The following is a 57,671-nucleotide window of genomic DNA, read 5'->3' on the forward strand; positions in this document are numbered from 1 at the left end:
ATGACTGAAGCGGATCGACCCGAGACCGGGGCGTTGGCACTCGTGGTGTTTTCCGGTGAGTTCGAGAAGGTTCATTACGCTCTGGCGATGGCCGCCGCCGCACTGGCCTGTAACCGCGCCGTTACCCTCTTTTTTACCATGGCAGCCACCCGCGCCCTGGAACGGAGTGCGGCGGACGGACATCCGGGCTGGGCCAAGCTCGCGACGGGACAAAGCGGGCAAACCGCGCCAGACATCGACACCGCCTTTCGCGCCAGAGGCATCGCCGGATTCGAGGATCTGCTGGCTGCCTGCGTCGCATTGGGAGCACAGGTGATGGTGTGCGAGATGGGGTTGCGCGCGCTTGACCTCGGTCAAGATACGCTACGAAGCGACGTTCCGCTCCGTCCCGGTGGCCTCGTCACCTTTCTGGCCGAAGTCCGGGCCGATGGGACAGCCCTGTTCATCTAGGTTTTTATCAATGACCCTCGCCGGGCGCGGGCATCCGCCCGCTTGGCCGCCGCCGCAATGGCGGCTGGAGCGCCTTGCTTCAGATTTAAAAGCGATCAGACGATCGCAGACGTCTCCAGGACCAAAGGCAAGACCGATCCCCTACACATCTCGCTCGGGATCGATGTCGAGGTGGCGTTTGCCATATTTCCCGGTAAAGGTCGGTCCGTCATCGATCTCGACACGAGAGCGGGCCAGACGATCAGCCTGCCCCACCAGACGTTCGTTAAGCTCGAAAAGCTGCTCCCACGACCGCATCACCATCGCGGTCGAACTCAACCAGCTTTCCAGAATAGCCTGTTGGAAGGCCAGGATCGCACTGAACGGATCGGCCATGGCGGGTTCTCCCCTGTGCTCCCGTGACCGAAGCGATCCGGGGCGACTGCTATCGTAGACCGCAGCGCCCCGAGATGCCACCCCCACGCAAACTCGGGTAGAAAATATAGAAGAGATATGCGCCCTTGCGGATCAGTTCGCCTGAGCGGTCTGGTTCTTTTTAGGCGAATTATGCTGCGTTTTGCTCGCCGCCTTGGTCGTCCGGGTCGCGCAATCCGGTATATGATCGGGACGGCCCACCGTTTGACCGGCAAAGGCGATCAGCTGCGGCGGGCTCATCGTCATCACCTGATCGAAAATCTGGGCCCGAGTCTCGCAATAAGAATCGACCTCGTGCACCCGCACCGATTCACGATTGGTGACCTGCGTATTATAGCGATCGAAGGCCGCTGCGCTTTTGAAATGGGTCCGCAGGACCTGGGCATTGTCGGACAAGGTCGAACCGAAACGGCCGACATAACCACCCCACTTCGCATGCAGGGACGAATCCTCGCCCCGGCAGTTCAGTGCCGCGACCTGGAGCTGGTTATGCAGCTGACGCAATTGGGCGGCTTGAATTTGTTCAGGATTGGCACAAGATCCGCCGGTTTTTCCGGTGCTGCGGGCATCGGCGGCGAAAGAGGGAATGACGAAACAGCAGGCGACAGCAAGGACGCGGATCCGATTCACGGCCGACACCTCCAGGGAACAGGGATTAGAAAATCGGCGTCATTATCTGCCGCTCGTCCCCAAGACTCAACTGGCTTGAACCACATGAGGAGATTTAGTGCCGCAATCGCCAAACGGGCGTAGGTGTCCGAGAAATTCGCGCGCCACGGTAGACCAGGAAAACCGGGTAGCATGAGCCCGACAGATTTCGGGCGATAGCTCAAGCGCCGCCCGCGCCGCCGCCGCCAGATCTTCGGACAGCACGCCAACAGGAGCATCGCCCACGACGTCACGAGGGCCGGTAACCGGAAAGCCCGCGACCGGAACCCCGCAGGCCAGCGCCTCAAGCATCACCAGACCGAACGTGTCGGTACGGCTGGGGAAAACGAACACGTCGCCGTCGCTATAAGCCCGCGACAATTCATCGTCACCGTTAACGATGCGGAAATGGACGTCGGGATAGCGCTTCATCAGCACAGCCCGCGCCGGACCATCGCCAACCACCAGTTTCGACCCTGGCAGATCGAGATCAAGAAACGCAGGCAGATTCTTCTCGACCGCTACACGCCCAACATAGAGGAACACGGGACGGGGCAGATCGAACATTCCCTTGCCGCGTGGACGAAAAGCGTCGGTATCGACTCCGTGCGACCATTCGACCGCCCCGGTGAAATCGCGCTCGCGCAGTTCGCGATAGACCGAGGGAGACGGGCACAGAGTCGCCGCCGCAGGCTGATGAAAATATCGGATCAGCGCATAGGACCAATCGAGCGGTAATCCGGTGCGGGCGGTAACGTAATCGGGAAATTTGGTGTGATAGGCGGTGGTGAAAGGCAGCGAACGCTCCAGGCACCAGGACCGCCCGGCCCAACCCAGCGGCCCCTCGGTGGCGAGATGGACCGCATCGGGAGCAAAGGCGTCGAGCATCGCCGCCAGCCGCGTAGCAGGAAACAATGCCAGCGGAATTTCGGGATAGCTTGGGCACGGAATATTCGGAAACGCCCCCGGCTCGAAAATTCCGATCTCGTGGCCCATCGCTTCCAGCGTGGCGGTCAGCGCCGTCAGCACTCGGACCACTCCGTTGCGCTGCGGGCTCCAGGCGTCGGTGACCATCGCGATACGCATCGGCGCACTCTCCCCCAATCCAGACTCGCAGGGTTAGGCCCAGCGGTGCATCGAAGGCAAGTGACGAGACAATGACAGTGAGGGGAACCCCTTATGCCACAGGCAGGGTGAACGAAAACACCGATCCCTCGTTCGGAACGGATTCGACCCAGATCCGACCGCCATGGCGATCGACGATCCGTTTGCAGATCGCCAGCCCGATCCCGGTACCGTCATAGCGATCCCTGGGGTGCAGCCGTTGGAAAATACGGAAAATCCGCTCGTAATAGTCAGTTTCAATCCCGATTCCGTTATCGGCGACGTCAAAGCGCCATTCGTCCGCCTGGCGAGAGCAGGAGATGCGGATATCCGGCGGGCGAGAGGGCAGATGGTACTTCAGGGCATTGCCGATCAAATTCTGGAACAGCCGCGTTATCTGCACCCCGTCGCCCATCACACGAGGTGCCTCGGCGGATTCCTCGATCGTGATCCGGGCACCGGTTTCGGCGATAGCGGAACCGAGATCGCCGATTGCCCGATCGATCGATGACCGGACAGAGACCGGAACGATTGGATCGCCGCCGCGTTCGATGCGGGCGTAGTCAAGCAATTCAAGGACCAGCCGGTCCATCCGGCGGGCACCGTCGCGGGCATAATCCAGGAACTGGCGGCCGTCTTCATCAAGGGAAGCGGCGTGTCGCCGTTCGATCAGAGACAGATAGCTGCTGATCATCCGAAGCGGTTCGCGCAAATCGTGGCTGGCGACATAGGCGAACTGTTCCAGTTCTTCGTTCGAGCGCTGGACCTCGGCGATATGGCGGACGATCCGAGCCTCGGCCTCGGTCTGGTCGGTAATATCGCGCGAGAATACCGCCACCCGAGTCACCCGGCCCTCGCTGTTGACGACGGGATGAATGGTGTTGTCGAATACCCTTCCATCACGGCGATCGACGATCCGGCCGGGATGGCCCGTCTCGATCACGGTCGTAACCACGATGTGGCGTTGGGCCGATACGTCTGACGGAAACAGGTTCCACAGATTGCTTCCCAAGAGGAACTCGACCCTCGTCCCCAGCCGGTCGGCCAGGACGGCATTGCAGGCGAGCAGAGTGCCATCGGCTTCGATCAGCAGCGTCGCGTCGCCCGAACAATTGATCAGTACCTGGATCAGCGCCTGACTTTCCTGCAACACCGCCTCGGCCCGCTTGCGGTCCTCGATCAGACGCAGCGTGCCCTCGCTACCGGAAAACTGGCCGGGGACATCTTCGAACAGATGGGTACTGGCGGAAACCCATACCGCGTGACCGTCTTTGTGGCGCATCTGGAATTCGTAATCGGTGACGGAGCCACCGTTGGCCAACATCGCCCCCAATATCGCCGACCGAAGCTTGGGGTCGATCAGCGCCACACTGGTCGGCTGTCCCAGCAATTCCTCGACGGAATAGCCCAGCACCGTCTCGACCGAGCGTGACAGCATCGAAATCCGGCCGTTCAAGTCCGAGCGGTAAAAAACGTCGGTCATATTATCGAGAATCGCGCGCAGGTCGGATTCGGACCGGCGCAGTTCGTCAGTGACCCGTGACAATTCAGTGATATCGGTCATCGCCCCGACGATTCCGGCGACGGTGCCATCGGCGTCAAAAAAGCGCGCCTTACTGAACAGCATCCGATGCAGGGTTCCGTCGGCGAACCGGATCGGCGATTCATAGCTCTGATGAATATCACCGGCCAACACGTCCCGGTCGGCCTCGACATGAAGCGCGGCCAGATCAGGAGGATTGAAGTCAAAACTGGTCTTGCCGACCAGACAATCCCGGCTGAGACCCAAGGCTTGTTCGAAGGCTTTGTTGACGGTCAGAAAGCCGCCATCGACGTTCTTGGCGAACACCGGCCCCGGCAAAGTGTCGATCAGGGCGTTACGCAGGGCAAGCTGGCTGCGTATCACCCGCCGCGCCGCGTCGTGCTGGGAAATACGGCGTTCCAACGCCTCGGTCTGGCGGGCAACTTGGGCCGACAACGCGGCCGAAACCATCTCGCCATCCATCCGCAGCAGAGCGATGGCGATCAGCAGGTTGCCGAAACTGCTGACGGTATAATAGAGCGCTTGCGCCCCATCCATCGTCGTAAAGTCCGAGATCGGCCCCTCGATCGTCAGCACCGCGACTCCGCGCAACAGCAAGACCACGCTCCACACGCCCAACACCGCCGCGATCAGCGGCGACCCGGCGGCAGGATCGGCGCGGCGAGCCTGAAGCAGAATCCAGGTGGCATGAAACAGGATCGGCACCCGAGCCAACGAGACCAGGGCGATACGGCCATTAACACTGTCCCAAGGGCCGATGGTAACGAACTCAGCGGCAAGGAACAGAGCCAGAATGGCCGCATGAGGCCACCACACCACACGGCGACCAGCCAGCACACTGGCCCCGACATGAACCGCCAATGCCGATAGAATCACCAGGAAATTGCCGAGGATGAGCGCAGCCTCCATCGTCAGAGGATCGCGCAGCAGAACCAGGATCAGACCGACGCCATACAACCCGGTCGAGGCAGCAAAGGCGACCCAGCGGCGATCGTCACGACGGGCCCAACCGAACACCAGAATGACCAGACACGCGGCCAGCGACAAGGTTGCTGCCGAGAAAGCCAGGGTTCCGACATCCAGTCTCAGCATATGACGCTTTCCTTCTAGCCTGGAGTTCCCAGACTACCGGCTGGTCCCGCTTCGCCAAAAGGCCTATGTTACGGTATTATACTTTATCGCTCGATCACTGTTTTGCTCGCACCGCTTCGGCCGCCAGGGCGCGGGCAAAAGTGGGAGAATCGCCTAGCAGACGCAAGGCCAGCGCCATGTCCTCGGGCGCATCGGTGCGCCGGGTCGGGGGGCAAAGATCGCGCAGATGGCGACGCAGGTCGGTCTCCTCCAACCCCACCTGACGCCAGATATCCAGGGTGCGGGCAACCCGGCCCCAATCGCCGCCACGCTCGGTCCCCTTTTGGCCGGGCGAAGTGCACAGAACGGGAAACACCCCCAACCCATGCAGCGCATAGCCGCTGGGAGCGTGAAAGCGCGACCAAGTTAGGGTGATCTCGCCATCGTTAGGCAGACGGATCACGGTCTGGACCGTTCCTTTGCCATACGAATTGGTCCCGATCACCACGGCACGACCGGAATCCTGCAAGGCCGAAGCGAGAATCTCGGCGGACGAGGCCGACCGCCCGTCGATCAGCACCACGACCGGCAAATCCTCGGCCAGATCGCCGGGGCGCGCGGTCAGAACGGCGTTGGCGGCGGGATTACGTCCGCGAGTCGAAATGATCGGGCCGTCGGCGATGAACAGGTCTGCAACCGCCACCGCCTTGTCGAGTAATCCGCCTGGATTGCCGCGCAGATCGAGGACCACCCCTTTCAGCCGCGCTCCCATTCGTTCGCGGGTCTCGCGCAGCTTGGTTTCCAGACTGCTGGCCGTGCGCTGATTGAAGCTGCTGATACGATAGATCGCGATCGGGCCATCCAACGTCTCGGTAACGGTTTTCGGGACGATCAGCGACCGTTGCACCTTCGCTTCGACTATCTTCCCGGCTCGGCGCAAGGTCACGATCAGAGCGCTGGCGACCGCACCGCGCAGGCGGGCAGAGATCTCGGTTCGCTCCAGCCCCCGCACCGGCTTGCCGTCGATCAGAACAATCACGTCGTCGGCCTGCAATCCCGCTCGCGCCGCCGGAGTGTCTTCGACCACATCGACGATCAACGCCTCGCCCTCGACCAACTCGAAACGAATGCCGATGCCGCCAAACCCATTGCGGCTGGCCCGGTTGTCGCGGGCCTCGGCCGCCCCGGCATAGCGGGAATACAAGTCGGCGGTGCCCAGAGCGCCTTCGAACACCGCCCGAAACAATCGCTCGACATCGGCGTCGCGCACCAGCGGCGACACCTCGCCCGCATCCAACGCCACGCTGATCACCAGCCGCGCCCAGGATTCAACATCGTCGGTGGCGGGGGCGGGATAATCGGCGACCACCCGTTCGGCCGTGCTCAACCGCACCCGCCCGCCCTGGAAGGCAATGGCGAATTGCGGATCGATGTCGGCCAGCCCACGCATCGCATCGAGCGCGACGGTCGAGGCCGGAACCTGCTGAAGATGGCGTTCGACAATCGCCGCCAGGCCATAGGCGACAGTTCGTTGCGCTTCGACAACATCCCAACCCGCCTGCGCCGAAAACGGCATGAACAAAACTATCGCGACAGCCAAACACCGCCACCCCGCGCGCCGGGTCACCCCCCACAATACGACAGCATAGACGTGGAGCGTGGACACGGCGACGTCAGTTTCCTTCCATCATCCAGAGACCCTTACTCACCGCCCCCGACGACGGGGAAGCAGCGGCGGACGACGAGGCGGACGAACCGGTCCAGCCCCCTGCCCCGCCAGTCCGAACACCATCGAACCTGTCAGCACATTGGCCTCGCGCAACGAAATATCGATCTGCTGACCGAGTTGGAAGCTCTTGCGGCTGCGCCGTCCGGTCAGGCAATGGCGGGCCTCGTCATGATCGTAGTAATCATCGGGCAGGCTGGAGATTGGCACCAACCCATCGGCACCGCTGCCATCCAGCGTCACAAACAGACCAAAGCGGGTTACCCCCGACACCCGGCCCGCGAACTCGGCTCCAACCCGGTCGGCCAGGAACAGAGTGACGGCACGATCGACCGCCTCGCGCTCGGCGGTCGAGGCACGTCGTTCCGTAGCCGAAATGTGTTGCCCCCAATCTTCATATTGTCCAACCGCATCCGCAGGCAATCCACCCTCGCCCAACCCCAATCCAGCGACCAGGGCGCGATGCACCAGCAGGTCGGCATAGCGGCGAATCGGTGAGGTGAAGTGAGCGTAGCGGGCGAGACCAAGACCAAAATGTCCAAGATTTTCAGGGGAATAAGCCGCCTGCGCCTGCGAACGCAGGATCACTTCGTTGACCAGGGAGGAATGTTCGGTCCCCGCCACCGCCGCCAGGATGCGGTTGAAGTGCTCGGGCTTCATCACCTGCCCTTTGGCGAGCTTGAGGTCGAGGCCGCGCAACACCTCTCGCAGGCCATCGAGTTTTTCCGCCGATGGCTGGTCGTGAACCCGATACATGCAGGGCTGCCCCAGCTTCTCCAGCGTCTCGGCCGAGCAGACGTTGGCGGCAATCATGAAATCCTCGATCAGCCGGTGGCTGTCAAAGCGTTCGCGTTCGACCACCGCCGCGACCCGGCCCTCATCATCCATCACCACCTTGCGCTCGGGCAGGTCGAGCTCCAGCACGCCGCGCTGCTTGCGCGCCCGGCTCAACGATTCCCACGCGCCATAAAGCGGCGCGATCACCGCCCCAACCAGCGGCGCGGTCTCGTCATCGGGCTGTCCATCGCGGGCGGACTGGACCCGCGCATAGGTCAACCGCGCCGCCGAAAGCATCAGCCCGCGCAGGAAGCGGTGACGACGCTTGTGACCGTCGCGGTCGATCCAGAATTCAACGGCAAGGCAGGGGCGTTCTTCGGCGGGCTTCAGCGAGCACCAGCCGTTCGACAGGTCCTCGGGCAGCATCGGCACCACCCGGTCGGGGAAATAAACCGAATTGCCGCGCCGGAATGCCTCGCGATCCAGCGCATCGCCGGGACGGACGTACCAGGAGACATCGGCAATAGCGACCAGGCAATGCCAGCCGCCAGGATTGCCCGGATCGGAATCGGGTTCGGCCCATACCGCATCGTCGAAATCACGGGCATCCTCGCCGTCGATCGTGATCAGCGGCACCTTGCGCAGATCGGTGCGGGCAGCCAGCGGAGCGGGACCGGCGGCGGCGGCCTGCGACAGCGCTTCGGGTGAAAAATCGAACGGGATGTCGTTGGTGTGGATTGCCACCAGACTGATCGAGCGCGGCCCGCCCAGCGGCCCCAGCCGCTCCTTCACCACCGCCTGACGGAGGCCGTACAGCCGACCGGGCAGGATGTCGGCCAGCACGAGTTCGCCGGTCACGGCCCCCCCGCTTTCGCCTTTCGGCACCATGTAATCGGCTTTCTCGCGACGGCTGGTCGGGCGGATTCGCCCCGACCCGTCGGGAAGCGGTTCGAACACCCCCAGCACGCGGGCGCGGGCCTCGCCGATAATCTTGATCGGCCGTCCCTCGAAGGTATCGTCCCTCATGCGGCGCAGACGGCACAGCACCTTGTCACCGATCCCGACCGCAGGCTGTCCGGGACGGAATGGGGCCAGGAAAATTCGAGGCGGCCGTCCGTCCTGCTCCCACACCACAGGCCGGGCCAGCAACTCGCCATCGGAATCGGTGCCGATGACCTCGACCACTCCGGTTTCAGGCAGCGAACCGGGCAGGGAAAAACGGCGGGGCTGGTCGCGGCGCACCGCGCCCTCGCCTTCAAGTTCGCGCAGGATCGCCTTGAGATCGATGCGGTCGTCGCCGCGCAGGCGAAAGGCGCGGGCCAACTCGCGTTTGCCCACCCGTCCAGGCTGGGCGCGGATGAAGTCGAGGATATCTTGTTTCGACGGAACCGGAGCAGGCCGAGGCGCAGGACGCGCCTTGGGGGCCTTGCCGGATTTCGGGGCTTTGGGGGGAAGTTTGCTCATCCCGGCAGGGTATCCCGCCAAGGGTCATCGGAGCAATCGTCCCCTCGTAACCGGACCCGATCGGGGGGTATCTCCCCCCGATCCCCCCCAGGGCCCCATCATCTGGTCAGTGCGCGGGCTTGGACGACAACAGAGCCTTCTTGCCTGGCTTGCCCTTCCACTCAGCCGCGTCGGCGGGAACATCGCTCTTGCGGGTGATGTTGGGCCACTGCCCCGCGTACTGGCGGGCGATTTCGACCCATTCGGCCGCACCGGGATCGGAATCGGGAACGATAGCTTCGGCGGGGCACTCTGGCTCGCACACGCCGCATTCAATGCATTCGTCCGGATTGATGACCAGAAAGTTCTCGCCTTCATAGAAACAATCGACCGGGCAAACCTCGACGCAATCCTGGTATTTGCACTTGATGCAGTTCTCGGTGACGACGTAAGCCATCTCACTCTCCAGTTTCCCGTTCGCCCCACGGACTGTCCCGCCGGGCCTCACCATGGCGAAATTGAGCGATAGCACAGCGCCCCCTAAGGCTCAACGCGCCAGTCGCTAAGGATTACAATCGTCTTTTCCGCCTACACGTTTCGCGTTACCGCAACGGCGTCCGCAGACGAACCGGCTTACGCCGTCCTTTGCGGACCATCAGGTTCAGAACCTCGATCCCCAACGAGAATGCCATCGCGAAATACAGATAGCCCTTCGGGATATGGAAGCCGGTTCCATCGGCGATCAACGCCACCCCGATCAGCAGCAAAAATGCCAGAGCCAGCATTTTGATGGTGGGATGATGTTCGATCAGCCGCGAGACCGGCCCCGACGCCAGAACCATCACCAACGCGGCCAGCAGCACCGCCGTCACCATCACCCACAGATTGTTCGCCATGCCGACAGCGGTAATCACCGAATCGAGCGAGAAGACGATGTCGAGAACGGCGATTTGGGCCGTGATCGCCAACAGACCGGCAGTCGCGGGCGCCGCAACCGACGCGACCGAGGAGGCCGAAGCGACGGGAGTGGCGGGAGTGGCGGCGCGGTCGATCTCGTCGTCCTCGCCTTCCAGACTCCCGTGAATTTCATGGGTGGCCTTGGCGACAAGGAACACGCCGCCACCAATCAGGATGATGTCGCGCCAGCTGACAGGATGCTGCCAGACCGTGAACACCGGCTCGACCAAGCCCGCGATCCAGGTCAGCGAACCGAGCAGCGCCACCCGCGTCACCACCGCGAAAGCCAACCCCAGCCGCCGCCCCAGCGGACGCAGATGCTCGGGCAACCGATTCGAGATGATGGAGAGATAAACCAGATTATCGATGCCAAGTACGATTTCGAGTAGGGACAATGTGGCCAAACTCAGCCAGATTTCGGGGTTGGTAAGCCACTCCATGGAAACGGATCCTCCTCGCTGCGATTCTAACGGCTGAGTGTAAGGGAAAATTGACCTCTTTCCACCTCATGTTAAATAGAGGAAAACCGAGTCACCTAAGACCAACTCATGGGTATCGGTTGCCTGCGGGACGACACACCGATACCATTACCATTCTAGACGAGTCGGCCATTCGCGGCCCGATTCGGGAATGAGGAACCAGGGTGAGCGATAGACTCGAAGCCAGTGCGGCAACAGTTCCGACAGGATCGCTGGAGGAGGCCCAGATACGCCTGAAAGGGCTGGTCGCCTGTATTCCAGGTATCGCCTTCATTCGCCGCCTGTCGCCCAACGGCACGATCAATTACCCCTGGTTCAGCGATGGGGTGCGGGCAATCCTGGGATTTTCACCCCAGACGATGGGGGTCAACGCCAAAGGCTGTCTTCACGTCATCCACTGGGCCGACCGCGACCAGCATGTCGATGCGATGCATCGCTCGGCCCAGACGATGGAACCGTGCCGCGATGAATACCGCGCCATCACCGCCGCAGGCGAAGTGCGCTGGATGCGAGGCCAGTCGATTCCCCACCGCGGCGAGGATGGCGGCGTGGAGTGGAACGGTCTGGTGATCGACGTCACCGACGAACGCCGGGCCGAGTTGCGTCTCGACATGCTGATGGACCATGCCGAGGATTCGATCCTGATCCTCGACACCCAGGGTCGGATCGATACCGCCAACGCCGCCGCCCAACGGCTGTTCGGCCGCAGCAACGACTCCCTGATCGGCCAACCGCTGGCTGCTTTACTCGCCCCGGAACACCGTCATCCCGAATTGCTCGATTCCGCGGATATCTCGTCGGCCAGCATCGTCGGCGGCGGCCCGCGCGACCTGACCGGCCTTAATCAGGACGGAACCACCTTCGCCCTCGAACTTTCGACCAGCGAAGTCCGCCTCGACGGCCAACGCCTGTTCGTCGGCATCGGCCGCGACGTCACCCGCCGCCGCCAGACTGAAGCCGCTCTGCGCGAGACCGAACAACGGCTGCGCGCCATCGCCGCCAACATGCCGGGAATCGTGTTCCAGCGGGTGCTGTGGCCGGACGGACGACTGGAATTCACCTATGTCAGCGAGGGCTGCCGCTCGGTCCTCGGCATCAGCCCGGAAGATCTGCTGGCTGAACCGGATCGCTTCCTCCAGATGCTGACCGAGGATGAGCGTCTGGCGTTCATGACCGGGCTGGGCCGATCCGCCCGCGCGATGGAGCCGTTCGACGAGGAGATCTCGGTTCTAGGCCCCGATCGCCGCCGCCGCTGGCTGCGCGGACAGTCCCGCCCGACCCGACGCGCAAGCGGGGAAGTGGTCTGGGATGGCGTCATCATCGATGTCACCGACCGCAAATTAGCCGAACAGCGCCTGTCATTCCTGGCCTATCACGATCCACTGACCCGGCTCCCCAACCGGACCGCGTTCCTGGAGCGATTCGAGACCGCCCGCGACGAAGCCAGGCGGCAATCCTCTCTGTTGGGAATCGTCAGTCTGGGACTGGACCGATTGGGGGTGATCAACGCCACCATGGGCCACGATGTCGGCGATCAGGTGCTGATGGGGGTGGCCGATCTGATCCGCGCCTCGATCGGTCCCTCCGACATGATGGCCCGAGTCTCGGGCGATCACTTTCTGTTGCTGCTGACCGGCTATGACAACCGCCGCATTCTTGAGGACGCACTCGACCGGCTGCACGCCCAGGCCCAGACCACCGTCTCGGTCGGCGGGCAGGATTTCGACGTTTCCGCCGCAACCGGTGTCGCCCTGTTCCCCCGCGATGGCGAGGACGCCGAAACCCTGATCAAAAACGCCGACGCCGCCCTGCAACGAGCCAAAGGACAGGGAACCGCCAGCTTCCAGATGTTCACCAAGGAACTGAGCACCCGCGCCACCAAAACGCTGTCGATGCAGAACCGGCTCCGTCGCGCCGTCGATAACGGTGAATTGTCGGCCCATTACCAGCCCCAGGTCGATCTGATCAACGGCGGGATCGTCGGAATGGAAGCACTGGTGCGCTGGACCAGCCCCGAACTGGGGCCGGTCTCGCCCGGCGACTTCATCCCTGTCGCCGAGGAATCCGGCCTGATCGACGTTATCTGCGAGTTCATGCTGGACACCTGCACCCGTCAGACGCGGGATTGGCAACTTGAAGGATTGCCGTCCGTGCCGGTCGCGGTCAATGTTTCAGGCCGTCAGTTCCAATATGCCCGTCGCCTGATCGGTGCCTGTGAGCGGGTATTGTCCGATACCGGACTGGAAAGCCATTGGCTGGAACTGGAATTGACCGAGACGTCGGCGATGCGCGATGCCGATAACGCCATCGCCGTGGTGCAACGCCTGAAGGAGATGGGAATCGGCTGCGCCATCGACGATTTCGGCACCGGCTATTCATCGCTGTCGGTACTGAAGCGTTTCCCGATCCAGAAGCTGAAGATCGACCGCTCGTTCGTGATGGATGTCGCCACCGATCCCAACGACGCCGCCATCGTCGATGCCATCATCGCGATGGCCAAGGCGCTGAAGCTGACGGTGGTGGCTGAAGGCGTCGAGCGGCAAGAAGATCTGGACTTCCTGCGCAAGCTCGGTTGCGACCAGATCCAGGGCTATATCTTCAGCCGCCCGTTGCCCGCCGAAGCAATGCGCGATCTGCTGGTGCGGGGCCATCGCCTCGGCGCATCGATCCAGAGATAATCCGTTAACACCACCTTTGGCCGTAAAAGCCACCCATCCATGCGCCCCGAGCATGCTATTCTGGTCAAGAGGCCAGCGAGCGGAGCCGAGGCGATGCCCCTTCCCCAATGGATCGAAACCCTCAGCGTTGGCGTGCCGCTGATGGATTTACAGCACCGCACGATAATCGACATGCTGAACCGGCTGGCCGGATCGCTGGAGGCCGGGACCAGTGCGATGATCGAACAGGGGCTGGACGACCTGATCGAGTATACCCGGTTTCATTTCGATGCCGAGGAACGGCTGATGCGGTCCTGCAACTACCCAGGATTGGACGAGCACCAGGCTGAGCACCAAAGACTCATCACCGAAATACAGGCACTGCGATGGCGCGGTGGTAACGCCAAGATGGCACGCACAGAAATCATCGAGATTCTGTCAAAATGGGCGATACACCATATCGTCGATAAAGATCTGGCGTATCGCCCTTATATTGTCGCGCCATAAAGAAGGCCGGGTAACGGCGTCAGTACAGGTGCTGACCGCCGGTCACGAACACTTCAGTGCCGGTAACATAGGCGAAATCGTCACCGCACAGCCGAAAAACCGTCCCGGCAACGTCGCCGGTGGTCCCCATCCGCTCCAACGGAATCCGCGGCACCAAAGCCTCGTACTCAGCCGAAATCATCTCGGTGCGGATTTCGCCGGGAGCGACAGCATTGACCCGAACGCCCAACTGAGCCATCTCGGCCGCCATTTCTCGGGTCAGGCCAGACAGGGCCGCCTTCGAAGTCGAATAGGCCGACCCGGCGAAGGGATGGACGTAATGCCCGGCGATCGAGGTGATGTTGACGATCGCCCCCTTGCCCCGATGCAGGGCGCTGGCAAAGCCCCGAGCCAGACGGAGCGGCGCAAAGAAATTCAGCTCGAACACATCTTTCCACCCGTCGATCGGGCCGTTCAAAACCCCCAGGCGCTCTTTATAAGGTGTCTTGGGGCTGACCCCGGCATTGTTGACCAAGGCATGCAGCGGCGCCGACCCCAGGACGGCGTTAGCCTTGGCGATGAACGCCTCGGCCCCGGCGGGGTCTCCCAGATCGGCCGCGATATGACATATCCAGTTGCGGTCGATCTTGCACGCTTCGGGCACCTCGACGCGGGCGCAGGTGATGACCCGCCAGCCTTCAGCCAGAAAACGCTGGGCGATGGCGTGGCCGATCCCCCGGCTCGCCCCGGTCACAACGACGGTGCGGGTTTCGCTGCTCATTGCGCCACACCGGCCGGGCTGACCGGCATCATCCGCAGGGTGGCCGCGCCGCCATCGCGCGGCGTGGGGAGAGCGGCCAACGGTGCCAACAAGGGATCGAGCACCGACACGGCCCGCAGCAGAGCCTTGCGTTCGGCCAGCGAACCACCCGACACGGCTTCGGCCAGAACCTCCCACGGCTTACGCGGCTGAGGGAACTCAACCAGATTGATGGGATCTTGCGGCTTCAGATGGGCAAGTTCGCGGATTGCGGCGACGGCTTCATACCAGCCACCCAGCCCGTCGACCATACCGTGAGTGCGGGCATCTTCCCCGCTCCACACCCGGCCCCGCGCCAGTTGATCGATCCGCTCGGCGGGGATGGAGCGACCTTCAACCGCCTTGCCGGTGAAATCGGCATAAATCGCATCCAGCATCGTGTTAATCCGGGCCTGGGCCTCGGGCGGGAACGGGCGGTTCATGCTCCACATCGCCGCATTGTCGCCGCGATGCAGTTCATCCCAGCTAATCCCCAATTTGTTCCAGAATTCGTCCAGGATCACTTTGCCGGTGAACACCCCGATCGAACCCGTCAGGGTGCCGGGCTGGGCCAAAACCCGGTCGGCTCCCATCGCGACGAAATAGCCGCCCGAGGCGGCGACGTTACCCATCGACACCACGACCGGCTTGCCTGCGGCGCGGGCCAGAGCCACCTCGTGCCAAATCGTATCGGACGCGGTGTAAGAGCCGCCAGGGCTATCGATACGGAACAGGATCGCCTTGACCGACTTGTCCGCGACGGCATCGCGGAAAGCCTCGGCGATTGTGGTGGCACCGAAACCGCCGTCATCGTCGAAACCAGGGCTGGACTCGCCGCGATGAATGGCGCCAAGCCCGGAAATCAGCGCCACCTTAACCCCATGCGAGGACGGCAGGCGCGCGACATAATCGGCGATATCGACTTCCTCGGCGGCAGCATCGCCGGTTCCGGCGACGGCGGCCCAAGCCTCATCCCGATAGCCAACCCGATCGATCAGACCGGCGGCCAGCGCTTCGGAGGGGAGATAAGGCCCCTTGCCGATCAACGCCTGCACCCGCTCGACCGGCAGCTTGCGCCCGCCAGAGATGCCCGCAACGATCTGGTTCGTCCAGGAATCCAGCAGACGCTCCAGAGTCTCGCGATGCGACGCGCTATAGGAGGATTGGGTAAAGGTCTCGATTGCCGATTTATATTCGTGGCGGGCGAAGAACTGAGTCTTGATCCCCAGCAGGTCCAAGGTGCCCTTGACGAACGGGCTTTCGGCAAGCAGCCCGGTCAGCCCGACATCACCCGAAGGCTGAAGCCAGACTTGGCCGAAGGCCGAGGCGAGGTAGTAATCCAGCGTGCCGACTCCCCCGTCGCCCAGAGTTTCGGCGAACAGCACCGCCGGTTTGCCCGAGGCGCGGAAGCGGGTGATGGCATCGCGGAGTTCCTGACCGTCGGCCAGCCCCAGAGAGGCATGCCCCAGCGTCGCGAACAGCCCGACCACTTTACGGTCGGCGGCGGCGGCGTCGATCGCCTCGATAACCTGGCGGAGCACATACGAAGGCTCGCCCGACAGCGCCGCCATCGGATCGCCATCGGGAGCATTGCGAAAGCGCGATTCAAGATCGAGCGTGACGACCCCGCGGTCGGGGGGCGTGGCGACCGTGCCGCCGGTCGCCAGTTGATAGGCGACCAGACCGGTCAATCCGACCCCGACGAGGGTCAGGAATCCAGTAACGGCAAGGAGGATGACCAGGACACGGCCCAGGCGACGCATGCTTTTTCCCTTCGGCAGAACAGTTCGCTATAGGGGAGTATCCCTTCCACCGGGACGAAAGCAACCGGCGCAAGATCCTCCGTCGGGAAACCCCCATATACGCCCTCAGTGTACCTCACTCTTTCGTCGTACCGCAGAGCAAAACGGATGGTGTACAGGGGCGAGGAAATTTTCTAAGCTCCGCCGCGATCATGCACGTTCTTGCCGCCCTCGTGACGGTGCTGCTGTTGGCGGTGCCTTCCTCCCTCGCTTTCGCACAGGAAGATGGCCCGTTGGCCGCTCTGGTGGCGTTGCAACCCCTGCCCGAGCCCACGCCCGACGATATCGACGCGGTGCTGAAGCAGCAATGGCCGGCCTATTACCGTTCGACGGGCGAATTAGGCTTTGGCCCCGATCAGATCCGCGCTGGACGCATCGACCTCGATCAGGACGGGCGGGCCGAGTTGTTTATTTTGCTCGATTCCCCGGATTGGGCCACCGACAGCGGCGGGCCGCTGATGGTGGCGCGCTGGACCGGCAAAGCCTGGGCTCCTGTCGGCTGGAGTTATGCCGAAGCCGAGGACGTCTACCTTACCGCCGAGCGGTCCAGCGGATGGTCCACCATCCGCACGCCTGCCTACTGGCTGCGCTGGGACGGCAAGGCATACCGCGCCATCCCCCGAACCGCCGAAACCCCGGCTCCCGCGCCCTGACCCACTCGAACGGTCAAGTCATAAACCATCCGGTCGGGTAGCGGTAAACAAAACTCGCCGAATACGCTTGTGTTCTTGGAACCGCTAGAACATCCTTGGTTGATCTTTCTACCTACCAAAAGGGTTCCTTCACGGAACCTGGCGCCGTTGCCGGTGTCACTGAGGGTCGATCGATCAGATCCCGCATGAGGCCATGCGGGCTGGACTTGTTTCTACGTGGAGATCCCCAATGCCGACTGGCACCGTGAAGTGGTTTAACAGCACCAAGGGTTATGGCTTCATCCAGCCCGACGACGGCACCGCCGACGTTTTCGTTCACATTTCGGCGGTTGAGCGCGCAGGCCTCAGCAACCTGAACGAAGGCCAGAAGCTGACCTTCGAGACCGAACGCGATCCCCGTAAGGGCAAGACCGCAGCGGTCAATCTGAAGGCCATCTGACCCTCTGGTACAGACCTGACGATCGTGGGCGCGGCCTCATCCGCCGCGCCCCTTGAGGTCACCCTCCCCCGCCACAATCCCACCCAGACCAAGCTGCGATGAGATTTACTCAATGCAGCTTGGTCTCAGATAGCCGCCCGTTCAGGCTCTCTGCTCTTCTTCGGCGGTAATCGCGGCTCCAAGCCCGTTCATCAGCGCGACGAAGCCGGGGAAGCTGGTATCGATTGCCTCGGCCTCATCGACGGCGACAGGACGCTCTGCGGCCATCCCCAGGACCAGAAAGGCCATCGCGATGCGATGATCGAAGTGAGTGGCGATCAGGGCGTCTCCGGCGGGCGCACGGCCCTTGCCGTGGACAATCAGCGCATCCGCCTCTTCCTCGACCACAACGCCACAGGCGGCCAGCCCACGCGCCATAGCGGCCAACCGATCGCTTTCCTTGACCCTCAGTTCAGCCAGCCCGCGCATCCGGGTCGTTCCCTCGGCAAAGGCAGCGGCCACCGCCAGGATCGGATATTCGTCGATCATCGACGGTGCCCGCTCGGCAGGGACGTCGATGCCTTTCAGACGCGAGGCCCGCACCCGCAGATCGGCAACCGGCTCACCGGCCTGGTCGCGACGATTCTCGAAGCTCAGATCGGCCCCCATCTCCCGCAGGGTTTGATAGAGACCGATGCGCAGGGGATTGATGCCGACCCCGGTCAGAACGATCTCCGACCCTTCGACCAGCAGCGCCGCGACGGCGGGGAACGCCGCCGAGGACGGATCGGCCGGAACGTCGAACTGCCGCCCGGTCAACTCGGGAAAGCCGGTAACGGTAATCGCGCGGCCGCCCGTCTCGGTCGCCTCGACCCGAACGTCGGCACCGAAATTGCGCAACATCAATTCGGTGTGATCGCGCGTGGCTTCACGCTCGATCACCGTGGTCTCGCCCGGCGTATTGAGTCCGGCCAGCAACAGCGCCGACTTGACCTGAGCCGACGCCACCGGCGATTCATAGCTGATCGGCAACGGGCTGGCGGTACCGATCACCGCCAGAGGCAGCCGCCCCCCCTCTCGGGTGAAGAACCGTGCGCCCATCCGCGTCAGCGGCTCGGTAACCCGGCGCATCGGCCGCGACCGCAGCGAGGCGTCGCCAGTGAAAAACGAGGTAAAAGGATGCGTGGCGACCAATCCCATCAGCAACCGCGCCCCAGTGCCGGAATTTCCCATGTCGAGCATGTCGGCCGGTTCGGACAGCCCGCCGACGCCACGCCCGTACAGATGCCACCGTCCGTCTTCGTGCCGGGTGATCTCAGCCCCCAGCGCCCGCATGCAGGCCGCCGTGCGCAGAACGTCGTCGCCTTCCAACAGACCGCCGACGACGCTTTCGCCAACCGCCAGCGCACCCAACATCAAAGCCCGGTGTGAAATCGACTTGTCGCCCGGCACCAGCGCCGAACCGGAAAGTGCCCGGACCCGTCCGGAATGCAGCGTCTTCGCCATGATCACCCTCTCTCCTGCCGTCGCCGCCGCCGTTTCGGCGGGTCCAAAGCTCTACCATAAGCAGCGCCGACGGCATAGACCGGCAGCGGTTGCAGTGGCATCGCCGCGAATTGGTTTTGACACAGGGTGGGGAACATGGCAAATGCCCCTCCAGACAGAAAAATCACCGGACAATGTTCTAGGAGGACCGCAAGGTGGCCAAGCCGGAATGGGGACACAAGCGCACCTGCCAAAGCTGCGGCTGCCGTTTCTATGATCTGAAGCACGTGCCGATCATCTGCCCGAAATGTGGATCGACGGTCGAACCCGACGTTCCCTTCAAGGTGCGGCGTGCTGGCGGCGTGCCGATCGAGACCAAAGTGGCAATTCCCGCGGCCGTCGCCGCCGAGATCATCGAGACTGAAGCCGACGATCTGGTCGAAAGCGTCGCCGACGATGACGCCGTCGATAGCGAAGATGCGGCCGAGGAAGATGAAGCCAGCCTGATCGAGGATGCCTCGGATCTGGGCGAGGACGACGACGACATGGCCGAGGTCATGGAACACATGGACGAGGGGCTTGAGGACGAGGTTTAAGCCTCGCCAAACCGGCCTGGAACAGGGCGTTTTCGGAAGATGAAAAAAAGCGTAATTTTTCGCTTGCAAGCTCGGCCCGAAGACAATATGTTCCGCCTCCACCGACGGAGCCCCAAACCCGCCGGTCCGAAACAAAAGGGGCCATAGCTCAGTTGGGAGAGCGCTTGAATGGCATTCAAGAGGTCGTCGGTTCGATTCCGTCTGGCTCCACCAAGATTAAGGGCCTAGCTGAGAAATCAGCTAGGCCCTTTCTCTTTTCAGGTTCGCACAGGGTTCGTAGTCAGGCGAAATTCACGGTGCCTTTCGGTAACGTGAATAGAGGTTTTGACTGACGGAGCCTTCTCCCTGTCACCCCCTTGAAGATACCCTCCCGCCAGTCGCCCAGCGGGGGAGGTGCACCACTGTCTTGCCGATGATCCCGTCAAGCCCGCTCAGGGTGTCGAGGGTAATCGGCAAAGCGATGGCGGCTCTGGTCTGGCTTCACACGATCAGGTCGGCCAACAATCCAGACCTGCGGATGCTTGGTCGCAAGATGTGGCACCGGCTTGAACGCGGATTTCCGAAGGTCGAGCAAGCCGTAGCCGATCTACATTTGATCGGTATACGCCACCTCAAAATAGAGGGGGGGGTACGGCGCGTTCCCCCTCGGCCTATCACGCGTCGATCCGGCGTGACCCCACCGACCTGATCACCCACCAGAATCTACCCACGGATCGCGCCATTGGCCGGTTGGTATAAACACAGCCGGCATCAAGTATGTTCCATCACACTCGGGGAATGAGTCCCCAGGCATCTTGGTCCCGGTCCATTTCGCCCGAGTTCATCGCCGGGATTTCTTAATGGGCAGTCTTCAAGCGAGAGGCAGCCGCATCCAATACAGCTGGTGATCTGATCGCGCAATTCGGTCAGGCTGACTATTCGTTTTTCGAGCATGTCCTTCCATGAATTGGCAAACCGAGCCCAATCCTCTGCCGTCGCTTCGTGATAATGGGGCAGATCGGCCACGGCCTCGCGTATCGTGGACAGGGTAATGCCGGTAAGCTGTGCAACACGGATGATGGCGATACGGCGGAGAACCGAGCGGTGATACCGTCGTTGATTGCCCTCCGTGCGCCAGCCTTGGATCAGTCCCTTGGCTTCGTAAAAGTGGACTGTTGAGACCGCGACACCGCTTCTCTTCGCGACTTCGCCGACCGTAAGGTTTGTTTTGATCGTACTGTCGTCCATTCTTAAAACCTCAGCGTATTCGCATTTCCCCAACCGTGAAGATCGTGAGCGCCAGAGCGACACGATCAATCAGTGGAGGCTTCTGGCGGATTGGTGGGTCTGACGTTGGCGAATGCCTGCTCTCGCTCGCTTGTCTTGCCTGGGCGATGGTCCTTGGCGATCAGCGTGTAGAAGGTGGGCAGTACGAACAGGGTGAACAGCGTACCGATCAGCATTCCCATCACCACGACGATGCCGATGGCAAAGCGGCTGGCGGCACCGGCGCCTCCCGCAAACAGCAGCGGCACCAGACCGGCGACCATCGCCGCCGTGGTCATCAGCACGGGCCGCATTCGGACTTTCGCCGATTTCAGAATCGCGTCGTGCCGGTCGAGTCCCTCGCTGTGCTGGATTTCGTTGGCGAAGGCCACCATCAGGATGCCGTGTTTGGAAATCAGCCCGATCAGGGTGACGAGTCCGATCTGGGTGTAGATGTTGAGCGTCGTGAAGCCGAGATAGAGCGGCAGCAACGCACCGCAGACGGCCAGCGGCACCGTCACCAGGATCACCAGCGGATCGCGAAAGCTTTCGTACTGTGCCGCGAGAACCAGGAAAATGACGATCAGCGCGAAGCCGAACGAGACGGTCAGGCGATTGCCTTCCTGCACGTACTGCCGACTGTCGGCCAGCCAGTCGATAGTCACGCCGGGGCCGCTTGGCTGGGCTTCCATGAACGCCACGGCTTGCCCCATCGTCACGCCGGGTTTCAGCACGCCCGAGAGGGTCGCCGCATTCATCTGATTGAATTGCGGCAATCGATTCGCCTGCGGCACGACATCGATCTTGATGATGCTGGACAGCGGCATCATCGCGCCCGATTGCGCCCGGACGTAGAAGCGGCCCAGCGTTTCCGGCGTCAGGCGATCCTGCTGGAGAACCTGCGGGATCACGTCATAGGATCTGTCGTGATAGTTGAAACGATTGACGTAATTCTCTCCGACCAGCGTGGCGAGGGTATCGGCGATTTCCTGCATGGTGATGCCCACCATCCCCGCCTTGGCGGTGTCGATGGTGATCCGGGCGGACGGGCTATCGAAAGCGAGGTCGCTATCGACAAAGACAAACAAGCCGCTTCGCCATGCCGCCGCTTTCAGGGCGGCCATGTCCTGATAGATAACGCTGAAGTCGGCGGGGGAGCGCAGCACCATCTGAAAGGGCAATCCTCCGCTGGATGCGGGCAGTGCCGTGGGCTGGAACGGCGTCACCGAAGCGCCGTGTACGCCATTGGCCTTCCCATAAAGCAGTTTCTGGATATCGGTGGCGCTGCGGGTGCGTTCGTGCCATTCCTTGAGGACGATGCCGCCAAAGGCTCTGTTCTGGCCGTCGGTTCCGTCAACGAACCAACTGCTGGAAAATTCGGGGATCTCCGTGAAGATGCGGTCCACTTCGCGGGTCGCGACCGAAGTGTAGTCGATACTGGCATATTGAGGCGCGCGGACTGCCGTGTAGACATAGCCCTGGTCCTCCTGAGGGGCCAGTTCGCGCCGCGATCCCATGAACAACACCACGATTGCCACCAACATGGCCGTGGCGACCAGCAGGACGACGGGGCGTATCGACAACGTCCAGTCGAGCGCATGACCATAGCCGGAAGACAGTCTTTCGAAACGATGCTCGACGGCTTTGGCGAAACGGCCTTCGGTGACTTTGCGGCTGAGAAGCAGCGAACTCATCATTGGCGACAGAGTGAGTGCGATGATCCCCGACACCACCACCGAACCGGCCAGCGTGAACGCGAACTCGCGGAACAGACTGCCCGTCAGGCCGCCCATCATTCCGATCGGCGCATAGACGGCGGCCAGCGTGATCGTCATCGCGATCACCGCACCGATAATTTCGCGTGCACCGACCAGGGACGCTTCGATCGGGGATAACCCATCTTCGATATGGCGGTGGATGTTCTCGACCACGACGATCGCATCATCGACCACCAATCCAATCGCCAGCACCATTGCCAGGAGCGTCAGCAGGTTCAAGGAGAAGCCGCACATCAGCATCAGCGCCGCCGAGCCGATCAGCGACAGCGGGATGGTGACAACCGGGATCACAACCGCGCGCGGCGAACCAAGGAACAGGAAGATGATGATCACGACGATCACAACCGCTTCGATCAGCGTCTGCTTGACCTCCGCAATCGAGGCATTGACGAAATGCGCGACGTCGAACGTACTCTTCACGATCAGCCCTGGCGGTGCCGACTTCTGAATCTGCGGAATCAGCTCCATGGCCGCATCGACGATATCCAGCGGGTTGCCGTCCGGTGTCGGCGTGAGGGCGATGAAGACGCCCTTGTGGCCCGAGGCACGCGCACCGCTATTGTAATTCTGCCCCCCCAATTCCAGCGTCGCGACATCGCTCAACCGGACCAATCCGTCCGAACCGGTCTTGATCACCATGTTGCGGAAATCGTCGATGTTCGCGATATCGGTCGATGCGGTGATGTTGGTAACGGTCGCGCTATCCTTCAACTGACCGGGGGCCGCCTGGACATTATTGGCTTTGAGAGCGGCGGCAATGTCGCCGGCGGTGAGGCTGCGGGCGGCGAGTCGGACGGGATCGATCCACACCCGCATCGAAAGGGTCTGCCCGCCCAGAATATCGGCCGCAGCCACCCCCTTGATCGAGGTGAACAATGGCTGCGCAACGCGGGTGGCGAAGTCGGTGATCTGGGGAATCGCCAGCGTATCGCTGGTGAACGAGATGTACTGAACCGCCGAAGCGCCGTCGGTCACCTTTTCGATGACCGGATCGTAAGCCCCTTGGGGAAGGCGGTATTTGACCTGTTGTACCTTGGCCAGAATCTCGGTCATCGTGCGGTCGGCATCGGCGTTGATCACCAGCTTCGCCTTGATCTGGCTTCGGCCCATCGTCGATATCGAGGTCAGATATTCGATTCCGCTCGCCGTCGCGACCGACTGAGCGATGGGTGTGGTGACAAAGCCCTGCATGACGTCTTGGGTTGCACCAGGAAAGCTGGTGTTGACCGTGATCGTCGCACTTTGCAGATTCGGATATTGCCGCACCGGCAATGAGAAAAGCGCACTCAGGCCCGCCAGCAGAATCAGCAGGCTGACGACAACAGACAGGATCGGTCGGCGGATGAACAGATCGGTGAACCGCATGATGATCCTCTCAGGGCGACGGACTTGATACGACCGTCGGCTGGGCGATGCGGACTGCCGCGCCCGGCTGGACGCGGAGCTGGCCGCTGGTGATAACGCTGTCGCCAGGGGCAAGCCCTGTTTCGATGACGATACGGTCGCCGTGACGCTGCCCGGTAATCACCGGCAGAAGCTCGGCCTTGCCATTTCGGACGACAAAGACGCTATCACCCGATGCGCTGGTCTGGACGGCGGTCGTCGGGACCAGAATCGTCTCCGGGCGCATCGGCTGCATGATCCCTGCGGTTACATAAAGGCCAGGGCGCAGGATTTGATTGGGATTGGCGAGTGTCGCCTGAACGCTGATATTGCGCGTGTCCTGTCCGACCTTGGGTTCGATCGCATTGATACGGGCTGGAAAGAGCCGATCCGGGTACGCGTCGGTGCGAACCGTGACATCGCCGCCAAGGCGCAGCTTCGACAGATCCTGTTGCGGCACGGTGAAGTTTACGTAGAGCGGATCGAGCGCTGTCAATGTCGCCAAAGGATCGCCCGCATTGACATATTGGCCCAGATTGACCCGTCTGATCCCGATCAGACCCGCGAACGGTGCCCGGATCGCTTTCTGGGCAATGCGTGCGTCGATTCCCTGAATAGCGGCGTTGGCCTGTGTCAGCTCGGCCTCGCGCTGTTGTAAAAGCTGCTTCGGTTCGGCGCCAATCGGGACAAGCCCAACCGAACGCTCATGCTGTAACCGCGCAAATTGGGCACGCGCTACGGCTTGCGCACGATCCGCCCGTTCCGGCGCGTCGTAGAGCTGTACGAGCGGAGTCCCGGCCGTAACCGACGACCCTGCTTCGAAATGGATCGCAACCACGCGACCCGCGACTTCTGGGGCCAGGGTTACCTCGCGTACCGCCTGTAGCGAGCCGGTCGCTTCGAGCGATTGAGGCAGCGTTTCCGGCTGAACCGTCTGGGCTGAGACTTCCACCGGCGGGGGGGCATGGCCGCCCGCATTCGTTGAAAGCCGGGCACCGCGCCAAAGGTAAATCCCCGTAAAGATCGCGAGAAGGATGAGAGTCGCGAAAACCAACGGCACACGGTACCGCCGAGGCTTAGGCAACCGTTCCAAGGTGTCGGGCATGTCGGCTCCAGATCGGATTTGCGGGCATTCCCAGCCCATGAGAGTGACTCATGGCGCAGCCGTGGGGGGCTTGGGCGCGCAGGCCGACTCCATCCTTACAACCTCAACATTAGTTGAGGTCAAGAGCCTTAATGTCATAAATGGTTGGGGGTGACGCAAAGCACAGCGTTACCGCCGTGGCGAATACAACAGGTGGCGACGGTTGTTCTGACCGTCAAGATGGCTTGGATCATCTCGGCCATCTTGACGGCAGGTTGCATGACAATTGGGCCTTACGGCTGTAAACGGCGGGCTTTCCACACATCGCCGTCGCGGTCATACCGCAAGCGTTCATGAAGCCGCTCGGTGCCGTTGCTCCAGAACTCAATCGATGTGAGACGAAGCTCGAACACGCAATAGCTTGGCGGGCGTGGCAAGGGGCCATCGTTTTTTGCCAGGAGCCGGGCTTCGGCCAGCAATGCCTCGATATCCAGCAAGTCCTCGCTTTGCCGTGAAACGGTTGTCATCGGGTGGGTGAGATACGAGCGCGCCATCCAAAGGGCATCCGCCTTGCTGTCGGGGAGACGTGCGGCAACGCCGTTAAGACTGATCTGCTGGCACGTCTCACGCCAGTACAGAACACCTGAGCAAAAGGGATTCTGCGCGAGATCTCGGCCCTTCTGACTTCCGGCATGCGTGGAAAACAACACGCCATTTTCGGAGATTTCATTAATGACGACAATTCGTGTCGATGGGTGGCTGTTGTGATCGACGGTGGCCAAGGCCAGCGCCTTGGGTTCGCGGACATAGCTTTCGGCTTTTTCAAACCAAGCGCGAAGAAGATCGATTGGATTGTCGGGCGGTGCCAAGAATTCTGGAAAAGGGATTTCGATCATGCCAGTGAGCGATTCCGACATATTCAGTCCCATTGTTAGTCTCCTGACAGATTTATTGATCAAACGAAAGCGATGCACTCTGCGAAAGGAACGCCGTTCCCGGAGACCTCCACCTCCGTTACCCACTCATCGTTGCCTTTGATGCGGGCATACATCCGGGATGGGCGGCCAATCTCGACGCCTTGAAGAATCTCGATCTGGTCACCGTAGGAAATTTGTCCGTGACGCGCCAAATGGATGGCAAGAGGACCGGCGGCGGAGCCGGTTGCGGCATCCTCCACCACTCCGTAGGCGGGTGAGAACATGCGGGTGCGCCAATTCAACCCGGCTCCGGCAAAGCAATTTACGGCGACATCACGGAAGTTCGATAGGGCGCGGTGGTCGGGATGAAGCGCCGACAGCGCCGCAATACTCTCTAGCCCGACGAACACATGTCGCGGGCCATTGCGGTAAATTTCGATCGGAAACGTCGATGACGACACACCAATCGCGGCGAGCAAATCATCCGGTTGATCGAACACTTCCCAAATGGGAACCGGCTGTCGCATTTTGCAAGCGATTACTTTACCTTCCTCCCGCTGAAGCTCGAATGGTACATTTCCCATTTGTGTTTCGATGTGTAATTTAGGCTTTTCGGTCAGGGCGCCAAGCGCGATTGCCGTGCCCAAGAGGGGGTGTCCCGCGAACGGCAATTCATTCACCGGCGTGAAAATACGAACCCACCAGTCACCGCCATTGCGCGGCTTCATGACAAAGGTCGTTTCCGACAGGTTCATTTCTCGCGCGATGCTTTGCATGCGTTCACTTGATAAATCGTCGCTATCAAAGAACACCGCCACGGGATTTCCCTTCAGCGGTTCAGTCGCGAACGCATCAATCACAATATAGCGGCGCATCAACCTTCCCTTTCTCCCGAAACGTTTTATAGGTCAGGGCATGACGCAGCAGAGCCGCGATGATACGAGGCCCATCCTGAGTAAGAACAGATTCAGGATGAAATTGTATCGACGCAAAACCAGGCCCTCGGAGGGCATGCACTTCCCCCGTATTCTGGTCGCGGCTGATATCAACCACGCCGATATTATCATTCTCGAGGAAGTCACGGCCGCTCTGTGCAGCGAATGTATTGTAGAACCCGACATTCTCTTCGGCGCCGAACAGGCCGATCGATTTTTGAACGCCTTGGTTGGGAACCTTTCGACGTTGCAGGTCCAGGCCAAGGCACAAGCTGAGCACCTGATGGCTCAGGCAGACCGCAAGAAAAGGCCGACGATCGGAAAGTAAAGAGCGGATCGTTCGATGAAGAAAACTGATTTTCGGGTGGCCGATATCCGTTGGGTCTCCCGGCCCAGGTCCCATGATGACAAGATCGTTGTCGTCAAAGGATAATTTTTCGCGGAAGCTGCGGACGTCCACGATCAATCCCAAAGACTGTAATTGTTTGGCGAACATCATCGTGAAGGAGTCTTCGGCATCCACGATTATTGCTTTGCAACCGTATAGGTCGTCCTCGGTACGCTGACGCTCCTTCGGGCCGCTCAGCCAGAAACTTGAAATAGGCGCATTCCGACTTTCCAAAGCGGAAAGAACGCGGGGATGTGTGGCAAAGCGGGCTCGGCTCTGGCATTTCAAAGCGGCAATCAGTCCCATCGCTTTGGCGCGTGTTTCAGCGGCTTCGCTCATGGGATCAGAATCGCGCACGATCGTCGAACCTACGGCGATCCGCATCTGTCCCGTGGCGCTGATATCCGCGGTGCGGATCAATATTGCCGAATCGAGGGAACGTCCGCCGGCGATGTCTCGTCCAATCAGCGCCGCCACTCCACTATAATAGGCACGACCCTGTGGCTCATAGCGACGGATCACACGGCATGCGCTTTCCAATGGGCTGCCCGTGACGGTGGGAGCAAACAAAGTTTCCCGAAGGATGTCGCGCACATCTCGGTATGTCAGCCCTTCAATGAGATACTCGGTATGAGCAAGGTGCGACATTTCTTTGAGGTGTGGCCCAAGAACTCGCCCGCCATCTTCGCAAAGGCGGGACATCATTTTAAGTTCTTCATCCACAACCATATAAAGCTCATTGGATTCCTTTTGGTTTTCAAGGAACTCCATGACCTCGTTCAGGTTTGGGCCAGAGGGCGGATAACGATACGTCCCACTGATCGGATTCATCACCGCGAGATTTTCCTGCACGCTGATGTGTCGTTCTGGTGACGCACCAACAAAGGTTCGCGTGCCAGTGTGTATGATAAATGTCCAGTAGGCTCCTCTCTCCGCATTTAGCAGGCACCGGAAGAAAGAGAGCGCATTCGTCAGCGTATAACCTTCAATTTCGGCCATGAATGTTCGCTTGATGACGAAGTTTGATCCTTCGCCGGAGCCGATTTCTTTGCAAATTACATCTTTAGCGATCGATGTATAATCTTGATCGTCAAGATCAAAATGTTCGCCGGTGATGTTGATTTTATCGTTCGGCAATAGATTCAGGGCATCGTTGAGATTGATCAAATCCTGGTCGATGATTTCAAGCGCGAGAAGGGGGGCGCCATCGTCCACCACGTCAAAGCCGCGTTCGACAATCTGTCGATAGGGGATCACGACGAGAAGTTCGTGATGCGGCCCGCCATGCGACGGCCCCGGGAGGGGGAGATCGACGAGGCTGGATGGTTCGGCCATCTTGCCAACAATGACATCGATCATCCCGCCACTATTTTCCTCGGCTCGGTAGAGAAGCGCGAATGGCTGCGGAGATTCTGATAAGATACGCCGCAGCAAGACGTCAGATGTTTCCTTCATCATAAGGCCTCATCGGTAGTAATGACCATGGCGCAACGTCTCGCAGCATATTCCATCGCCATCCAGTGATCTTTCTGACTGAAATCAGCGATGGCATCGGCGACTAAAAAGGGCTGGATATCATTCGAGTATGCGTCAACTGTCGAAATCAGAACCCCGATGTGGGCATACACTCCGCACAGGATGATCTGGTCCCGACCCGCTGCTCGCATTCGTTCGAGTAAATCTGAGTGAAAGAAAGCGCTATAGCGCCACTTTGTCAGTAACCAGTCATCTCGCCGTGGCCTGAGTTCTTCGATGATCTCGCGATCGGCCGGGCTTGCTTGCATGCCCGGTCCCCAGAAATCTTTGAGCAGGCCGCGCTGTTCATTGGTCATGTTGCCGGGTTGGGCGGTATAGGCAACCTGGACCCCTTGTTCCACGCATTTCTGTAGTAAACGGGCGGCATTGCCGACGAGTTCTGCCCGTAAACTCTCGGGAAGAGGCCGCAAGAAGTAATGCTGCATGTCATGCACAAGGAGGACTGAACGACGAGGATCTGGAATCCATTTCGCTCGATTGGCCGGCAAGTCATTGAGCTTTGGCAGTGAATACGCTTCGATGGTGGGGATAGCGTTCATCGCGACAATCTCCGGTCAATAGATTGAAATAATCAGACTCCCTATTCAGACTGATGATCATCAGTCTGAATTTTGGACGTGCTTATGCTTATCCGCGTTAATGTTTCGCAGAGAAGGTGATTGATTCTTCCAAGGCACGCCGATTTTTCAGGAATTTGACCTGATTACGTCGGAATACCTTCGCGTTTAACTTCTGGGACAGGAATGCCAAGCGCACGCAACTGCTGGCAGACGTTCATGAACTCACGGTTACGAACAATCTTTCCGTTATCGAGTTCAAATGAGTGGAGGAAGTGGTTCTCGTAATATCCTTCTGGATATCCGGGAAACAGGATCTTCCCGTGACCGTCGCATTCTACCCAAAAATGATTGGGGTCATCAGTTCCAAATATCTTAATATTGTACCATTCCCAATCGGGGAAGCACTTCAATGACCATACCGCATGCTCTGCGAGTTTATCTTTTCCTTTTATTACGATCGGCAATCCTGTATCTGTGGTCCACAGGCCGCCACAACCATCATCGACAAAAAGTTCGTGTCTCTTGAGGCGGTCTTGTCCCTTTGTGTTCATATATTTCTCGACTGTAATACGGTTCAATTCCCGTATTTTTTCAGAGTCTCCGGGTATTTTAGCCGTGTTTACGCTGTTCATTCTACTGCCCCCCGTCTCAAAAGGAACATTTTCCCATACGGGAACGTTCGTGCGGTTTATTGTTGGGAACTTCATGCCCAAAGAACGCATCTTCTGTGAAACGTCCATGAATTCCCGAACACTTTTTATCTTTCCAAAATTAAGTTCAAAAGAATGAATATAATGAATATTGCAGTGGATTTCCTTAAAACCGGCTTTTTTTATAGTTCCTTGCCCGTCGCTTTCAACTAAAAAGTAATCATCAAATTGTGTCTCAAAAATTCTTACGTTTTTCCATTCCCAATCTGGAAAGTATTCCTCAAGCCAGATGCCGAGCTTGGCCAGCCTCTCGTGCCCCTGAAGAATGAGAGGCGTACCCGTCGTTGTCGTCCAATTACCGCACGAGCCATTCTCTGAAAATAGAGTGTGACGAAGCAGGCGATCCCTGCCCTTCATATTCATGTAGCACTCTACAGCAGACCTATTGATGGATCTGAGTTCCACTTCTTTTTTATTTGATACAGCCTCTTCCTGTTTTTTCATTAATCGATCTCTATATAAATTTGAATTATCTGGCCTCTCAGAGAGAATCTACCTGTCATGCGGAGCATTTCCGCTCCGGTCGCGGGATATCGAGTCGTTCATGAACTGCCCCACTGATACGACATCGCCTTCCTTTGCCATGCACGTTCTCGCTGAGCATCATCCTGCTGTGCCCCCGTCAGCTTTCCCTCTGCTTGTACGGTGCAGAAGCTTGTGAGACTGCTCTTTTAGCGTGCTTCTTGTGATTTTACCGCCATTTACGCGCTTAAAATGCACCTAAAAAACGATATGGCACAATTAAAATCTTGTTACAGTACCTTTCGTTATATGGGCTCTCCAGAAAATAGTCATATTTTACAGCATGTATTGAAGCTATGGCTGTTGCCGCATCACACCCGCAAAAGAGGAAATTATTGCCATGTAAGCGTTATTTTATGAGGCTGGGATCGCCTGATCGGACGCCAAGATTATTAATCCTTGAGATTGCCTTACCCCTGATTTGTTCCCTCAAGGGGCGTCGGTCGCGACCAGTCCCGCTTTCGGCGCGTGGGAGAGTTTCGCCAACATATTGATATCGAGAAGGACTCTATCTCGTTGCGCATCCTGTGGCATAAGGAGCCAACCACGCCACGGGAACCCAGCCGCACATGATACGTTTAGAAAACATCAGCAAGCAAAACAGTCACCGGATCCTCTTCTTCGAAGCTTCCGCGGCGCTGAACAGAGGCGAAAAAGTTGGCCTCGTCGGTCCTAACGGGGCTGGCAAGACAACGCTTTTCCGGATGATCACGGGCGAAGAATCGCCCGACGATGGGCAGGTGGCGATCGAGAAGCAGGTCTCGATCGGCTATTTCAATCAAGATGTCGGCGAAATGTCCGGCCGTAGTGCGGTCGCGGAAGTGATGGATGGTGCCGGGCCAGTCAGCACCGTGGCGGCGGAATTGGCCGGTCTCGAAACCGCTATGTGCGATCCCGACCGCGCCAACGACATGGACGAGATCATCGAGCGCTATGGCGAGGTGCAGGCACGGTTCGAGGAGTTGGGCGGCTACGAACTGGAAGGACGGGCGCGAGAAGTGCTCGCCGGACTTAGCTTCAGCCAAGAGATGATGGAAACAGACGTGGGAGCGCTGTCGGGCGGTTGGAAGATGCGGGTCGCGCTCGGCCGTATCCTGCTCATGCGCCCCGACGCCATGCTTCTCGACGAGCCCAGCAACCATCTGGACCTCGAAAGTCTGATCTGGCTGGAGGAATTCCTGAAGGGTTACGAGGGCGCTCTCTTGATGACCTCACATGACCGCGAGTTCCTCAACCGAATCGTCACAAAGATCGTCGAGATCGACGGCGGATCGCTGACAAGCTACTCCGGCGATTACGCGTTCTATGAACGGCAGCGGGCGTTGAACGAGAAGCAGCAGCAGGCCCAGTTCGAACGGCAACAAGCGATGTTGGCGAAGGAACTGAAGTTTATCGAGCGCTTCAAGGCCCGCGCCTCGCATGCCAGCCAAGTTCAAAGCCGGGTCAAGAAGCTGGATAAAATCGAGCGTTTCGAGCCGCCCAAGCGCCGTCAAACGGTGTCGTTCGATTTCCCGCCCGCACCGCGCTCGGGCCAGGACGTCGTGATCCTGAAGAACGTGCACAAAAGCTATGGCAGTCGGACCATATATCAGGGGCTCGACTTCATGATCCGCCGCAAGGAGCGCTGGTGTGTCATGGGTGTCAACGGCGCGGGCAAATCAACGCTGTTGAAGCTGGTGACCGGCTCGACCGAACCGGATGTCGGGACCGTTGCTGTCGGCGGCAGCGTCAAGATCGGCTATTTCTCCCAGCACGCGATGGAATTGCTTGATGGCGACAAGACCGTGTTCGAGTCTCTGGAAGATTCTTTCCCGCAGGCGGGTCTGGGATCGCTCCGGGCGCTTGCGGGCTGTTTCGGCTTCTCCGGCGATGATGTGGAAAAGAAATGCCGCGTCCTGTCCGGTGGAGAAAAGGCCCGGCTCGTGATGGCGACGATGCTCTTCAATCCGCCAAATTTCCTGGTGCTCGACGAGCCGACCAACCATCTTGATCTTGATACCAAGCAGATGTTGATCACGGCGCTGGCCAATTACGAGGGCACCATGCTTTTCGTATCGCACGACCGGCATTTTCTGGCAACGCTCTCTAACCGGGTGCTTGAGCTGACTCCAGAGGGAATTCACCAGTATAGCGGCGGCTATACAGAATACGTGGCGCGCACCGGGCAAGAAGCCCCAGGTTTGCACAGCTGAGTCTCTCTCATTAACAGTCCACCATCTGGCCTAAATACCATCGGCAGAGCGTCTTCTTTACGATTCACAACATGCGAGCCGCCAATACCAGGAGAGGCGGCTCGTGACATCGCTCTGTCGCGCCGGACGCGGGAAAAGATGCCGTTGCGCCTGCGGCTCGATCGTGTCCCGGCTGTCTCGACCGATTTCTGACCATTTTGGGCCTTGCCTGGGGCTCTTGGGCGATGGCATCATTTTCTCATATAAGAAAATGAGAGTGATGTCCCTCCCATGCTTGAAACCTTCGAGACCGTTGCCAAAGCTGTTGCCGATCCAACCCGCATCCGCATTCTGAAGGTGCTGGAAGGCGGCGAATTGTGTGTGTGTCAGATTACCGCAGTGCTGGATCTTGCGCCTGCCACCGTATCCAAACATCTGGCGGCGCTGAAGGTCGCCGGACTGCTCCAGCAGCGCCGGGATGGCAAGTGGATCTATTACCGGCTCGCCGAACGCGACCTTAATCCCTACGCCCGTGCATTCCTGGCTTTGGTTGCAACCGCGCTCGACGACGATCAGACCATTGCCGTTGATGCCGAAGCCCTGGCTCGGGTTTCTGCGGCTGACCTCGCTGTGCTCTGTGAGCGGGCGCGGGCGACTTTTGTGCCCGAGGAAAAACCATGACCGACAAAATCACCACCGTCCTGGTCCTGTGTACTGGCAACAGCGCCCGCTCTGTGCTGGCCGAAGTCCTGATCAACGCTTTGGGGGAGGGACGGTGGCGGGCATTCAGCGCCGGCAGCCACCCCGCCGGGGCGGTTAATCCGCTCACGCTGGCGGTGCTGGCGGAGAAGGGGCATTCGGTCGAGGGCTTGAGATCCAAATCCTGGGACGAATTCGCCGATCCCGATGCGCCCCGGATCGATCTGATCATCACTGTTTGCGACAATGCGGCGGGCGAGATGTGCCCGATCTGGCCGGGTCGTCCCTCGAAAATCCATGTCGGTTTTCCCGATCCGGCGGCGGCGACCGGCACCGATTCTGAGCGGCTGGCCATTTTCCGTGAGGTCTACGGCCAGATCGAAGCAAAAATCCGCCGCTTGATCGCGTTGGGGCCCGAGCGAGCAGGAGAGGTGTGACGCCATGAATCTGTTCGAACGGTTTCTGACCCTATGGGTTGGGCTGTGCATCATCGCCGGGGTGGCTCTGGGACATTTTTTCCCGGCACTGTTCCATGCGGTCGGTGGGATGGAGATCGCAAAGGTCAATCTGCCCGTCGCCGGTCTGATCTGGCTGATGATCATCCCGATGCTGCTGAAAATCGATTTCGGCGCGCTGACGCGGGTTCGCGAGCAGTGGAAGGGGATCGGGGTCACCCTGTTCATCAACTGGGCGGTTAAGCCGTTCTCGATGGCGTTACTGGGCTGGGTGTTCATTAGTCATCTGTTCCAGCCCTATCTGCCGCCCGCGCAGATCGACAGCTATATCGCCGGGCTGATTTTGCTGGCTGCCGCCCCCTGTACCGCGATGGTGTTTGTGTGGTCGAATCTGTGCAAGGGTGAGCCGCATTTTACTCTATCCCAGGTGGCGCTGAACGACCTGATCATGGTGTTTGCCTTTGCGCCTCTGGTCGGGCTGTTGCTGGGGCTGTCGGCGATCACGGTGCCGTGGGACACGTTGCTGATCTCGGTCGGGCTTTATATCGTCGTCCCGGTGATCGTGGCGCAGATCTGGCGACGGACGTTGCTAGCGCATTCTCCGCAGGCTCTAGCTGCGACCCTGGCGAAATTGGGGCCGCTGTCTCTGGTGGCGTTGTTGGCCACCCTGGTTCTGCTGTTCGGGTTCCAGGGCGAGCAAATCATCGCCCAGCCTCTGGTGATTTTGATGCTGGCGGTACCGATCACCATCCAGGTCTATTTCAATAGTGGACTGGCATATTGGCTGAACCGGCGTTTTGGCGTCGCCCATTGTGTTGCCGGGCCATCGGCGCTGATCGGTGCCAGTAATTTCTTCGAACTGGCTGTTGCCGCCGCGATATCCTTGTTCGGCTTCGAGTCAGGCGCGGCGCTTGCCACCGTCGTCGGTGTCCTGATCGAGGTGCCGGTGATGCTGTCGGTGGTCAAAATCGTCAATGCCAGCAAGGGTTGGTACGACGCTGGACGAACATCATGAAGTTCATGTCTCTTTAGTTCTCGCTCACGACACCACCCCATCCTCATGGAGTGACTCTAAAGATATATTGATGTAGAGTTATTCATAAGCCACATGACCTAGACGTAAGGCGGCGTCAAGTCCGCCGCTGCAACGAGGGGGAGAGGCATGAAGCTGACATCGATCAAAGCGAAAATTGCGATCTTCGCCGGACTCTGCCTGGTTGGAGCCATTTCTGTCCAGGTGATCTACGGCGTTATCACGACTAAAGCTGGCAACGACCTCGTCGTCAGCCGAACGTCGGAAATTCTCGATTCCAAGACTCGCGAGTCGATGAATAATCTGGCCAACGCCCAAGCCGGTTTATTGCGGTCGGAGTTCGATTCCGCCCTGATCGCGGCACGCACGATGGCCCACAGCTTCGCCATGGTCGTCTCGTCTTCCACCGAGGGAGGCATACCCCCTGATATTCGTCGTCGGCACATCAACGAAATCCTGTTGAATGTGCTGAAACAGAATGAGTTGTTCAACGGCACCTATACGGCGTGGGAACCCAATGCCCTTGACGGCAATGACGATGCGTTCCGCAATCGCCGGGAGACGGGAACCGACTCGACTGGTCGCTTCATCCCCTATTGGAACCGGGACCAGTCCGGCAAGATCGCGATGCAGTCCCTGGTCGAGTATGACAGTCGAGACCTTCATCCCAACGGCGTAATGAAGGGGGGCTGGTATATCGGTCCTCAGACCAACGGCCGGGAAAGCGTTCTCGACCCGCTCCCCTATATCGTGCAAGGACGTCAGGTCTACCTTGCCACATTGTCGGTGCCGATTGTTTCCAAGGGGAAATTCCTGGGCGTGGCCGGAGCCGATTTCAACCTTGAATTCGTCCAGAAGCTGGCTCTGGACGTGAGTCGCAGCTTGTTCGGTGGCAAAAATCGGGTGGTGATCCTAAGCAACATGGGGCTGATCGTTGCCGACAGCGCCCGGCCTGAACTGATCGGCCAGTCCTACGCGGCCCAGTCGCAGACGTGGCGAACCGATTTGTCCACCATCCAGTCGGGGCAAAACAGTTCCGAATGGCAGGGGGATACCCTGCGTACCTTCGCCGCGATCCGGTTGGGGAGAACCGAAAAACCGTGGTCGGTTCTGATCGAGGTTCCGCGCGACGTCGTGATGGCCGAGGCCAACACACTGGGGCAGAGTCTCACGGCGCGGGCTTCCAGCTCGGTTATGTGGTCCGCCATCACCAGTGTGATGGTGGCCGTGGTGGCGATTGCGATCATGTGGCTGGCCGCTGGCGGTGTCGCCCGTCCGATCGTGGCGATGACCGAAGCAATGAAGCGTTTAGCTGCGGGCGATAAATCGATCGAGGTTCCCTCGCGCGATCATGTCGATGAAATCGGCCAGATGGCTCAGGCGGTTCAGGTGTTCAAGGACAACGCGATCCGTATCGAGGCGTTGCAGGCCGAACAGACCGAAGCCTCCGCTCGCGGCGCTGCCGAGCGCAAGCAGGCCCGCGAAACTCTCGCCAACAGTTTCGAGGCCAGCGTGATGGGGCTGGTCCGCGAGGTCGCCAGTTCGGCCGAGGGGATGCAAGTGACGGCGCAATCGATGTCGGCGGCGGCCCGGCAGGCCAGCACACAGGCGAATTCGATCGCATCGGCGGCGGATTCCGCCACCGAGAACGTCCAGACCGTTGCGTCTGCCGCCGAGGAACTGTCGGCTTCGATCACCGAGATCAACCGTCAGGTCAGCGAAGCGGCGAAAATCTCCAAGACCGCTTCAGAAGAAGCGGGGCGGACCAACGTGATGGTGCAGACCCTGGCGACGGCTGCCGACCGCATCGGGGAGGTGGTCAAGCTGATCAACGATATTGCGGCCCAGACCAATCTGTTGGCCTTGAACGCCACCATCGAGGCGGCACGGGCGGGCGACGCGGGCAAGGGCTTTGCCGTCGTTGCGGGCGAAGTCAAGCACCTCGCCAATCAGACGGCTAAGGCAACCGAGGAAATCGGTACCCACATCGGCGCGGTCCAGGAAGAGACGCGCCGCGCTGTCGCCGCGATCAAAACGATTGGTGAGGTCATCGATAATGTGCGGGAGATCTCGTCCGGCATCGCGGCCTCGGTCGAACAGCAAGGTGCGGCCACCAAGGAAATCGCCCGTAATGTCCAGCAGGCGGCGCAGGGAACCCAGGATGTGTCGGCGAATATCGGTGGCGTCACCAGTGCGGTGACCACCACCGGACAGGCTGCGGAAACCGTTCTGATCTCGGCGGATTCGCTGACCGGCAGCGCGGATCGGCTGCGTACCGAAGTTGCGAGTTTTCTGGCAGGTATTCGCGGTTAACGCAAAACACAGGGGGCAGGCCCTTCCGTTTTTCTGGTGCGGTATCCAGATTTGGTTCGTGTCCTGCCGCCCTCACCGGGCTAAACCTCGATCTTGACCGAGCCGTCTGCGGGCGGCTCGCACAGCCCTTTGATCCGCAAAGCCACGGAGCGAGCCTGTTCAACTTCCGATGGGTAACGGGTGGCTGTCCCGTCATTGAGAGTCTGGACAATCCGTAACGCCTCTCCGGCCAAGGCATTCATCCGTTGCAGGTTTCCTGTCGCGGCTTCGATGCGGACGGTTTGCAGCAGGGATTCAAGTTGGGATTGCGCCCGGACCAGACGGGTGGCGTGATCGATCCGTGTCAAATCGACTCGGGCGGCGGCCAGTTCGGCCAGCAGGTCTTCGGTTCGGGGGGTGTTGTTGATGCGCTCGACCATGGCCTCGCCCCTGTTTGTCGCGCAAAACAAAATTATCCTTAAACCTTACACGGACTCCATTCTTTGATCCATGCGCGAGAAAAGACCTGTTCGGCATTTAGTGCCTAATAACTCGGTATAATTTGCCGGGCATTTGGCAAAAAATTCTCTATCAACCCATTGTTTAAAAAAGTTATTTTCTCCGCCTGATCGGCGTTGGGCGGCCGTGTAAGCCATTAGACGGAGTGTGCTCATGGATGGGGGCGCCGTCCTGGCGGTGGAGGCAGGCGAATGACGATGATGATTCGATCGACGGGTTCGCGGAAGGAGGGGGCGGTTCCTCCCGAGAGTCTGGACGACGAGATCCTGCTGGCTCGGATGAAGCTTGACGATGGCGATGCGTACCGTGTCCTGGTCGAGCGTCACGTTGACCGCGCCTATGCGTTGGCGCTGCGGATGTTGCGCAATGTCGCCGACGCCGAGGATGTAGCGCAAGAATCGATGGTCAAGGCCTGGACCCACCGTCAGTCGTGGGAGCCGGGCCGCGCCCGGTTCAGTACTTGGTTGTACCGGGTGGTGGTCAACCGTTGCATCGATCTGCGCCGCCTGCCCAGCAACGCCAATATCGACGATGTTCCCGAACCGGCCGAGGATATTCCCGATACGACGGAAACCCTGTACCGGCGTGAGGTGTACAGCCGTCTGGAGCGGGCAATCGGCAAACTGCCCGACCAGCAGCGTGCGGCGGTGACGCTGGCTTATTTCGAGGATTTGGGGAATGGCGAAATCGCCCAAATTCTCGGCACGACCATCAGCGCTGTGGAAAGTCTTCTGAAGCGGGGGCGGCAGGGGCTGCGCCATGCTTTGCGGGGATCGGAAAGCGAGTTCCGTCAACTTCTCGCCGAAGAGTAAAANATCCCGCCTGAAACCGTCTCCCGATCCGTTCCAACCGAGAAGGCCTTCCGAACGATGGCCGGTCCCGCTTCCGGGAACATGAAGGATCAGAAGGAGACATTCCATGCCCGTCATTTCGACAAACACCGCCTCGAACTCGGCGCTCCGTTACCTCAATATCAATTCTGCGAATCAGTCCAGCACTCTGTCGAAGCTGGCATCGGGATCTCGTATCACCAAGGCTTCGGATGACGCCGCCGGTCTCGCTATCGGCGTTCGTATCCAGTCGGACGTGACGGTGTTGAACCAGGCGGCGACCAGCGCCAGCCAGGGCCAATCGATCCTTCAGACTGCCGATGGCGGTCTTGCCCGCATCGGTGACATCCTTCAGCGCATGAAGTCGCTGGCCACGAAGTCGAATTCCGGTACGGTCACCGACAAGGAACGCCCCTATCTCCAGGCGGAATTCAAGGAGCTCCAGGGCGAAATCGACACCATCGCCAAGTCGACCCGCTATAACGGCGTTACGCTGCTTAACAAAGGCGATGCCGACAACAAGTTCGAGGCCGGTGTCGACTTCATGCTGGGTACCTCTGCCAGCGATACGATCAAGGTGACGATCCCCACCGCTGACACCACGACCCTGGCGCTTCCTGCCACCGTGGTCATCTCCACCCAGGCCGATGCGCAGACCACCATTCCGCTGATCGATGCGGCGATTAATATGATCTCGTCTGCCCGTGCCAACATCGGTGCTCTTGAGTCGCGTTTTGATTTCCAGGCGCAGACGATCGCGACCTCGACGGAAAATCTCAGCGCGGCCGGGTCGGTGATCATGGATGCCGACGTTGCGGCGGAAAAGTCGCAGCTGTCGTCTGATGATGTCAAGACCCAGGCGGCTATCGCCGCTTTGTCCCAGGCGAACCAGATGCCGCAGAATCTGCTCAGCCTGTTGAAGAGCTAGGCGGTTTAGGCCGAAAGGTCTGTCGCATCCAGGGCGGTCCGGCAATGTCGGGCCGCCCTGGATGGCGCGGCGGCTTCTTCGTATTCAGAGGGTGATGACATGACAACCAGCGTCAGCGGCACGACTTCCAGCACCAGCACGACAACGAAGACCACCGCATCGCAGAATCGGAACACGTTCGATTCGAGCGCTCTGGCGCAGGAAGGCTACAATAACAAGTTAGCCAAAGCCGACAGCCTGAATGTCAAGGTCACGAAAAACGAAGCGAAGATCGCTGCCTATCAGAACCTTCAGACCCTTATGGCCGCGGTAAAATCTCCGCTCGACACCCTGCGCAGCGCGCCGGGAACTGCGGGTAAAGAATCCGACGCCTTTCTGAACCGATCCACCTATTTGACATCCTCGACCTCGACCAGCGCCAGCAGCATTCTGTCAGCCACGGCCGCCGATGGGACCGAGGTTGGAGTCCATGACATCGTGGTGACTCAGATCGCCAAGGTTGAACGCCTTGGCGGCAGTTCTCAATCCAGTCGTTCGAGCGCCCTCTCGCTTGCCGGTACCTTTACCTTGGGAAGCAAGGCGACAGCGGACGGATTGAGTTCAACCGTTACTCCTGGTGCCACCATCACCATCACCGCCGGCATGTCGCTTGACGACATTGCCAACACCATCAACGCCGCCAAAACATCGACCGGGGTGAGCGCCTCGGTGGTCAAGTCTTCGGACAACAGCTACATGATCGTTCTGGCGGGGGTCGAAACCGACCGTGACATCACCTTGGCAACTGGTTCTGGTGACAACATTCTAAGCAAGCTCGGCTTGATCGACGACTCGGGAAACAAAGTCGCTCCGCTGCAAAAGGCTCAGGGGGCAAAGCTGACGGTTGATAGTGTGGCGATCACCGGCGCAACCAATGAGATAAAAGGCGCCATTGATGGCGTTACCCTGAGTCTTTACAAGGCCGATCCGTTAAATACCTTGTCCCTTGAGGTCGATAGCGACCTCAAGGGGATCAAGACGCAGATCACAAACTTTGTTACCGCCTATAATTCGTTACGTGATTTCATTCTGGTCAATCAGAGCACCAATTCCGATGGGACCGCCGGTACCGATGCGGCCCTGTTTAGCGATTCGCTGTTACGAGAAATCACGACGTCGCTTCAGTCAATTATGACGACCGGCGTCAACGGAGTCTCCCTGGCGACGATCGGGATCACGCTCGACCTCAACAACAAGCTGGTGGTGGCGGATACAACCCTCGATACCGCGCTCAGCAGCTCGCTGTCTTCGGTCAAGTCGCTGTTTTCGTATCAAATGACCAGTTCGTCGCCGGACCTCGAATTATTGACACATGGCGACGGCCCCACTTCGGCCAATTTCGATCTCAAAGTCACCGTTGATGCGGTGACAGGGAAGGTGACCGGGGCTTCGGTCAATGGGGACGAGTCGCTCTTCACCTTCAGCGACAACACCATCAAGGGGGTTGCGGGAAGCATTTATGACGGTCTGAGCCTTGTCTATAGCGGCAAGACCTCGCAAACCGTCAACGTCAAGATCAGCCAGGGTATCGCCGACCAGCTGTACCAGTCGATCGAAACCGCATCAAATACGTATAACGGCCAGATCACGACTGCGGTCAACGACCTTAAGAAGGATAATTCCGACTTGGGCGCCCGGATTACGACGATTGGCCAGAACGCAGCGATCTACCGCGACTTCTTGCTTGATAAGTATGCAAAGGTCGAAGCCAAGCTGGCCAAGGCTCAGTCGGTTCTTGACTTGCTGAAGGCTCTCAACAGCGCTGAAAACAAATCATCCTGATAATCCGAGGGAGGACTCCATGATCCACTCGCAGCAGGCCAGTGCGGCCTATCGCGCCGCCACCATGACCGTGCCACCGCTTCATGCCGTCGTGATGCTGTATGACGGCGTTCTGGTCAGAGTCCGCAACGCAGCCGCCGCCGCCGAACGCGGCGATTGGGACCGGCAGTCCGATGAGATTTCCCGTGCCGTCGATCTGTTGCGTGGCTTGCTTGCCGCGTTGGACTTCGAACGCGGCGGCGATGTCGCGATGCGTCTCCGCCAGACCTATCAGGCCAATATCCGGGCGTTGCTCCGGTCTACCCGTGAGGCCCAGGCCGTGGCGATGTGCGCCAAGATTGAAGATGGTTTGCGTCAATTGCGCAATGCTTGGGCCGAAATCGCCGGTATGCCCGAAAGCCAGCCGAACCGGATGGTCGATCCGGCCTGACCTCCCGAAGTAGTTGTCCCTTTTAATGCTCTCTTAACGCTCCCTTAATGCGCCTGATTTTGTCGTGATGGGAATAATTTGGTGGTAAGGAGATGCTGTATTCTCTATGCGATCTGGGATATATAATAGGAGAAGGCCCGCTCGGGCCATCCTGTTGCCGCCGACGAAGAAATCGAGGCGTTATCAATGACCAGAACGATCACTCTGGAGGAGTTTGTAGATCTCCTCGATCGGTTGGGCGGTGTCCTTACGGATTGGCCCTCTGAATATCGAATTTCCGCTGATGCTTTGTTGGCCCAATCGTCCGAGGCGCGTCAGGCTTTGGCCGAGGCTACGGAGATGGAAGCGCTGTTGCGGAAGGCGCAGCCCAAAGCTCCGTCTGGGCTCATTGACCGCATTCTCGCCGCGTCTGGTGCTCCCGCTCCATCGAGTAGCCGGATAAAACGCCCGGTCGGGTAAGAAAATGGCGATAAACACCGCCTGATCTCCCCTGCGTTCCCGTATCAAGTAAGACACACCCCGCCGACACATGTTGGCGGGTGTTTTCGTGTGTCTGCACGATTGTAACAAAAGACGATTTCAATAGAACAATAAATGGTGCGCCAGATATCTCCGGTGCGTCCGTAGAAGAAATCAGAGAGCGACGGATCGACTGTCGCTGGATTTCTTCAACGGGGTGCGCCATGACCGCATCGGTCACATCCACGACGTCATCCACGACATCGACCAGCACGTCGGCCAAGTCGTCCGGTCTTTCGGCGAATTACGATACGTTTCTGAAGTTGTTGTGCGCGCAGCTTAAGAATCAGAACCCGCTGAGTCCGACCGACGCCACCCAGTTCACCAGCCAGCTGGTCCAGTATTCGAACCTGGAACAGCAGGTTAAGACCAACAGCAAGCTCGACAGCGTGCTGTCGTCGCTGTCGGCGTCAAGCTTCACCAACGGCGCCAGCTATATCGGCTGCGTGGTCGAGGCTGCGGGCAACAGCGTCAATGTTAAGTCTGACGGTACCGTTTCCGCCAGCTGGAACTACGAACTGGATAGCAAGGCATCTTCGGTCAAGCTGTCCGTCACCGATTCCGCAGGAAAAGTCGTCTGGACCGGCAGTGGCGATCCCGCTGTTGGTACGCATGCGCTTGTCTGGAACGGGACTGACTCCAGCGGCAAGGCGTTCCCCGCTGGCGACTACACGCTGAAAGTCACTGCGCTCGATGCGTCCGGCGCCGCGATTGAGACCTCGACGACGATCAAAGGCAAGGTGACCGCAGTCAGTTCAAACGGCGGCAACACGATGCTCGAACTTGGCGGCACCAACGTCAAGTTGTCCGATATCACCCGCCTCGCGGCCTGACAGGGAGAATTGCAATGTCACTCGCCGGAGCGATGAACACTGCCGTATCGGCGCTGAAGGCGCAAAGTCAAGCGCTGTCGATGATTTCCAACAATCTCGCCAATTCTTCGACCACGGGCTACAAAGGCGTTTCAACTAGCTTTTCATCCCTGGTTACTCAGCAATTCAGCACCACGTCCTATCCGGGCGGCGGGGTGACGACGTCGGTTCGCCAGAACGTCGATGCTCAGGGGCTGATTTCTGCGACCACCAACAACACCGATCTTGCGATCGACGGCAACGGCTTTTTCGTCGTCACCTACGGGCAGGACGGCAAAGAAGATTTCTATACCCGTGACGGCGAGTTTTCGGTCAACAAGGAAGGCTATCTCGTCCTGGGAAATTACTATCTCCAGGGTGCCAAGACCGACACCTACGGCAAGATCGTCGGGAATATCGCGAACCCCGAGCCGATAAAGGTCAACATCAACGACAAGCAGGCGATCCCGACGACGACGGAGGCCATCAAGGCCAACCTTCCGTCCACTGCCGCGGTGGGGGCCACCTTCTCGACCTCGATGGAAGTGTTCGATGCCCAGGGTGGGGCGAGCACGGTCAGCCTGACCTTTGAAAAGACTGCCGCGAATGCCTGGAAGCTGTCCTTCGGCAATCTGACCTCGGACGGTGGCGCGCCGACAGGCACGATCTCCCCGACGTCGCTTTCGCTGACCTTTGACGGCAATGGAAAGCTGACTTCGAATGCGACCGAGACGCTCGCGCTGACTTGGACCAACGGCAGCACCTCGCCCAGTTCGATCAAGCTTGATCTGGGCAAGGAAGGCAGCCTCAGCCAGCAGAACACCGGCACGGGCCTGAGCATCACCAGCATCGTCGGCGACGGCGCGGTGCCTGGCAGCTATACCGGCGTCGAAATCGGCAAGGACGGTACGATCTTCGCCAAATACGACAACGGCCTTCAGGTTCCCATTTCCAAGATGGCGATTGCGACGTTCCCCAATCCGGACGGTCTGTCCGCGATGAGTAACGGTATCTATGCGCAATCGTCGTCATCGGGAAAGCACGACATCTATCACGTCGCGGGCGACGGCGGGACCGGGATCATCAAGTCGAGTTCGCTCGAAGCTTCGAATGTCGATACCGGAACCGAGTTCACCCGGATGATTGTCGCGCAGCAGGCTTATTCGGCTGCATCCCAGGTCATCAGTACCGCCAAGGACATGTACAGCTCCCTGATTTCGGCTGTCCGCTGACCGATTGCCGCGAAAGGACGTTTCGATGACCAACAAACCCGATTCAGCTCAGATTATTTCTCTCTCCGAACGCCGCTTCGAGCGTCGGATCGAGGAAATTCGCGAGATTCTTCCTCCCGCCCCGCCGGGGGAAACAGTCGATCCCGATCTCGACGCCCGTCAGCTTGCCGAGATCCTCGCTCAGCAGATTGCCGAACTGCCGGACGATCAGCGTCGGCTGGTTCGTCGCCGGGTTTCCGTTGCCATCGGCGATCTTGAAACCCTGATCGAAGAACTGGAGGGCGATCTTGCCGCTCTGGCCAAGGATCTGCGGGCACTCAACAACCATGACGGTGCAGTGCGGGCTTATCGCCAAGGGTCCACCGCCACTCACGACCTTTGTTCCTGACACAATTGTGTCCCAATCCGAGACAAGGAGCCTCGCCATGCTTCAGACCGTCGCCGCCGATCTTTCGGACCTCGCTCGCGTCGAAACCTCGGCCCATGCCCTGCTCGATGTGGTGACCGAACTGTCCGCCGTGCTGGAAGAGGAAAACCGGCTGTTGGCCGAGGGATTTCCCGCCGGTCTGGTCGGAACCTCGGATCGCAAGGGCGAACTGACGGCCGAATATGCCGATCTGTGGGAGCAGGTGCGTGCCGAGGCCGCCCAGGCCCTGGCTGCCGATCCCGACTTCGCCCGCTCGCTGACGCAGGCGGTGGGCGATCTGCGTCAGGTTGCCAACGAAAATCTGGCGCGGCTGGAAGCGGCGATGACGGCATCGCGGCGTCGGGTCGAGGCAGCACTGGCGGCTTTGCATGAGGATGCCGCCATCGGTGGGACCTACGGGGCCGATGGTGAGACGTTGCTGGCCCATTTCCCGTCCATCGGGACCAACTTTCACGCCTGATTCCAGCCCAGGGCGGGCAGAGATCGCGAAGGGGAGCTGAAGATGTCGCTCAATCTTGCCATGTCCACGGCGTCGCGATCGCTGCGGGCGATCGAAACCCAACTTTCGGTCGCGACGGCGAATATGACGAGCGCCGACGTCAAAGGGTATACCCGCAAGTCCGCGACCAAGGTCACCGAAGTCACGGCGGGAGTTGGTACCGGCGCCACGATCACCGAGATCGTCAGCAAGGTCGATCCCTGGCTGTTGAAGAGCATTATATCCGCGTCATCGTCCAAGGAGGCCTCTGCGGTCACCTATGATTATCTCTCCCAACTGGGGCAGGCTCTGGGGGCGCTGTCGTCGGACAGCAGCAGTGGTGGGACTCTGGCCACGGCTATTTCATCGCTGACGGCATCGCTGACCAAGCTTGCGACCACGCCCGACAGCGCAACTCTGAAAAGCGATGTCGTTGGTGATCTCGACACTGTTGCCGCTGCGTTACGTTCGACTTCCTCTCAGGTGCAGAACCTGCGTCTGAATGCCGATTCCGACATCGCCGACGCCGTTGATACCGCCAATACTGCGTTGAACGCGATCGATGCGCTGAACGATTCCATCGTTCGCGCCCAGGCGTCCGGCCAGTCCACGTCCGATCTGGAAGACCAGCGGATGAACAAGGTGGCCGATCTGGCTGGCGTGATGGGAATCACCTATTTCACCCAGGCGAATGGGGCGATGGTAATCTACACCAGCGGCGGCAAGCCGCTGCTGAATTCGACCGTTCATCCCTTGTCGTTCAAAGAGACAAGCACGATGACCTCGGGCGCGTACTATTCCGATATCCCGCCCAAAGGCAATTTGTCCGGTATCTCCGTTGATGGCGAACCCATCACGGGGACAATCAGAAACGGCAGCCTCTCCTCGTTGCTGACAATGCGCGACAAGACTCTGCCCGGCATTCAAACCGAACTGGACACGATCGCGAAAAGCCTGCGCGATACCCTTAACAGCGTTCATAACGACAGTGCGGGAACGTCCTCTCCCAGTAGTTTGAGTGGCAGTGTCGGGGGCGTGAACGCGTTGGGGATGAGCGGCACGCTCAAGGTTGTCATTACCGATGCGGACGGCAAGGCTGTTTCCAGCGCGGATATCGACCTTTCGACGATTTCCACGGTTAGCGATCTGAAAGTCGCCCTGGATGCGGTGCCGGGTCTTGATGCCTCGATTGATGCCGATGGTCGCCTGAGCGTGACCACAAACCCGTCTTCTACCGGAGTCATTCTGTCGGGTGGGACGGTGTCGTCGGTGAACGGAACCACGCTCTCGGCCGCCAAGTCCCTGTCCGCCGCGTTGGGTCTCAACGATCTGGTGAGCGGCACCGGCGCGGAAACGATCTCGGTTCGCTCCGATATCTTGGCGTCGCCCAAACTACTCGCGACATCAACTCTGAATTCCACCGTGACGGTGGGGAGTGCGCCGGTCAGCATCGGAACCGGAACACGGGTCCAGGCTCTGGCCAATGCCATCACGGCGTCCGGGGTGACCGCCAAGACGAACGACACGGTATCTGGAGTTTCCAGCCGTTTGTCCGCCGCCAAGGAAGAGGCCAGCAGCCAGCAGACAGCTCTGACGACCCTTACTTCGTCATTTTCTTCGAAATACGGCGTCAATATCGATGAAGAAACCGCCACTGTAACGGCGCTACAGAAGTCTTATTCTGCTTCGGCGCAAGTGTTCAGTGCGGCAAATTCAATGTTTGACGCCCTTTTACAAGCGGTGAGATGACCATGGAACGGATATCGACCTTCGGGCTGGGGCGAAACGGTTCTAAGCTCAACGCTGTCATTGCAAACGCGTCTGGCCAATGCCCAGTTGCAGAAATCTTCGGGACTAAAGTCCAGCACATATGCCGAGCTTGGTTCGGCAGATGTCTCTCGGCTGGTAACGGTCGAAGACACGTTGAGCCGGACCAAGGCGTGGTCCGCCAATACCCAGACGGTTTTGGATCGTGTCGAGGTGATGCACAGCACCCTCGGCAGTATCGGCGATAAGATGACGAGTCTGAAAAAGACTCTATCGGCGGCGGTGTCAAATACCGGCTCGGTGCTTGATTATCCAGAATTGGGCCGAGGCATGCTGAATGACCTGAAGAACCTGATGAACACTCAGGTCGATGGCCGCTATCTGTTCTCTGGTGGCCGTACTGACACCGCTCCGGTCGATATTTCGAAACTGACCTTGCCGCCAACCGGCGTCGATCTCAATTATTATCAAGGCGATTCCAGTCTGGCCTCGGTCCAGGTCTCAAGCGATCTGACGCTTACTTATGGCGTTACCGCCAACAATTCGGGCTTCGAAAAGGCGTTGCGTGCCGCCGCGATGCTGACGGATTTGACCGCCGTCCCGATCGACTCGGACAAAGTGAAGGCTGCCTATACCCTGGCCTCCGAGGCATTCAACGATCTTGTGAACATCCGAGGAAACGTCTCGGTGTCCTCCAGTCGGCTGGAAGAGATAAAGAACAGTCAAGACGACGCAGTGACATTGCTCGCCAGCCGTGCCAGCGATTTGAAGTCGGTCGATATCGCCGATATCGCGGTACAGGTTTCCCAACTTCAGACCTCGCTGGAGGCATCTTTCTCTGCTTTGGCTAAGATCTCCAGCCTGTCGCTGGCTAAGTACCTGTAGCGCGCTCCGGCGATCAAGCCGCCGGAACATCGGCCGTTATAGCGGCCAACCCTCGATTTGAGCCGTTGGCCGGTATCGGGCCACCCGTTGCGGCGGCGGCCATCCCGCCGCGCGATCGCACGAGCATCAGCCCCCCCTTTTTTCACGACTAAACCTGTCCGTCACCCTTCGACGCCCCATCCCTTAACTCGCTCAGATCCGTAAACGATGTTGTTCGCCCCTGCGGCAACGGATTGACGAGAGAGGCATTTGCGGCACCCCATCCACACCAAACCTCTAAGGAACCATCAGCACGAGCTGCCGCTCCTTCCTTTTAAAATCAAAAGAAAGGCACTTAAACCTGAGGTTGATTTGTCATTTATATTAATCATCCCCATATCCCACTCAGGCAACAATCCCTGCATTACAGATAAAATTCTTCCATTTTTTACGATAAAGTCGTTTCACGACCAGTCGATCGTCATGCAATGATCGCCTTTGAATAGGAAAAGAAAGCGAACACCGGTCTTACCGACGACCTCACACGGTAGCGGTATCGCCCGGCCCCGCTATCTCCGTTGGTTAAATGCTGCCATCATGACGTCTTTCGCCACAGCCGAGCCGACATCCCCCCTCCTCGTCGCTGTTTGCAATCACAAAGGCGGCGTCGCCAAAACCACCACTTGCGTCAACCTTGCCGCAGGCCTTGTCACTGCGGGTCAGACCGTAGCAGTCGCCGATTTCGATTCACTCGCCACCGCTAGCCGTATTCTCGGGATCAATACCGCCCGAATCGGCACCTACGAGGTGATAACGGGCCGTTGCTCGATCGAAACCGCCTTCCTGCCTACCTCTCAAGCAGGAATATGGGTGCTGCCATCCACTCCTACGCTTCATCTCGCCGAGATCGAACCCGAGGTGATCTCACTCAACGCCGAACGACTGCGCGCACGACTTACCGCCACCGAGCGCTGCGACACCATTCTGATCGACTGTCCGCCATCGCTGGGAGCAATCGCGGTCAATGTCATCGCCGCTGCCGATCTGATGCTAGTACCGGTTCAGCCAACGACCTTCGCCCGTGATGGGCTAGAACGAACCCTCGAGATCTTTGCCGCTTGCCGCTCCACCCAACCTCGCCTTGCCCCGCGCATCCTGATCACCATGGCGGATATCAACGATTCCAGTGTCCGCCGCATCATCGACCAGATCCGCCACGATCACGGCGATCAGGTTTATCCCACCGCGATCCCGTTCGACTCATCGGATAAGGGCCTAGCTACAACCTTTGTTAGCTCTACCGATAGCGCAATTGCTACCGCCTATCTCCGCGCTACCCTGGCCCTTCTACGCGATCAACGGCTGTGCCGCGCCGCCGCCATGCGGCAGCAGCAAGGCGTTTTGGAAATACAGCCCGCTGATACCGCGCAATTGAGTCTGCCGATCCAGCCGCCGGTGCCGCCCGCTGTCGCAGTAGAACCAGCACGCCGCGAAACCGACAACAAAGAGAACCGCGCCCCATGACGCCGCCGATACCGTCTTCCGCCACCCTGCCCCCGGCCCTGCGCTTGCGCATCAAGGCCTTGCTCGATTCCGGCGTGACACCCGATGAAATCGTCGCTCGCCTCGCCGACCCCGATGTCGGGTCGGCTGGACATCGGACGGTGCTATCGACGGAATTGACCGAAGCAATCGGAGCGGTAGCGGCCGAAGCACCGCCTCCTGCCGCCGCTCCAGCGTCTCCGCCCCACCCGACCGACGTTGGTGGAGCAACAGTCTCGCTGGTCAACGATGCCAAGCGCCTGCTCAGCGTACTCGCCAGTTCGCTCCAGACCCGTGAACGCGGTACGGTGATCCAATTCATCTCCGCTCGCCGGGGCGAGGGAGCTTCAACCATCGCCCGCGATTTCGCCCGCGTTGCCGCCCAGAACAGCGACCGCCCGGTTCTGCTGCTCGATCTCGATTGGGCCGCCCCCAGCCAGTACGAGCACTTCCAGCGTGCCGCCGCCAGCGTCGGAGGACTCGGCTCCGAACCTGGGCCAGCGGTCGATCTCGGCATCGACCCGTCGGTTCTGTTGCGTTTTACCGATAAGACCCTGCCGCATCCGTTGGTCCGCACGACCGTTACTGTTCACCGCATCGGCGCGACCGCGCTGTACGTCACCCGCCTCGGCGAGACGGGTGCAGTGACACCACCCGCATCCACCCGCCTCAGCTATCCGGCGTTTTGGGACCAGTTGCGTGCCGAGGTTGGCCTGACGGTAATTGATGCCCCCCCGGTGTTCAGTTCGTTCGACGGCCTCGCCGTCAGTCCTACCGCCGACAAAGTGGTGGTGGTGGTTGAGGCGGAAACCACCCGTATCCCAGTTGCTCAGGAGCTGATTGGCCGCCTGACAGCCCAGGGGGCCGATATCGCCGGTATCATCCTCAACAAGAGAAGGGTTTATATTCCGAAGTTTATTTATCGATGGTTGTAAATTTGCATCTCGAAGAGAAATACACATCTCAAGATACAAATGAACTTAAACAAAAAGTAGACTGAAACACTAACTTATTTCCACAGCGACCTCATATCCATTGAGGGAATATTCCCCCTCAAAAATAACCCTCAAAGATGGCGGGCGCGACCAAGGCGACGAGTCGGATAGATACCGACGCGATCTGGCGGTCGGACGAAAGAGGCTTTTCTGTTTATACGCAACGGCCTATGCCGATAGGACTTGCGGGAGAAATGCCATTCGTAAGATGTAATTTTATGCAAATTTTCCATAATCTGCATTACGATGAGGATATATCGAACAAAGCCATCCTGGGGAAGCCAGTTCAGAGTATTTTCGAATACAGTCTCTTTATTTGTCACGGAAGCGTGATCATATCTCATTGACCACCTCCTATCGGGCTACGAATAGATGACGAAGACCAGTGCAATTGAAATAAGAAAGCTGCAACAACTTGGCTGGCTGGCGGCGACGTTGTTGACACTGCGCCTGGCCGATCTCGCCATCATTCCGCTGAGTGGTCTGCTCGCGCACTGGCTGCGCTTTGGGGGAACGGAACCCGTTTCGCATGGGGAATTGCTAGCGCTGTCCTTCGCCTCGATGCTGGCGCTGGTGGTGTTTAATCTTGGCCAAGCCTATACTGTGCGGTTAGCTGCCAGCACCTGGGCGTTGAGCGTCCGGGCGATCGGCCACTGGCTCCTGGTGTTCCTGTTGGCGCTGGCCACCGCCTTCATGTTCAAAGTCAGCGATCATTTTTCCCGAATCTGGGCCGGGCTGTGGCTACTTCTGGCCGGAGGCGGCTTCGTTGCGGTACGTGCCATCACCGCCGATCTGGTCCGCCGCGCTCAGCGCGAGGGACGGCTGGCGGTGCGAGTGGCAATTTTGGGAGCCGACCAGAACGGGCTAACGATGGTCCGCCACCTTCACGACGACGATGCGGTCCGGGTGATCGGCCTGTATACCGACTGCGGCAAGCAAGCCCAAGCTGCCGGACTGTCGATTGCGGGTGGGTTCAGCGACCTGTTGACGACGATCCGCGAGGGGAAAGTCGATTGCGTGGTGATCCCCCTGCCCTGGAGCGGCAAACAACAGCTGCATCAGGTGATCGAGGCATTACAGGGGTTGTCGGTTGAGGTCCAGATCTGCCCGGAGGGACTCGAGGCCCTGGCCCGCTCCTTCCCGCTGGTGCGCAACGCCAGCACCACCTTGCTTGGCGGCTTGCCGATGATCACGGTGATGCACCGCCCACTCGATGGCTGGAGCTGGCTGATCAAACGGATCGAGGACATGGTGTTGCTGGCGCTGATCGCTCCGCTGGCGTTGCCGCTATGCCTGCTGATCGCGCTGGCCATCAAACTCGACAGTCCCGGTCCGGTGCTGTTTCGCCAGCAACGCGGCGGCTTCAACGGGCGAGATTTCTGGCTCTACAAGTTCCGCACCATGCGACTTGAGGCGTGCCAGTCGGACGGCGCGACCGTGGCCGCCGCTCGCCAAGATCCGCGTGTCACCCGAGTTGGCCGCCTGCTGCGCCGGATCAGTCTTGACGAACTGCCGCAATTCCTGAACGTGCTGCGGGGCGAGATGTCGGTGATTGGTCCCCGTCCCCACGCTTTGTCACACGACCGCCAGTTCGCCAGCGTGATCACCCGCTATTACGCCCGGCTGCGGGTCCGTCCTGGCATCACCGGCTGGGCTCAGGTCAACGGCCTCCGCGGCAGCATTGAGGAAGACGACCACATACGCCGCAGAGTTGATCATGATTTATGGTACATCGAGCATTGGTCTATATTACTTGATTTGCGCATTCTGGTGCTGACGCCGTTCGTTGGCTTGATCCATCACAATGCTTACTGAGTCCCTCCGATGATTCTTGACGCCGATGATCTCCCCCCCGGCCAACCGCTTACCGCCGACCTGTGTCTGGTCGGGGCCGGGGCGGTGGGAATTGCTCTCGCCCTCGACCTGATCGGGTCCGGCCTGTCGGTGATCCTGCTGGAATCCGGCGGCTTCGACCGTGAAGAGGAGAGCCAGGCGCTGTATCGGGGTGATGTCGTCGATCCGCGTCGGCACAGCCCACCCGATCGCTACCGCGAACGGCGCTTCGGCGGGTCGAGCACCACCTGGGGCGGCCGGGCGATGCCGCTCGACCCGATCGATTTCGAGGCCCGCCCTTATCTGGCCCATAGCGGCTGGCCGATCGGTTATGACGATCTGGCACCATTCTATCCCCGCGCCAACCGGCTGTGCGAGGCGGGTGCCTTCGCCTATACCATCGAAACCGCGTTCGACTCACCGCGCCGACCGATGATTTCGGGCTTTTCCAGTCCGCATTTCACCACCAACACCCTCGAACGCTTCAGTTGCCCGACCGATTTCGGCCGCCGCTATCGCCACAAACTGGAAGCCGCTGCCAATGTGCGGGTGATCCTGCACGCCAACGTGGTCGAGATCGAGTTGGCCGCCGACGCCGAGCGAGTCAAAAGTCTCGCGGTGCGGACACTAAAGGGTGGTGCATTCGACATCAGCGCCGGACAGGTCGTTCTGGCCACTGGCGGGCTGGAAACTGCCCGGCTGCTACTGGCCAGCCGCAGCCGCCAGCCCGCCGGGATCGGCAACGGCCACGATCTGGTCGGACGTCATTACATGTGCCACCTCGCCGGCACGATCGGCCGCCTGAAGATCGACGGCCCGCCCGGTTGCGTCTGGAACGGCTATGATATCGCCGATGACGGCACCTATTGTCGGCGTCGGATCGCATTGCGTCCCGACGTGCAGCGCCAGCTTGGTCTCGGCAATGTCGTTGCCCGCCTCCACCATCCCCGCATCACCGATCCGCGCCACCACAATGGCGCATTGTCGCTACTCTACCTTGCCCGCGCCTTCATTCCTTACGAATACGGCAAACGGCTGTATGGCGACGATGCAGTCGGGCTGACAGATCAGTTGAGCCACCTCGCCAATGTCGTCACCGATCTGCCAGCAACAGTCGGTTTCATGCTGCACCTTCTGCGCGACCGCCGACTTGCCGAGCGCAAGTTCCCTTCGATCCTCATCCGCTCGCGCGCAAACCTGTTCAGCCTCGATTTTCACGCCGAGCAGCAACCCGATCCGGCCAGCCGGGTGACGCTGGGGAGCGAGACCGACGTGCTTGGCCTCCCCCGACTGGTGGTAGACTGGCGTTATGGTCAGGGCGATGTCGATACGGTGACGCGGAGCTTGGCTCTGTTCGCGGAAGACATCGCCGCCAGTGGCGTCGGCCGCTTCGAATACGATTCCACCCAGGTCGAGGCCGAAATGATCCGTTACGGCGCTTATGGCGGCCACCATATCGGCTTAGCCCGGATGAGCGATTCGCCGCGCCAAGGCGTCGTCGATCGCGATGGAAGGGTGCACGGCATCGCCAATCTCTACCTCGCCGGTTCCGCGGTATTTCCGACTTCGAGTCAGGCCAACCCGACTTTGACCGCCGTGGCCCTCGGTTTGCGGTTGGCCCGCCACCTGCGCGACCGCACCACCGTCCCAATCGGCAGCACTGCCCCCGTTTTGTTCGGAGTCCCGGCATGAAACGCCGTATCCTGGTTCTCGGCGGCAGTGGCTTTATCGGCCGTCGTGTCGTCGCCGCCCTTGCTGCCACTGACTGGGCCGATCCGGTGGCGGCTAGTCGCCATGGCGACGGCCTGAGCCTTGACGCCACCCATCCCGCTGCACTGGCCGCCGCTTTGCCCGGCTTCGACGCGGTGGTCAACGCTCTCGCCGCCAGCCCGGCGACAATGGTCGCGGCAACCGAGGCGCTGACAGCTACCGCCGCCGCCCAACCAACCCCGCCACTGCTGATTCAACTCAGTTCGATGGCGGTCTATGGCCCCGTCAACGGCCGGGTCGATGAAGCCGCCCCAGTCAGTGCGGCGCTGGGACCCTACGCCGCTGCCAAGCTGGCGACCGAAGCCCGCAGCCGGGCCTATCCCCGCACGGTGATCTTGCGTCCCGGCTGCGTCTATGGTCCCGGCAGCGCACAATGGAGCGACCGCATTGCCAACCTGTTGCACAGCCGCCGTATCGGCGATCTTGGCGCCGGTGGTGACGGCATCGCCAATCTGGTGCTGATCGATGACGTCGTGGCCGCGATCCTTGCCGCGCTGACTTGCCCCGAGGCGGAAGGCGCGACGTTCAATCTGGCGATGGCAGATCCGCCCGATTGGAACAACTATTTCTTCCGCTTCGCCAAGGCGCTGGGCACGATACCGATCGCGCGGCGCTCGGAACGGCGGATGCGGTTGGAAACCAAGCTGTTCGCTCCGCCGCTGAAGCTGTTGGAACGGATCGCGGCGCGGGCTGGACTCGATCCTAACCGTCTGCCTCCGGCGATTCCGCCCTCACTGGCCCGGCTGTGGCGGCAGGAGATCCAGCTCGATTCGACGGCCGCCGAGCGGGTTCTCGGGCTGCGCTGGAGCGGGCTCGATCAAGGTCTCGCCGCAACGGTGAACTCCGCCCAAAGTGATCATCCTGCTGCACCGGCTCACTAACGGGGAAGCGGTAATGTCTTATCATCCAGACGGGCCGTTCCGGCCTGGACGAAATGAGGGAATCGTGACGAAACTCGGTAGAGGAATGGCAACATTGCTGGTGCTGGCCGCGCTGACGGGGTGCAGTTCTGGGCGCGAGCAATCCCCCGCTGCCGCCGGGTTCCGTCTGATCGGCGATGCGGTGCCGGCCTATCAGGTCGGGGCGGGCGATTCCCTGTCGATTGTGCTGCCCTATAACCCTGAGTTGAATTTTGAGGCCCCAGTCGGGCCGGATGGCCGCTTCACCATGCCAGTGGTCGGTAGTATCCTGGCCGAGGGCCGGACCGTGCCGGAAATCGAGGCCGATATCGACCGGGCGCTGGTCGAGCGCCGCATTGCTCGCAACGCCCAGCCTTCGGTCAGCATCCGCAATTACGCCCCGGTGGTCTATGTCAGCGGCGAGGTCAAGCAGCCGGGAGTGATCCCGTTGCGAGGGCGGATGGATCCGTTGCAGGCGATCAGCGTGGCTGGTGGCCTGCTTGAAACCGCGCGCAACGAGGAAGTCGTCGTGATCCGCCCCGGCCCGGACGGGCGGCCGCTGCTGCGGCTGGTCAATCTCGAGGCGCTCACCGACAAGGGTGACCCCACCCAGGCGGTTGCGTTGCAGCCGCAGGACACCGTGTTCGTGCCGAAATCCTCGATTGCCGTTCTTGATCAATGGATTGACCAGTACATCAACAAGACGCTGCCGTTCAACCGAGGGGTGAACTACACTATCAATAAAAACATGAGCGGCTCAAGCCAATGAGCCCGACAGGGCGGCGGGGTTAGGAACGGTCTTGATGTCGTTCAAAACTACCCAGGGCGAGCCTCCTGAAGAAGAAGACAGCACGACCGCTACCCGGCTGCGCACCGGGCGGATGGTGGTTCTTCTGCTATTGCTGCCGCTGTTCGGCCAGTTCTTCCATTACATGAAAGGTCTGCCCCCGCTCTGGGCGCTGTCGAAGGCCTTCCCGGTGATCTCGCTGCCGCTGGTGATGTTTCTGCGCGGGGTGCCCCGGCTGCCGATGGTCCGCCAGGTGCTGTTCACCTTTCTGTGGATGACCGTGGTTCCCAGCTTCGCGGCGATCTTCTACTTCCACCAGGACTTTTTCCTTGGCCTGACGGCCCAGGTCAAATTGCTGCCGATGCTCTATTTCTTTTCCTTCCTCGGATTGCTGGTGAAGCTACGCCCGAGCCTGGAGGAACTAGAGCGCGCCTTCCTGGTCTGCGGTGCCGCCACCCTGATTTTGCTGGTGATCCTGCGGGTGGTCGTGCCCCATTCCTGGTATAGTTCCCAATATGCGTTTGGGTCCTCCCCGCTGTTCTCGCTCGACAGTCGAGGCGAACGCATTCGGATGCCGATGTATTTCGCGATTATCGCGACCCTGTTTTGGTATCGTCGCTTCCTTGCCACCGGCCGTTTATGGCTACTTCTTGCCGCCTCCTCCGGCTTCCTGCTGACCCTGACCGTGGTGAAGACCCGAGCGATGGTGGTCGGCATGGCCGGAGTGTGTGTTATCAACGCCTTGGTTTTCGCCAGTCCCCGCCGCCGTCTTCTGCTGATTCTGCTGGCCCCGGTCGGACTAATCGGACTGTTCTCGTTCGGCTATCTTGGGACGATGTTCAGCACCGATTCGAGTTCCGGGTTCGATGTGCGCTGGAAGACCATCGTCAAGGCGGTTGACTTCCTCGGCCTCGATCCGGTGCGCTGGACCTTCGGCGTCGGCACCATCAGTCCGGTCAGCACGGAAAGCCTGTTCGCCTATTTTGATCACTTCTTTTTCCTCGCCGACATCACCTGGATCGGCATTCTGTTCGAATACGGGGTGATCGGCGCGCTGCTGGTGATCCTCTATCAATTACGCGGATTGCTGTTCTACCGCCGTCTCACCGCTTTTTACGCGAGCCCCTTCCTCGGCAGCCTGTTCGATTACATCGTCTATGTCCTGCTGATTTCGAACCTCTATCCGCCGACACTGTCCCCCGGCGAGACGGCCGTGATCCTGGCGATTTTCGCCTATGTCTGGCACTGCCACCTGGAGGACGAAGCCGAGGCGCAAGCCGCCGCCTTGGCCGAACACGCCCACGCCGCAGACAGGGAAACCCGCTGACATGATCCGCCGCGCTACCCGACTGATGTTGTGCGCCGCCTTGCCGCTCGCTTTGGCCGCCGCCGCCCCGGCTCCGGTCGAGGTGACGATTGATGCCGGGGCCGAGCGCCGCCCGATCAGCCCACTGATCTACGGGGTCGGCTTCGCCCCCACCGCAACCCTGCGTGATCTTAACCTGCCGCTCAACCGTTCTGGCGGAAACAGCGCTTCTCTTTACAACTGGAGGATAAACGCCCGCAACGCAGGCAAAGACTGGTTCTTTGAAAGTCTGGCTTGCAGCGAGGATATCTTCGACCAGCATGGCGAGGGCTTCATCGCCCTCAGCAAGGCGGCAGGTGCCGAGGCGATGCTGACCATTCCGATGATCGGCTGGGTCGCGCGGCTCGATGCCGGGCGTAAGCCGCTGGCCAGCTTCTCGATTGGCAAATATGGCCTGCAACAGGAGGCCGACCTCGACGGCTTCACCAGCGCTGGCAATGGCATCACCATCGACGGCACCCCGATCAGCGACAACGACCCCAACGACGCCGCTGAACCTTCCAGCCCCGAGGATCAGGCGGAATGGGTGCGGCAATTGGTGGCGAAATGGGGCGGCGCGGCCCATGGCGGTCTGCGCTACTACATCATGGACAACGA

General features: G+C 60.0%; 49 protein-coding genes, 1 tRNA gene and 2 pseudogenes (1 of these 52 running past the window's edge). 31 read left to right on the plus strand and 21 right to left on the minus strand.

Translation table 11 applies throughout. The features are described 5' to 3' along the window. A partial coding sequence (locus tag PHAMO_RS14455) for a DsrE family protein (protein ID WP_002730368.1) occupies positions 1–450 on the plus strand: 450 nt, incomplete at its 5' end. Between the two features lie 141 nt (positions 451–591). On the opposite strand, the gene PHAMO_RS14460 is transcribed toward PHAMO_RS14455, so the two are convergent. The 8 genes from PHAMO_RS14460 to PHAMO_RS14495 form a co-directional block, all read right to left on the minus strand. Then, positions 592–825, minus strand: a complete 234-nt coding sequence (locus PHAMO_RS14460) for a hypothetical protein (protein WP_002730369.1) — start codon at positions 823–825, stop codon at positions 592–594. Positions 826–957: 132 nt separating this feature from the next. Then, positions 958–1,494 carry a hypothetical protein gene (locus PHAMO_RS14465; protein ID WP_002730370.1) on the minus strand — a complete coding sequence of 179 codons (537 nt, stop codon included), beginning with the start codon at positions 1,492–1,494 and terminating at the stop codon, positions 958–960. 66 nt (positions 1,495–1,560) lie between these two features. Next, entirely contained in the window at positions 1,561–2,598 is a 1,038-nt protein-coding gene (locus PHAMO_RS14470) for a glycosyltransferase family 4 protein (protein WP_002730371.1), read from the minus strand. A gap of 91 nt (positions 2,599–2,689) precedes the next feature. After that, on the minus strand, positions 2,690–5,251 hold the full coding sequence (locus PHAMO_RS14475; protein ID WP_002730372.1) for a PAS domain S-box protein: 2,562 nt from the start codon (positions 5,249–5,251) through the stop codon (positions 2,690–2,692). A 94-nt stretch (positions 5,252–5,345) separates the two neighbouring features. Then, complete coding sequence (locus PHAMO_RS14480; RefSeq protein ID WP_002730374.1) at positions 5,346–6,896, minus strand: S41 family peptidase; 1,551 nt, start codon at positions 6,894–6,896, stop codon at positions 5,346–5,348. 39 nt (positions 6,897–6,935) lie between these two features. After that, the gene (gene rnr / locus PHAMO_RS14485) at positions 6,936–9,197 is read right to left on the minus strand and encodes a ribonuclease R (protein WP_002730375.1); all 2,262 of its coding nucleotides are present in this window, start codon (positions 9,195–9,197) and stop codon (positions 6,936–6,938) included. A 106-nt stretch (positions 9,198–9,303) separates the two neighbouring features. After that, positions 9,304–9,633, minus strand: a complete 330-nt coding sequence (fdxA, locus tag PHAMO_RS14490) for a ferredoxin FdxA (protein ID WP_040567408.1) — start codon at positions 9,631–9,633, stop codon at positions 9,304–9,306. Positions 9,634–9,778: 145 nt separating this feature from the next. After that, positions 9,779–10,573 carry a TerC family protein gene (locus PHAMO_RS14495; protein WP_002730378.1) on the minus strand — a complete coding sequence of 265 codons (795 nt, stop codon included), beginning with the start codon at positions 10,571–10,573 and terminating at the stop codon, positions 9,779–9,781. 203 nt (positions 10,574–10,776) lie between these two features. Between PHAMO_RS14495 and PHAMO_RS14500 the strand changes: the two genes are divergently transcribed. Both PHAMO_RS14500 and PHAMO_RS14505 read left to right on the plus strand, forming a co-directional pair. Further along, positions 10,777–13,290 carry a sensor domain-containing protein gene (locus PHAMO_RS14500; protein ID WP_002730379.1) on the plus strand — a complete coding sequence of 838 codons (2,514 nt, stop codon included), beginning with the start codon at positions 10,777–10,779 and terminating at the stop codon, positions 13,288–13,290. Between the two features lie 93 nt (positions 13,291–13,383). Further along, positions 13,384–13,776, plus strand: a complete 393-nt coding sequence (locus PHAMO_RS14505) for a bacteriohemerythrin (protein WP_040567411.1) — start codon at positions 13,384–13,386, stop codon at positions 13,774–13,776. Between the two features lie 19 nt (positions 13,777–13,795). Here PHAMO_RS14505 and PHAMO_RS14510 read toward each other — a convergent pair whose 3' ends face one another. Then, positions 13,796–14,536 (minus strand): SDR family NAD(P)-dependent oxidoreductase, encoded by a 741-nt coding sequence (locus PHAMO_RS14510; RefSeq protein ID WP_002730382.1) that lies wholly within the window; start codon positions 14,534–14,536, stop codon positions 13,796–13,798. Next, positions 14,533–16,317, minus strand: coding sequence for a signal peptide peptidase SppA (sppA, locus tag PHAMO_RS14515; RefSeq protein WP_002730383.1), 1,785 nt, complete (start codon positions 16,315–16,317; stop codon positions 14,533–14,535). The genes PHAMO_RS14510 and sppA overlap by 4 nt, the downstream gene beginning before the upstream one ends. 191 nt (positions 16,318–16,508) lie before the next feature. Here sppA and PHAMO_RS14520 point away from each other — a divergent pair, with 191 nt between their 5' ends. Then, positions 16,509–17,009 carry a hypothetical protein gene (locus PHAMO_RS14520; RefSeq protein ID WP_002730385.1) on the plus strand — a complete coding sequence of 167 codons (501 nt, stop codon included), beginning with the start codon at positions 16,509–16,511 and terminating at the stop codon, positions 17,007–17,009. A 229-nt stretch (positions 17,010–17,238) separates the two neighbouring features. Further along, positions 17,239–17,448 (plus strand): cold-shock protein, encoded by a 210-nt coding sequence (locus PHAMO_RS14525; protein WP_002730386.1) that lies wholly within the window; start codon positions 17,239–17,241, stop codon positions 17,446–17,448. Between the two features lie 141 nt (positions 17,449–17,589). Here PHAMO_RS14525 and aroA read toward each other — a convergent pair whose 3' ends face one another. Beyond that, complete coding sequence (aroA, locus tag PHAMO_RS14530; RefSeq protein WP_040567413.1) at positions 17,590–18,933, minus strand: 3-phosphoshikimate 1-carboxyvinyltransferase; 1,344 nt, start codon at positions 18,931–18,933, stop codon at positions 17,590–17,592. Positions 18,934–19,127: 194 nt separating this feature from the next. Between aroA and PHAMO_RS14535 the strand changes: the two genes are divergently transcribed. Then, positions 19,128–19,508 carry a TIGR02300 family protein gene (locus tag PHAMO_RS14535; protein WP_002730389.1) on the plus strand — a complete coding sequence of 127 codons (381 nt, stop codon included), beginning with the start codon at positions 19,128–19,130 and terminating at the stop codon, positions 19,506–19,508. Positions 19,509–19,645: 137 nt separating this feature from the next. Further along, positions 19,646–19,721: transfer RNA gene (locus PHAMO_RS14540), tRNA-Ala, on the plus strand. Positions 19,722–20,258: 537 nt separating this feature from the next. Here the strand turns inward: PHAMO_RS14540 and soxR are convergent. From soxR to PHAMO_RS19790, 9 genes and pseudogenes are all read right to left on the minus strand, one after another. Next, positions 20,259–20,735, minus strand: coding sequence for a redox-sensitive transcriptional activator SoxR (gene soxR, locus PHAMO_RS14545; RefSeq protein ID WP_002730391.1), 477 nt, complete (start codon positions 20,733–20,735; stop codon positions 20,259–20,261). A gap of 65 nt (positions 20,736–20,800) precedes the next feature. After that, entirely contained in the window at positions 20,801–23,896 is a 3,096-nt protein-coding gene (locus tag PHAMO_RS14550) for an efflux RND transporter permease subunit (protein ID WP_002730393.1), read from the minus strand. Between the two features lie 10 nt (positions 23,897–23,906). Then, a complete protein-coding gene (locus tag PHAMO_RS14555) occupies positions 23,907–25,019 on the minus strand; it encodes an efflux RND transporter periplasmic adaptor subunit (protein WP_002730394.1) in 1,113 nt (370 codons plus the stop codon). Between the two features lie 272 nt (positions 25,020–25,291). Further along, complete coding sequence (gene phzG, locus PHAMO_RS14560) at positions 25,292–25,972, minus strand: phenazine biosynthesis FMN-dependent oxidase PhzG (RefSeq protein WP_328285753.1); 681 nt, start codon at positions 25,970–25,972, stop codon at positions 25,292–25,294. Beyond that, the gene (locus PHAMO_RS14565) at positions 25,954–26,790 is read right to left on the minus strand and encodes a PhzF family phenazine biosynthesis protein (protein ID WP_002730396.1); all 837 of its coding nucleotides are present in this window, start codon (positions 26,788–26,790) and stop codon (positions 25,954–25,956) included. The genes phzG and PHAMO_RS14565 overlap by 19 nt, the downstream gene beginning before the upstream one ends. Continuing rightward, on the minus strand, positions 26,768–28,696 hold the full coding sequence (locus PHAMO_RS14570; RefSeq protein WP_328285754.1) for an anthranilate synthase family protein: 1,929 nt from the start codon (positions 28,694–28,696) through the stop codon (positions 26,768–26,770). Before PHAMO_RS14570 ends, PHAMO_RS14565 begins: the two co-directional genes overlap by 23 nt. Beyond that, a complete protein-coding gene (locus PHAMO_RS14575; protein ID WP_002730398.1) occupies positions 28,693–29,313 on the minus strand; it encodes an isochorismatase family protein in 621 nt (206 codons plus the stop codon). The genes PHAMO_RS14570 and PHAMO_RS14575 overlap by 4 nt, the downstream gene beginning before the upstream one ends. Positions 29,314–29,477: 164 nt before the next feature. Continuing rightward, the gene (locus PHAMO_RS19785; RefSeq protein WP_040567433.1) at positions 29,478–29,966 is read right to left on the minus strand and encodes a PhzA/PhzB family protein; all 489 of its coding nucleotides are present in this window, start codon (positions 29,964–29,966) and stop codon (positions 29,478–29,480) included. 51 nt (positions 29,967–30,017) lie between these two features. Continuing rightward, positions 30,018–30,488 (minus strand): annotated as a pseudogene (locus PHAMO_RS19790) (PhzA/PhzB family protein); the annotation flags it as partial. Positions 30,489–31,135: 647 nt separating this feature from the next. Here PHAMO_RS19790 and PHAMO_RS14585 point away from each other — a divergent pair. The 5 genes from PHAMO_RS14585 to PHAMO_RS14605 all read left to right on the plus strand — a co-directional run bounded on the left by PHAMO_RS14585 (position 31,136) and on the right by PHAMO_RS14605 (position 37,237). Then, positions 31,136–32,758, plus strand: coding sequence for an ABC-F family ATP-binding cassette domain-containing protein (locus PHAMO_RS14585; protein ID WP_002730404.1), 1,623 nt, complete (start codon positions 31,136–31,138; stop codon positions 32,756–32,758). 270 nt (positions 32,759–33,028) lie between these two features. Beyond that, the gene (locus PHAMO_RS14590; protein WP_002730405.1) at positions 33,029–33,418 is read left to right on the plus strand and encodes an ArsR/SmtB family transcription factor; all 390 of its coding nucleotides are present in this window, start codon (positions 33,029–33,031) and stop codon (positions 33,416–33,418) included. After that, on the plus strand, positions 33,415–33,873 hold the full coding sequence (locus PHAMO_RS14595) for an arsenate reductase ArsC (protein ID WP_002730406.1): 459 nt from the start codon (positions 33,415–33,417) through the stop codon (positions 33,871–33,873). Before PHAMO_RS14590 ends, PHAMO_RS14595 begins: the two co-directional genes overlap by 4 nt. A 4-nt stretch (positions 33,874–33,877) precedes the next feature. Next, positions 33,878–34,906 carry an ACR3 family arsenite efflux transporter gene (gene arsB / locus PHAMO_RS14600; RefSeq protein WP_002730410.1) on the plus strand — a complete coding sequence of 343 codons (1,029 nt, stop codon included), beginning with the start codon at positions 33,878–33,880 and terminating at the stop codon, positions 34,904–34,906. A 147-nt stretch (positions 34,907–35,053) separates the two neighbouring features. Beyond that, positions 35,054–37,237, plus strand: coding sequence for a methyl-accepting chemotaxis protein (locus PHAMO_RS14605; RefSeq protein ID WP_002730411.1), 2,184 nt, complete (start codon positions 35,054–35,056; stop codon positions 37,235–37,237). An 80-nt stretch (positions 37,238–37,317) separates the two neighbouring features. Here the strand turns inward: PHAMO_RS14605 and PHAMO_RS14610 are convergent, their stop codons facing one another. Next, the gene (locus tag PHAMO_RS14610; RefSeq protein WP_002730412.1) at positions 37,318–37,656 is read right to left on the minus strand and encodes a lytic transglycosylase domain-containing protein; all 339 of its coding nucleotides are present in this window, start codon (positions 37,654–37,656) and stop codon (positions 37,318–37,320) included. A gap of 270 nt (positions 37,657–37,926) precedes the next feature. On the opposite strand from PHAMO_RS14610, the gene PHAMO_RS14615 reads away from it, so the two are divergent. The 19 genes and pseudogenes from PHAMO_RS14615 to PHAMO_RS14710 form a co-directional block, all read left to right on the plus strand. Further along, positions 37,927–38,547: a sigma-70 family RNA polymerase sigma factor gene (locus tag PHAMO_RS14615; protein WP_002730414.1), complete on the plus strand. Its 621-nt coding sequence runs from the start codon at positions 37,927–37,929 to the stop codon at positions 38,545–38,547. A gap of 106 nt (positions 38,548–38,653) precedes the next feature. Continuing rightward, on the plus strand, positions 38,654–39,493 hold the full coding sequence (locus tag PHAMO_RS14620; protein WP_002730416.1) for a flagellin: 840 nt from the start codon (positions 38,654–38,656) through the stop codon (positions 39,491–39,493). 99 nt (positions 39,494–39,592) lie between these two features. Continuing rightward, on the plus strand, positions 39,593–41,314 hold the full coding sequence (gene fliD / locus PHAMO_RS14625) for a flagellar filament capping protein FliD (RefSeq protein ID WP_002730417.1): 1,722 nt from the start codon (positions 39,593–39,595) through the stop codon (positions 41,312–41,314). Between the two features lie 19 nt (positions 41,315–41,333). Then, positions 41,334–41,744: a flagellar export chaperone FliS gene (fliS, locus tag PHAMO_RS14630; RefSeq protein ID WP_002730418.1), complete on the plus strand. Its 411-nt coding sequence runs from the start codon at positions 41,334–41,336 to the stop codon at positions 41,742–41,744. 186 nt (positions 41,745–41,930) lie between these two features. Next, positions 41,931–42,203: a hypothetical protein gene (locus tag PHAMO_RS14635; RefSeq protein ID WP_002730419.1), complete on the plus strand. Its 273-nt coding sequence runs from the start codon at positions 41,931–41,933 to the stop codon at positions 42,201–42,203. Between the two features lie 224 nt (positions 42,204–42,427). Beyond that, positions 42,428–43,096, plus strand: a complete 669-nt coding sequence (locus tag PHAMO_RS14640) for a flagellar hook assembly protein FlgD (protein ID WP_002730420.1) — start codon at positions 42,428–42,430, stop codon at positions 43,094–43,096. A gap of 14 nt (positions 43,097–43,110) precedes the next feature. Further along, positions 43,111–44,346, plus strand: a complete 1,236-nt coding sequence (gene flgE / locus PHAMO_RS14645; RefSeq protein WP_002730421.1) for a flagellar hook protein FlgE — start codon at positions 43,111–43,113, stop codon at positions 44,344–44,346. A 25-nt stretch (positions 44,347–44,371) separates the two neighbouring features. Beyond that, positions 44,372–44,734 (plus strand): hypothetical protein, encoded by a 363-nt coding sequence (locus tag PHAMO_RS14650; protein WP_002730422.1) that lies wholly within the window; start codon positions 44,372–44,374, stop codon positions 44,732–44,734. A 37-nt stretch (positions 44,735–44,771) separates the two neighbouring features. Further along, a complete protein-coding gene (locus PHAMO_RS18660; protein ID WP_002730424.1) occupies positions 44,772–45,233 on the plus strand; it encodes a flagellar protein FlgN in 462 nt (153 codons plus the stop codon). A gap of 42 nt (positions 45,234–45,275) precedes the next feature. After that, positions 45,276–47,000, plus strand: coding sequence for a flagellar hook-associated protein FlgK (flgK, locus tag PHAMO_RS14660; protein ID WP_002730425.1), 1,725 nt, complete (start codon positions 45,276–45,278; stop codon positions 46,998–47,000). Between the two features lie 45 nt (positions 47,001–47,045). After that, a pseudogene (locus PHAMO_RS14665) lies at positions 47,046–47,903 on the plus strand (flagellin); the annotation flags it as partial. Between the two features lie 576 nt (positions 47,904–48,479). Next, positions 48,480–49,406 carry a ParA family protein gene (locus PHAMO_RS14670; protein ID WP_002730429.1) on the plus strand — a complete coding sequence of 309 codons (927 nt, stop codon included), beginning with the start codon at positions 48,480–48,482 and terminating at the stop codon, positions 49,404–49,406. Next, a complete protein-coding gene (locus PHAMO_RS14675) occupies positions 49,403–50,359 on the plus strand; it encodes a P-loop NTPase family protein (RefSeq protein ID WP_002730430.1) in 957 nt (318 codons plus the stop codon). The genes PHAMO_RS14670 and PHAMO_RS14675 overlap by 4 nt, the downstream gene beginning before the upstream one ends. Before the next feature lie 432 nt (positions 50,360–50,791). Next, positions 50,792–52,234: an undecaprenyl-phosphate glucose phosphotransferase gene (locus tag PHAMO_RS14685; RefSeq protein ID WP_002730431.1), complete on the plus strand. Its 1,443-nt coding sequence runs from the start codon at positions 50,792–50,794 to the stop codon at positions 52,232–52,234. Positions 52,235–52,243: 9 nt separating this feature from the next. Continuing rightward, positions 52,244–53,944 (plus strand): GMC oxidoreductase, encoded by a 1,701-nt coding sequence (locus tag PHAMO_RS14690; protein WP_002730432.1) that lies wholly within the window; start codon positions 52,244–52,246, stop codon positions 53,942–53,944. Next, positions 53,941–54,903 carry an NAD-dependent epimerase/dehydratase family protein gene (locus PHAMO_RS14695; protein WP_002730433.1) on the plus strand — a complete coding sequence of 321 codons (963 nt, stop codon included), beginning with the start codon at positions 53,941–53,943 and terminating at the stop codon, positions 54,901–54,903. Before PHAMO_RS14690 ends, PHAMO_RS14695 begins: the two co-directional genes overlap by 4 nt. A 64-nt stretch (positions 54,904–54,967) precedes the next feature. Next, positions 54,968–55,690 (plus strand): polysaccharide biosynthesis/export family protein, encoded by a 723-nt coding sequence (locus tag PHAMO_RS14700; protein ID WP_002730434.1) that lies wholly within the window; start codon positions 54,968–54,970, stop codon positions 55,688–55,690. Positions 55,691–55,724: 34 nt separating this feature from the next. Beyond that, on the plus strand, positions 55,725–57,035 hold the full coding sequence (locus PHAMO_RS14705; RefSeq protein ID WP_002730435.1) for a hypothetical protein: 1,311 nt from the start codon (positions 55,725–55,727) through the stop codon (positions 57,033–57,035). A 1-nt stretch (position 57,036) separates the two neighbouring features. After that, positions 57,037–57,671, plus strand: partial view of a glycoside hydrolase family 44 protein gene (locus tag PHAMO_RS14710; protein ID WP_002730436.1) — the 5' portion only. Its footprint extends 1,012 nt past the window's final position; only the first 635 of its 1,647 coding nucleotides appear in the window; its start codon is at positions 57,037–57,039; its stop codon lies off the right edge, out of view.

The sequence above is a fragment of the Magnetospirillum molischianum DSM 120 genome, assembly GCF_000294655.1.
Lineage (GTDB): Bacteria > Pseudomonadota > Alphaproteobacteria > Rhodospirillales > Magnetospirillaceae > Phaeospirillum > Phaeospirillum molischianum.

Bases quoted from the DNA above. Each gene is read 5' to 3' on its own strand.
- PHAMO_RS14460 (WP_002730369.1), bottom strand. From the start codon at position 825: ATGGCCGATCCGTTCAGTGCGATCCTGGCCTTCCAACAGGCTATTCTG.
- PHAMO_RS14470 (WP_002730371.1), bottom strand. From the start codon at position 2,598: ATGCGTATCGCGATGGTCACCGACGCCTGGAGCCCGCAGCGCAACGGA.
- PHAMO_RS14475 (WP_002730372.1), bottom strand. From the start codon at position 5,251: ATGCTGAGACTGGATGTCGGAACCCTGGCTTTCTCGGCAGCAACCTTG.
- rnr (WP_002730375.1), bottom strand. From the start codon at position 9,197: ATGAGCAAACTTCCCCCCAAAGCCCCGAAATCCGGCAAGGCCCCCAAG.
- fdxA (WP_040567408.1), bottom strand. From the start codon at position 9,633: ATGGCTTACGTCGTCACCGAGAACTGCATCAAGTGCAAATACCAGGAT.
- PHAMO_RS14495 (WP_002730378.1), bottom strand. From the start codon at position 10,573: ATGGAGTGGCTTACCAACCCCGAAATCTGGCTGAGTTTGGCCACATTG.
- PHAMO_RS14505 (WP_040567411.1), top strand. From the start codon at position 13,384: ATGCCCCTTCCCCAATGGATCGAAACCCTCAGCGTTGGCGTGCCGCTG.
- PHAMO_RS14510 (WP_002730382.1), bottom strand. From the start codon at position 14,536: ATGAGCAGCGAAACCCGCACCGTCGTTGTGACCGGGGCGAGCCGGGGG.
- sppA (WP_002730383.1), bottom strand. From the start codon at position 16,317: ATGCGTCGCCTGGGCCGTGTCCTGGTCATCCTCCTTGCCGTTACTGGA.
- PHAMO_RS14520 (WP_002730385.1), top strand. From the start codon at position 16,509: ATGCACGTTCTTGCCGCCCTCGTGACGGTGCTGCTGTTGGCGGTGCCT.
- PHAMO_RS14525 (WP_002730386.1), top strand. From the start codon at position 17,239: ATGCCGACTGGCACCGTGAAGTGGTTTAACAGCACCAAGGGTTATGGC.
- aroA (WP_040567413.1), bottom strand. From the start codon at position 18,933: ATGGCGAAGACGCTGCATTCCGGACGGGTCCGGGCACTTTCCGGTTCG.
- soxR (WP_002730391.1), bottom strand. From the start codon at position 20,735: ATGGACGACAGTACGATCAAAACAAACCTTACGGTCGGCGAAGTCGCG.
- PHAMO_RS14550 (WP_002730393.1), bottom strand. From the start codon at position 23,896: ATGCGGTTCACCGATCTGTTCATCCGCCGACCGATCCTGTCTGTTGTC.
- PHAMO_RS14555 (WP_002730394.1), bottom strand. From the start codon at position 25,019: ATGCCCGACACCTTGGAACGGTTGCCTAAGCCTCGGCGGTACCGTGTG.
- PHAMO_RS14565 (WP_002730396.1), bottom strand. From the start codon at position 26,790: ATGCGCCGCTATATTGTGATTGATGCGTTCGCGACTGAACCGCTGAAG.
- PHAMO_RS14570 (WP_328285754.1), bottom strand. From the start codon at position 28,696: ATGATGAAGGAAACATCTGACGTCTTGCTGCGGCGTATCTTATCAGAA.
- PHAMO_RS14575 (WP_002730398.1), bottom strand. From the start codon at position 29,313: ATGAACGCTATCCCCACCATCGAAGCGTATTCACTGCCAAAGCTCAAT.
- PHAMO_RS19785 (WP_040567433.1), bottom strand. From the start codon at position 29,966: ATGAACAGCGTAAACACGGCTAAAATACCCGGAGACTCTGAAAAAATA.
- PHAMO_RS14585 (WP_002730404.1), top strand. From the start codon at position 31,136: ATGATACGTTTAGAAAACATCAGCAAGCAAAACAGTCACCGGATCCTC.
- PHAMO_RS14590 (WP_002730405.1), top strand. From the start codon at position 33,029: ATGCTTGAAACCTTCGAGACCGTTGCCAAAGCTGTTGCCGATCCAACC.
- PHAMO_RS14595 (WP_002730406.1), top strand. From the start codon at position 33,415: ATGACCGACAAAATCACCACCGTCCTGGTCCTGTGTACTGGCAACAGC.
- arsB (WP_002730410.1), top strand. From the start codon at position 33,878: ATGAATCTGTTCGAACGGTTTCTGACCCTATGGGTTGGGCTGTGCATC.
- PHAMO_RS14605 (WP_002730411.1), top strand. From the start codon at position 35,054: ATGAAGCTGACATCGATCAAAGCGAAAATTGCGATCTTCGCCGGACTC.
- PHAMO_RS14610 (WP_002730412.1), bottom strand. From the start codon at position 37,656: ATGGTCGAGCGCATCAACAACACCCCCCGAACCGAAGACCTGCTGGCC.
- PHAMO_RS14615 (WP_002730414.1), top strand. From the start codon at position 37,927: ATGACGATGATGATTCGATCGACGGGTTCGCGGAAGGAGGGGGCGGTT.
- PHAMO_RS14620 (WP_002730416.1), top strand. From the start codon at position 38,654: ATGCCCGTCATTTCGACAAACACCGCCTCGAACTCGGCGCTCCGTTAC.
- fliD (WP_002730417.1), top strand. From the start codon at position 39,593: ATGACAACCAGCGTCAGCGGCACGACTTCCAGCACCAGCACGACAACG.
- fliS (WP_002730418.1), top strand. From the start codon at position 41,334: ATGATCCACTCGCAGCAGGCCAGTGCGGCCTATCGCGCCGCCACCATG.
- PHAMO_RS14635 (WP_002730419.1), top strand. From the start codon at position 41,931: ATGACCAGAACGATCACTCTGGAGGAGTTTGTAGATCTCCTCGATCGG.
- PHAMO_RS14640 (WP_002730420.1), top strand. From the start codon at position 42,428: ATGACCGCATCGGTCACATCCACGACGTCATCCACGACATCGACCAGC.
- flgE (WP_002730421.1), top strand. From the start codon at position 43,111: ATGTCACTCGCCGGAGCGATGAACACTGCCGTATCGGCGCTGAAGGCG.
- PHAMO_RS14650 (WP_002730422.1), top strand. From the start codon at position 44,372: ATGACCAACAAACCCGATTCAGCTCAGATTATTTCTCTCTCCGAACGC.
- PHAMO_RS18660 (WP_002730424.1), top strand. From the start codon at position 44,772: ATGCTTCAGACCGTCGCCGCCGATCTTTCGGACCTCGCTCGCGTCGAA.
- flgK (WP_002730425.1), top strand. From the start codon at position 45,276: ATGTCGCTCAATCTTGCCATGTCCACGGCGTCGCGATCGCTGCGGGCG.
- PHAMO_RS14670 (WP_002730429.1), top strand. From the start codon at position 48,480: ATGACGTCTTTCGCCACAGCCGAGCCGACATCCCCCCTCCTCGTCGCT.
- PHAMO_RS14675 (WP_002730430.1), top strand. From the start codon at position 49,403: ATGACGCCGCCGATACCGTCTTCCGCCACCCTGCCCCCGGCCCTGCGC.
- PHAMO_RS14685 (WP_002730431.1), top strand. From the start codon at position 50,792: ATGACGAAGACCAGTGCAATTGAAATAAGAAAGCTGCAACAACTTGGC.
- PHAMO_RS14690 (WP_002730432.1), top strand. From the start codon at position 52,244: ATGATTCTTGACGCCGATGATCTCCCCCCCGGCCAACCGCTTACCGCC.
- PHAMO_RS14695 (WP_002730433.1), top strand. From the start codon at position 53,941: ATGAAACGCCGTATCCTGGTTCTCGGCGGCAGTGGCTTTATCGGCCGT.
- PHAMO_RS14705 (WP_002730435.1), top strand. From the start codon at position 55,725: ATGTCGTTCAAAACTACCCAGGGCGAGCCTCCTGAAGAAGAAGACAGC.